At 42.3% G+C, this 57,671-nt stretch carries 52 protein-coding genes, 1 tRNA gene and 2 pseudogenes (1 of these 55 cut by a window edge); 24 read left to right on the top strand and 31 right to left on the bottom strand.

Annotated elements, in window-relative coordinates:
* From NSP_RS04715 to NSP_RS04705, 3 genes are all read left to right on the top strand, one after another.
* A protein-coding gene (locus tag NSP_RS04715; protein WP_173403261.1) for an ArnT family glycosyltransferase crosses the window boundary here: on the top strand, positions 1-1,329 show its 3' portion. Its footprint begins 222 nt before the window's first position; 1,329 of the gene's 1,551 nt are visible here — the last part of the coding sequence; the start codon falls outside the window, past its left edge; it ends in the stop codon at positions 1,327-1,329.
* A 194-nt stretch (positions 1,330-1,523) separates the two neighbouring features.
* Positions 1,524-2,732: a 1-deoxy-D-xylulose-5-phosphate reductoisomerase gene (gene dxr / locus NSP_RS04710; protein WP_042202174.1), complete on the top strand. Its 1,209-nt coding sequence runs from the start codon at positions 1,524-1,526 to the stop codon at positions 2,730-2,732.
* Positions 2,733-3,154: 422 nt separating this feature from the next.
* The gene (locus NSP_RS04705) at positions 3,155-3,340 is read left to right on the top strand and encodes a hypothetical protein (RefSeq protein ID WP_006196386.1); all 186 of its coding nucleotides are present in this window, start codon (positions 3,155-3,157) and stop codon (positions 3,338-3,340) included.
* Positions 3,341-3,453: 113 nt separating this feature from the next.
* Here the strand turns inward: NSP_RS04705 and NSP_RS04700 are convergent, their stop codons facing one another.
* From NSP_RS04700 to NSP_RS04680, 5 genes are all read right to left on the bottom strand, one after another.
* Positions 3,454-3,954 (bottom strand): acyl-CoA thioesterase, encoded by a 501-nt coding sequence (locus NSP_RS04700; protein ID WP_006196385.1) that lies wholly within the window; start codon positions 3,952-3,954, stop codon positions 3,454-3,456.
* A 247-nt stretch (positions 3,955-4,201) separates the two neighbouring features.
* Positions 4,202-4,546 carry a DUF1815 family protein gene (locus NSP_RS04695; RefSeq protein ID WP_006196384.1) on the bottom strand — a complete coding sequence of 115 codons (345 nt, stop codon included), beginning with the start codon at positions 4,544-4,546 and terminating at the stop codon, positions 4,202-4,204.
* A gap of 1,328 nt (positions 4,547-5,874) precedes the next feature.
* Positions 5,875-6,102, bottom strand: coding sequence for a DUF2839 domain-containing protein (locus tag NSP_RS23885; protein ID WP_231859534.1), 228 nt, complete (start codon positions 6,100-6,102; stop codon positions 5,875-5,877).
* A gap of 53 nt (positions 6,103-6,155) precedes the next feature.
* Positions 6,156-7,730 carry a group II intron reverse transcriptase/maturase gene (locus NSP_RS04685; RefSeq protein ID WP_006196382.1) on the bottom strand — a complete coding sequence of 525 codons (1,575 nt, stop codon included), beginning with the start codon at positions 7,728-7,730 and terminating at the stop codon, positions 6,156-6,158.
* Positions 7,731-8,424: 694 nt separating this feature from the next.
* Positions 8,425-9,975: a helicase C-terminal domain-containing protein gene (locus tag NSP_RS04680; RefSeq protein WP_173403260.1), complete on the bottom strand. Its 1,551-nt coding sequence runs from the start codon at positions 9,973-9,975 to the stop codon at positions 8,425-8,427.
* A gap of 141 nt (positions 9,976-10,116) precedes the next feature.
* Between NSP_RS04680 and NSP_RS04675 the strand changes: the two genes are divergently transcribed.
* The 3 genes from NSP_RS04675 (at position 10,117) to lysS (ending at position 13,999) form a co-directional block, all read left to right on the top strand.
* On the top strand, positions 10,117-11,076 hold the full coding sequence (locus NSP_RS04675; protein ID WP_006196380.1) for a M48 family metallopeptidase: 960 nt from the start codon (positions 10,117-10,119) through the stop codon (positions 11,074-11,076).
* Between the two features lie 618 nt (positions 11,077-11,694).
* Positions 11,695-12,123, top strand: a complete 429-nt coding sequence (locus tag NSP_RS04670) for a hypothetical protein (RefSeq protein WP_006196379.1) — start codon at positions 11,695-11,697, stop codon at positions 12,121-12,123.
* 190 nt (positions 12,124-12,313) lie between these two features.
* Positions 12,314-13,999 (top strand): lysine--tRNA ligase, encoded by a 1,686-nt coding sequence (gene lysS / locus NSP_RS04665; protein ID WP_017803834.1) that lies wholly within the window; start codon positions 12,314-12,316, stop codon positions 13,997-13,999.
* Between the two features lie 139 nt (positions 14,000-14,138).
* Here the strand turns inward: lysS and NSP_RS04660 are convergent, their stop codons facing one another.
* The 3 genes from NSP_RS04660 to NSP_RS04650 form a co-directional block, all read right to left on the bottom strand.
* Positions 14,139-16,355, bottom strand: coding sequence for an FdhF/YdeP family oxidoreductase (locus NSP_RS04660; protein WP_006196626.1), 2,217 nt, complete (start codon positions 16,353-16,355; stop codon positions 14,139-14,141).
* A gap of 203 nt (positions 16,356-16,558) precedes the next feature.
* Positions 16,559-17,002: a DUF29 domain-containing protein gene (locus NSP_RS04655; protein ID WP_006196625.1), complete on the bottom strand. Its 444-nt coding sequence runs from the start codon at positions 17,000-17,002 to the stop codon at positions 16,559-16,561.
* A gap of 95 nt (positions 17,003-17,097) precedes the next feature.
* Positions 17,098-17,694, bottom strand: a complete 597-nt coding sequence (locus NSP_RS04650) for a hypothetical protein (protein ID WP_006196624.1) — start codon at positions 17,692-17,694, stop codon at positions 17,098-17,100.
* Positions 17,695-17,869: 175 nt separating this feature from the next.
* On the opposite strand from NSP_RS04650, the gene NSP_RS04645 reads away from it, so the two are divergent.
* Together NSP_RS04645 and NSP_RS04640 are read left to right on the top strand one after the other, a co-directional pair.
* Positions 17,870-18,499 (top strand): DNA-directed RNA polymerase sigma-70 factor, encoded by a 630-nt coding sequence (locus NSP_RS04645; protein ID WP_042202260.1) that lies wholly within the window; start codon positions 17,870-17,872, stop codon positions 18,497-18,499.
* Between the two features lie 98 nt (positions 18,500-18,597).
* Positions 18,598-19,623 carry a tetratricopeptide repeat protein gene (locus tag NSP_RS04640; RefSeq protein ID WP_006196622.1) on the top strand — a complete coding sequence of 342 codons (1,026 nt, stop codon included), beginning with the start codon at positions 18,598-18,600 and terminating at the stop codon, positions 19,621-19,623.
* Between the two features lie 109 nt (positions 19,624-19,732).
* Here the strand turns inward: NSP_RS04640 and NSP_RS04635 are convergent, their stop codons facing one another.
* Positions 19,733-20,560, bottom strand: a complete 828-nt coding sequence (locus tag NSP_RS04635; RefSeq protein WP_006196621.1) for a hypothetical protein — start codon at positions 20,558-20,560, stop codon at positions 19,733-19,735.
* Between the two features lie 461 nt (positions 20,561-21,021).
* On the opposite strand from NSP_RS04635, the gene NSP_RS04630 reads away from it, so the two are divergent.
* Both NSP_RS04630 and NSP_RS04625 read left to right on the top strand, forming a co-directional pair.
* Positions 21,022-21,432: a hypothetical protein gene (locus NSP_RS04630; RefSeq protein WP_006196620.1), complete on the top strand. Its 411-nt coding sequence runs from the start codon at positions 21,022-21,024 to the stop codon at positions 21,430-21,432.
* The gene (locus NSP_RS04625; protein WP_006196619.1) at positions 21,432-21,728 is read left to right on the top strand and encodes a hypothetical protein; all 297 of its coding nucleotides are present in this window, start codon (positions 21,432-21,434) and stop codon (positions 21,726-21,728) included. The genes NSP_RS04630 and NSP_RS04625 overlap by 1 nt, the downstream gene beginning before the upstream one ends.
* Before the next feature lie 311 nt (positions 21,729-22,039).
* Here NSP_RS04625 and NSP_RS04620 read toward each other — a convergent pair whose 3' ends face one another.
* Positions 22,040-23,467, bottom strand: a complete 1,428-nt coding sequence (locus NSP_RS04620; RefSeq protein ID WP_006196618.1) for a sensor histidine kinase — start codon at positions 23,465-23,467, stop codon at positions 22,040-22,042.
* Between the two features lie 48 nt (positions 23,468-23,515).
* Here NSP_RS04620 and NSP_RS04615 point away from each other — a divergent pair, with 48 nt between their 5' ends.
* Both NSP_RS04615 and NSP_RS04610 read left to right on the top strand, forming a co-directional pair.
* Positions 23,516-23,767 (top strand): hypothetical protein, encoded by a 252-nt coding sequence (locus tag NSP_RS04615; protein WP_006196617.1) that lies wholly within the window; start codon positions 23,516-23,518, stop codon positions 23,765-23,767.
* Positions 23,764-24,006, top strand: a complete 243-nt coding sequence (locus NSP_RS04610; RefSeq protein WP_006196616.1) for a type II toxin-antitoxin system HicA family toxin — start codon at positions 23,764-23,766, stop codon at positions 24,004-24,006. Before NSP_RS04615 ends, NSP_RS04610 begins: the two co-directional genes overlap by 4 nt.
* Here the strand turns inward: NSP_RS04610 and NSP_RS04605 are convergent.
* Positions 23,993-24,172: pseudogene (locus NSP_RS04605) on the bottom strand (two-component sensor histidine kinase); the annotation flags it as partial. The gene NSP_RS04610 and the pseudogene NSP_RS04605 sit on opposite strands and share 14 nt — an antisense overlap.
* Before the next feature lie 167 nt (positions 24,173-24,339).
* Between NSP_RS04605 and ppk1 the strand changes: the two are divergent.
* A complete protein-coding gene (gene ppk1 / locus NSP_RS04600) occupies positions 24,340-26,568 on the top strand; it encodes a polyphosphate kinase 1 (protein WP_006196614.1) in 2,229 nt (742 codons plus the stop codon).
* A gap of 159 nt (positions 26,569-26,727) precedes the next feature.
* Positions 26,728-27,120: a response regulator gene (locus tag NSP_RS04595; protein WP_006196613.1), complete on the top strand. Its 393-nt coding sequence runs from the start codon at positions 26,728-26,730 to the stop codon at positions 27,118-27,120.
* Between the two features lie 120 nt (positions 27,121-27,240).
* On the opposite strand, the gene NSP_RS04590 is transcribed toward NSP_RS04595, so the two are convergent.
* Positions 27,241-27,423, bottom strand: coding sequence for a hypothetical protein (locus tag NSP_RS04590; RefSeq protein WP_006196612.1), 183 nt, complete (start codon positions 27,421-27,423; stop codon positions 27,241-27,243).
* 225 nt (positions 27,424-27,648) lie between these two features.
* Between NSP_RS04590 and NSP_RS04585 the strand changes: the two genes are divergently transcribed.
* Positions 27,649-28,200: a DUF2854 domain-containing protein gene (locus NSP_RS04585; RefSeq protein ID WP_006196611.1), complete on the top strand. Its 552-nt coding sequence runs from the start codon at positions 27,649-27,651 to the stop codon at positions 28,198-28,200.
* A gap of 102 nt (positions 28,201-28,302) precedes the next feature.
* On the opposite strand, the gene NSP_RS04580 is transcribed toward NSP_RS04585, so the two are convergent.
* Positions 28,303-28,563 carry a CRR7 family NDH-1 assembly protein gene (locus tag NSP_RS04580; RefSeq protein ID WP_006196610.1) on the bottom strand — a complete coding sequence of 87 codons (261 nt, stop codon included), beginning with the start codon at positions 28,561-28,563 and terminating at the stop codon, positions 28,303-28,305.
* A gap of 70 nt (positions 28,564-28,633) precedes the next feature.
* Between NSP_RS04580 and NSP_RS04575 the strand changes: the two are divergent.
* A pseudogene (locus NSP_RS04575) lies at positions 28,634-29,035 on the top strand (response regulator); the annotation flags it as partial.
* 56 nt (positions 29,036-29,091) lie between these two features.
* Here NSP_RS04575 and NSP_RS04570 read toward each other — a convergent pair.
* The gene (locus NSP_RS04570; protein ID WP_173403259.1) at positions 29,092-30,297 is read right to left on the bottom strand and encodes a histidine kinase; all 1,206 of its coding nucleotides are present in this window, start codon (positions 30,295-30,297) and stop codon (positions 29,092-29,094) included.
* 131 nt (positions 30,298-30,428) lie between these two features.
* Here NSP_RS04570 and NSP_RS04565 point away from each other — a divergent pair, with 131 nt between their 5' ends.
* The gene (locus tag NSP_RS04565) at positions 30,429-31,946 is read left to right on the top strand and encodes a hypothetical protein (protein WP_006196607.1); all 1,518 of its coding nucleotides are present in this window, start codon (positions 30,429-30,431) and stop codon (positions 31,944-31,946) included.
* Positions 31,947-31,998: 52 nt separating this feature from the next.
* A complete protein-coding gene (locus NSP_RS04560) occupies positions 31,999-33,375 on the top strand; it encodes an S-layer homology domain-containing protein (protein ID WP_006196606.1) in 1,377 nt (458 codons plus the stop codon).
* A 245-nt stretch (positions 33,376-33,620) separates the two neighbouring features.
* Here the strand turns inward: NSP_RS04560 and NSP_RS04555 are convergent, their stop codons facing one another.
* Positions 33,621-34,397: a class II aldolase/adducin family protein gene (locus NSP_RS04555; RefSeq protein WP_006196605.1), complete on the bottom strand. Its 777-nt coding sequence runs from the start codon at positions 34,395-34,397 to the stop codon at positions 33,621-33,623.
* A gap of 154 nt (positions 34,398-34,551) precedes the next feature.
* A tRNA-Thr gene (locus tag NSP_RS04550) sits at positions 34,552-34,623 on the bottom strand.
* A 33-nt stretch (positions 34,624-34,656) separates the two neighbouring features.
* Here NSP_RS04550 and NSP_RS04545 point away from each other — a divergent pair.
* Positions 34,657-34,926: a DUF3493 domain-containing protein gene (locus NSP_RS04545; RefSeq protein WP_006196604.1), complete on the top strand. Its 270-nt coding sequence runs from the start codon at positions 34,657-34,659 to the stop codon at positions 34,924-34,926.
* 50 nt (positions 34,927-34,976) lie between these two features.
* Here the strand turns inward: NSP_RS04545 and NSP_RS04540 are convergent, their stop codons facing one another.
* From NSP_RS04540 to NSP_RS04495, 9 genes are all read right to left on the bottom strand, one after another.
* Positions 34,977-36,686: a DUF1565 domain-containing protein gene (locus NSP_RS04540; protein ID WP_006196603.1), complete on the bottom strand. Its 1,710-nt coding sequence runs from the start codon at positions 36,684-36,686 to the stop codon at positions 34,977-34,979.
* Positions 36,687-36,928: 242 nt separating this feature from the next.
* Positions 36,929-37,126: a hypothetical protein gene (locus tag NSP_RS04535; RefSeq protein ID WP_006196602.1), complete on the bottom strand. Its 198-nt coding sequence runs from the start codon at positions 37,124-37,126 to the stop codon at positions 36,929-36,931.
* A 128-nt stretch (positions 37,127-37,254) separates the two neighbouring features.
* On the bottom strand, positions 37,255-37,890 hold the full coding sequence (locus NSP_RS04530; protein WP_006196601.1) for a low-complexity tail membrane protein: 636 nt from the start codon (positions 37,888-37,890) through the stop codon (positions 37,255-37,257).
* A 327-nt stretch (positions 37,891-38,217) separates the two neighbouring features.
* Positions 38,218-41,316, bottom strand: coding sequence for a translation initiation factor IF-2 (infB, locus tag NSP_RS04520; protein ID WP_006196600.1), 3,099 nt, complete (start codon positions 41,314-41,316; stop codon positions 38,218-38,220).
* Positions 41,317-41,454: 138 nt separating this feature from the next.
* The gene (locus NSP_RS26220) at positions 41,455-41,604 is read right to left on the bottom strand and encodes a hypothetical protein (RefSeq protein WP_173403258.1); all 150 of its coding nucleotides are present in this window, start codon (positions 41,602-41,604) and stop codon (positions 41,455-41,457) included.
* A gap of 133 nt (positions 41,605-41,737) precedes the next feature.
* A complete protein-coding gene (locus NSP_RS04510; protein ID WP_006196598.1) occupies positions 41,738-42,007 on the bottom strand; it encodes a YlxR family protein in 270 nt (89 codons plus the stop codon).
* A 148-nt stretch (positions 42,008-42,155) separates the two neighbouring features.
* Positions 42,156-43,433 (bottom strand): transcription termination factor NusA, encoded by a 1,278-nt coding sequence (gene nusA, locus NSP_RS04505; RefSeq protein ID WP_173403257.1) that lies wholly within the window; start codon positions 43,431-43,433, stop codon positions 42,156-42,158.
* Positions 43,434-43,738: 305 nt separating this feature from the next.
* Positions 43,739-44,200: a ribosome maturation factor RimP gene (gene rimP, locus NSP_RS04500; RefSeq protein WP_006196596.1), complete on the bottom strand. Its 462-nt coding sequence runs from the start codon at positions 44,198-44,200 to the stop codon at positions 43,739-43,741.
* A 201-nt stretch (positions 44,201-44,401) separates the two neighbouring features.
* A complete protein-coding gene (locus NSP_RS04495; RefSeq protein WP_231859533.1) occupies positions 44,402-45,850 on the bottom strand; it encodes a hypothetical protein in 1,449 nt (482 codons plus the stop codon).
* Between the two features lie 266 nt (positions 45,851-46,116).
* Between NSP_RS04495 and NSP_RS04490 the strand changes: the two genes are divergently transcribed.
* The gene (locus NSP_RS04490; protein ID WP_017803829.1) at positions 46,117-46,905 is read left to right on the top strand and encodes a peptidoglycan-binding domain-containing protein; all 789 of its coding nucleotides are present in this window, start codon (positions 46,117-46,119) and stop codon (positions 46,903-46,905) included.
* Positions 46,906-46,961: 56 nt separating this feature from the next.
* Positions 46,962-47,147: a hypothetical protein gene (locus NSP_RS25085; RefSeq protein WP_144360501.1), complete on the top strand. Its 186-nt coding sequence runs from the start codon at positions 46,962-46,964 to the stop codon at positions 47,145-47,147.
* A gap of 160 nt (positions 47,148-47,307) precedes the next feature.
* Here NSP_RS25085 and NSP_RS04485 read toward each other — a convergent pair whose 3' ends face one another.
* Both NSP_RS04485 and radA read right to left on the bottom strand, forming a co-directional pair.
* Complete coding sequence (locus tag NSP_RS04485; protein ID WP_006196593.1) at positions 47,308-49,926, bottom strand: WD40 domain-containing protein; 2,619 nt, start codon at positions 49,924-49,926, stop codon at positions 47,308-47,310.
* A 224-nt stretch (positions 49,927-50,150) separates the two neighbouring features.
* Positions 50,151-51,725 (bottom strand): DNA repair protein RadA, encoded by a 1,575-nt coding sequence (gene radA, locus NSP_RS04480; protein WP_006196592.1) that lies wholly within the window; start codon positions 51,723-51,725, stop codon positions 50,151-50,153.
* A 171-nt stretch (positions 51,726-51,896) separates the two neighbouring features.
* Between radA and rpaB the strand changes: the two genes are divergently transcribed.
* From rpaB to NSP_RS04465, 3 genes are all read left to right on the top strand, one after another.
* Positions 51,897-52,625: a response regulator transcription factor RpaB gene (gene rpaB, locus NSP_RS04475; protein WP_006196591.1), complete on the top strand. Its 729-nt coding sequence runs from the start codon at positions 51,897-51,899 to the stop codon at positions 52,623-52,625.
* A gap of 145 nt (positions 52,626-52,770) precedes the next feature.
* Positions 52,771-53,433: a cofactor assembly of complex C subunit B gene (locus NSP_RS04470; RefSeq protein ID WP_006196590.1), complete on the top strand. Its 663-nt coding sequence runs from the start codon at positions 52,771-52,773 to the stop codon at positions 53,431-53,433.
* 6 nt (positions 53,434-53,439) lie between these two features.
* Positions 53,440-53,958 carry a DUF456 domain-containing protein gene (locus tag NSP_RS04465; RefSeq protein ID WP_006196589.1) on the top strand — a complete coding sequence of 173 codons (519 nt, stop codon included), beginning with the start codon at positions 53,440-53,442 and terminating at the stop codon, positions 53,956-53,958.
* A gap of 183 nt (positions 53,959-54,141) precedes the next feature.
* Here the strand turns inward: NSP_RS04465 and NSP_RS04460 are convergent, their stop codons facing one another.
* From NSP_RS04460 to mutT, 4 genes are all read right to left on the bottom strand, one after another.
* On the bottom strand, positions 54,142-54,771 hold the full coding sequence (locus NSP_RS04460; RefSeq protein ID WP_006196588.1) for a PEP-CTERM sorting domain-containing protein: 630 nt from the start codon (positions 54,769-54,771) through the stop codon (positions 54,142-54,144).
* Positions 54,772-55,478: 707 nt separating this feature from the next.
* Positions 55,479-56,141 carry a phycobilisome degradation protein NblB gene (nblB, locus tag NSP_RS04450; RefSeq protein WP_006196586.1) on the bottom strand — a complete coding sequence of 221 codons (663 nt, stop codon included), beginning with the start codon at positions 56,139-56,141 and terminating at the stop codon, positions 55,479-55,481.
* Between the two features lie 54 nt (positions 56,142-56,195).
* Entirely contained in the window at positions 56,196-56,654 is a 459-nt protein-coding gene (locus NSP_RS04445) for a CBS domain-containing protein (protein ID WP_173403256.1), read from the bottom strand.
* A 112-nt stretch (positions 56,655-56,766) separates the two neighbouring features.
* On the bottom strand, positions 56,767-57,222 hold the full coding sequence (gene mutT, locus NSP_RS04440; RefSeq protein WP_006196584.1) for an 8-oxo-dGTP diphosphatase MutT: 456 nt from the start codon (positions 57,220-57,222) through the stop codon (positions 56,767-56,769).
* Positions 57,223-57,671 lie beyond the last annotated feature (449 nt).

Below are 57,671 nucleotides of genomic sequence, written 5' to 3'. Positions count from 1 at the left end.
CTAATTGCTTGGGCTTATTCCCTTGGAGGCGTGAATGAGTGGACAACACGCTTACCTAGTGCAGTTTTAACTGCCTTGGGAGTACCTATACTGTACTTAGTCGGAGGTTTGGTTTTTCAGCAAAATTTGCCTGCTTTGTTTGCGGCTTTGGTTTACTTAACAATGTTGCCTATAGTACGTCATGGTAGACTGGCGATGCTAGATGGCGCGAGTGTTTCTTTTTTCCTCTTATTGTTATTTTTTGTCCTCAAAGCTCGTCAAAATAAACGGTATGCTCTCGGTGTGGGTATTTGCTTGGGGCTAATTACTCTGACAAAGGGGATGCTAGTTTTATTGCTGGGTGCGATCGCTTGTTTATTTCTGATTGCCGAGAGACAATTAACATTGTGGAAAAATCCCTCTTTCTGGGCGGGAATGTTATTCGGTATTGCTGCACCTTTGGCTTGGTATATTGCCCAATGGCAATATTATGGCAGTAATTTCTTACAAATAAACTTTCAGGCACAAACCTTTAACCGTCTTGTGCAGTCTGTGGAAGGTAATAGTGGCCCTGCTTGGTACTATTTAATTGAGTTAATTAAATATGGTTTTCCCTGGCTGATATTTTTACCAGGAGGTTTACATCTAGCTATAAAAAAACGTCATACTACTTGGGCGCGTCTCGTTCTCATCGGGACAATTGTTTATTTTGTCGCCATTTCTTTCATGAGAACAAAACTCCCCTGGTATATTATGCCTGTTTATCCCTTTTTAGCTTTAGCAATTGGGGCGCAACTGAGCGAAGTTTGGCAGCATCGGAATTCAATTAACAAATATTGGGCAGTATTTTTAGCTATTATTGCTTTCGCAGGTTTAGGAGGATGTATTTACTTTGCTGTTGCAGATCCTCAGCCTGTGTTGATAGCTATGAGTCTGGTTTTGGCTATCAGTATGAGTGTAGCAGCTTGGCTAATTAAACAGCGCGATCGCTTGTTTATTCCCGTCCTAATTTCGGGAATGTATTTAGTTTTAGCACTATTAATGAGTTCCCAATCTTGGATTTGGGAGTTAAACGAAACCTTTCCGGTAAAGCCTGTGGCGGCATTAATTCGCGCCCATGTTTCCCCAGGAACCAAAGTTTATACTTCTTTTGCTTATGGTCGTCCTAGTTTAAATTTTTATTCTGATTGTCAAGTCGTTTCCGCAGATGTTACAGTTTTACAAAAAATGTGGTTAGAGCAATCTTATTTGCTATTAGATCATGCCAGTTTACAGAATCTCAATTTATCTGGCGGTCAAGTTTTAGGCACATCTGAAGAGTTTACGTTAATTTATTCACTAGTTCCATAATTTTGGGATTTTTGTATTTTACCAATACTTCCTTAATGGTAAATCCAAAATCCGAAATCTAAAATCTAAAATTGATTGACTGTCTACGCTACACCCAGATTTTCTGCATTTTCAGATGTTCAGTCCAAGAATACCCCGCAATCTGGGGCGGGAGAATGTCAAACTGGAAGTTGTCTGTAAATTTTAAAGCAATTGTGAAAGCTATTACTCTTGTTGGTTCTACTGGCTCCATCGGTACTCAAACTTTAGATATCGTTACTCAGTATCCCGATCAGTTTCGCATTGTCGGATTGGCTGCTGGGAGCAATGTGGAGATTTTGGCGGCTCAAATTCGGCAGTTTCGGCCAAGTATTGCGGCGATTTCGGCTGAGGAAAAATTACCAGAACTCCAGGAAGCTATCAAAGACCTTGACCCGCAACCGATTTTACTCGCTGGTATTTCGGGAGTGATAGAAGTCGCCCGTTATGGTGATGCCGAAACCGTGGTGACGGGTATTGTGGGCTGTGCTGGTTTATTACCGACCATCGCGGCTATTGAAGCTGGTAAAGATATCGCTTTGGCGAATAAAGAAACTTTGATTGCTGGTGGTCCTGTGGTTCTACCTTTAGTAGAAAAGCATGGTGTCAAACTATTACCGGCTGATTCTGAGCATTCAGCAATATTTCAATGCCTTCAAGGTATTCCCAAGGGTGGCTTGCGGCGAATTTTGCTCACGGCTTCTGGTGGGGCTTTCCGAGATTGGGATGTAGAAAAGTTAGCCGAGGTGACGGTTGCTGATGCTCTGAAGCATCCTAACTGGTCGATGGGGAGGAAAATCACCGTAGACTCGGCGACTTTGATGAACAAGGGTCTGGAGGTAATTGAGGCGCATTTTCTGTTTGGCTTGGATTATCCAGATATTGATATTGTCATTCATCCCCAGAGCATTATTCACTCGCTGATTGAGTTGCAGGATACATCTGTTTTAGCTCAACTCGGTTGGCCGGATATGCGCTTACCTTTACTCTATGCTTTATCTTGGCCTGAGCGCATTTACACTGACTGGGAACGGCTGGATTTGGTGAAGGCAGGGAATTTAACTTTCCGTGAACCAGACCACCAGAAGTATCCTTGTATGCAGTTGGCTTATGCTGCTGGTAAGGCTGGGGGTTCGATGCCGGCTGTGTTAAATGCTGCTAATGAGCAGGTTGTGGCGTTATTTTTAGAGGAGAAAATTAAATTTTTAGATATTCCCCGATGTATCGAATTGGTGTGCGATCGCCATCAAAATGATAACTGTACAAATCCTTCTTTAGATGACATTTTAGCAGCAGATAAATGGGCAAGACAAGAAGTTTTAACTGCGGCTAACAAGTTAGAATCTCCTTCGCAGGTAATTTCGTTACACCCAACAACTCGATAAGTTGAAAAAACCTGATTTTGCACAATATGTTTAAATACAACTCTTGTGGGATGGGCATCTTGCCCGTCCAAATTGTGCAAGTTCAATGCTCAACAGCTTAGTATAAAAGCATTAGTGAGGATGGTTATTTTATCCAACCTCCTCACTAGATTTCGGCTTTATTTGATGAAATGATTTATATATCTTTAACAATACAGCCAATAAATTTACTAACTTATTATATAAAAGACTTTAATTAGCCAGAAATCATTAAAATTTTCTAGTATAGTTAATCAGTAACAATTACTCCAAAAATCTCCTAAAAACTTAGAGATAACGATTATTATAGCTTGGGGGCAAAAAAATTTACCAGAGTAATTGCTGAATGAATAAATATTTGTTGTAACCCTTAAATAAGGGATATTTTCAAGGGATTTATCTTGATGATTCCTACCCTAATTCTTGCTTGGATAGTATTTGTAATTTTGTTCAAAATTCTGAAAACTACTTTGAAGAATGCTTTAACAATTGCGGCAATACTGGTTTTATTAAATATCGGTTTTGGGATTACACCTGAAGATATTTGGCATCAGATTATGCACTTGGCTCAAACAATTTCGCCGAAATGAGACGCGATTGAGAGGCGATAAATTTAAACAAAACCAAGGATGAAGAAGAAAGGCTTCCAGCAAACCTGCGGTAAACAGTTTGCCAAGCATCTACATTCTTCATCCTTTTTTTGCTAATTATTGTGTATAGTGGAAATCTTGGCTAACGCGTCCTGAACAGTTGCAGGTAGGCGACGCATTATCTTACCTCTTTCGCGGTCTAATGCTACTAACGTCACCTTAGCTGTGACATATAGTTCTTGTCCATCAGTTGAGACAATCCCATAATCCCAGTTGATGCGGACACCAGTCACTTCAATCATGCGTGTTTTGACAATTACAGCCATACCTAACTGAATGGAACGGTGATAGCGTACTGAAAGTTCTACAACCGGTAAATCGCAGCCTAACGCCACTAAATCAGCAAATTCAATGCCGATGGATCTCAAACATTCTACTCTTGCTTCTTCCATCCAAGTTAAATAAGTACCATGCCAGACAACACCTGCATAGTCAGTATGATGGGGTTGCACTCTCACCGGATATTCAAACCAACTCTCAAATTCCTGGTTCGATGGAAGATCAATGGCGCTGGTTGGTGGTAATTGTGCTGGATTTGGTTGTTTTTTAGACATTTTTGAATTTCTTAATAGCTATGAATGTTTCACATCTGACAAAATTCTCTCATAAGGTTTTAATTAACGCACTTAAAATAGGCGATCGCCCTGCAATAAGCAAATCACTTTATAGTAATTTTAAATAGGTAATGTGGGATCGCAAGCCAAGCCACAATTACCTATTACTAATTACCAGCCATAGATTTCCAATACGAGAGCGACTATGGGAACCTGTTGTTAAGTACCCCATCAGATACAGAAAGCCCTAACACTTTTTGGCCAGGGTTTTATTACCTGAACTAGCTGGTGTAGATTCTTTGACAAGATTAGCCAGCTCTTGCAACTGATTAATTGCCTCTGCACCCTCTAATTTCATTAATTCGCGGTCATCTCGCATTTCCGTCCAAGTAATCCCGTAATCGGATACCAAGAATCGAATCAAGTGATTGTCGCCCAAGCTGACCATAAATGAAGCACTATTCATCTGGTCGCCACAGGTATAACAGGACGCAGGATATCCCCGTCGTTCTAGTACAATTGCCAAGGCTTGTAGGTTCATTACCAAGTCTTGGACGAATTGTCGGTGTTGATGCGCTAGTCTCAGAAACACGTTTGTCCTCCAGACACCACAGTGATTTTAGTCTCTTTTATATTTTCTTTAGCTTTTTTCATCCACTGGTATTGTAAACTATCCATTACATTTACCAGCGTTTCATGAAATCGTTAATTAACTACCTTGCTTAGGGTAGTAGATAAATATTCAGCTTGCCGTATCAAACTATTCAATTTGTAAGTTCGACTGATCAGACAGATTGGCAAAATTTAAGATTTTATTAATATACTTCTGTCCGATTAAATGCCTAACTAAAACGATTCCGTTTTAAGAGTAACGCAAATTTGGTATTGTTAAACAACAGAAAAGTTACGGATATCATTTCACTGGGACATATACTGCCAAATTGTTCTCTGGACAAGGCTTTAAAACCACTTCAGTATTTTCTATATCCTTTGTCGGGTTGTGAACCTATGTGTCCTTTAATGAAAATATATAGCGGCTTGCAGTTGAATCCCATACAGACCTAACCCCAACCCCTTCCCTACAAGGGAAGAGTAGCAAATGTCACAGGCTCTCCCCTGGAAGGAGAGAGATGAAAGTGTATTGCATAAAAACAACAAGTGCTATAGTGCTTTTGAAGTATTGGTTAGAACAGTCAAAAGCTCCTAAAAATATAGAGTTTGGGAGATAATTTTAGGTTTGTGGTTGGGATCTGTGGGCTGTGTGGGAGCAATGGTTAAAATATTTGTACGTGATTTCAACAAGAATACCAAATACTTAACCTAAATATCTATGGCTTAACACTGAGAATAACTGAACATGGGATAAGTATGTTGCCATTTCGCCAGTATGTATTTTCTCGCTTCTTGAGGTTGTGCTGCAAAAGCTACCCAAAAACCCAAAATTTAGTTTGAGATCAGCAAAAAAGATAGTATTGTGAAACTTCGCCCAATATATAGACAAATATTACCATATATTATCATTCATCACAGTGAAACCAGCTAATAGTGGGGATAGAGCAAACCTCAAGCCAGGGAATTCACATAAATTTATTGAAACAAGTACTGACAAATGTTAGTATGTATGGCTAACTGATTCACGCTGATGTCAATGGTAGTTTAAATATTTTACGTAAAGTAGTCCCGACAGCGTTTAGTCTAGGCATAGGGGGCGCTGTAGTTCGCCCTGTGGGGGTTATTCCCAGCAAACAAATGGCTGGCATGAGATATTATGTTTATGCTTTTTGGAACTATAGACTACATAAAACCTATTTTGAACAGAATAAATTCAACTATATAAATTTTAACAAATTTGGGGAAGTGTTGAGGGTGAGATTGGGAAACACCGCTATAGCTGGTACTTTGAGCATAGCGGCGCGTATTTTAATAGACTACTTGCCACCAACCAAAAGCAGGACCGATAAAACGAATAGTTATCCATGCTACAACGATCGCACCAATACAGAACCAGGTACTACGAGTAGTCAACTCCATAAACTTTTGGGATTGGGTTTTGGTGATGGGAACCCAAGGTAAGATGCGTGTATCTTGACCGTAGTTATTTCCCAGTGTAGTTTTGGTTGAGTCGATGTAAGGTATTATCCTTCGCACCTCTCAGTTAGATCCGTGCGTACCCGTTTCCGTGTACACGGCTCCCGATGTTCTTAGCTTGCGCTTTTGCTCATGTGCTTGTAATCGTGACAACTCTCGTGAATTGCTTGTAGATGATTTTTCTGACCGTTGGCATGATTTCCGTCGATGTGGTGCAGGTGAACCTTTTCTTCACCGATGAATTTCAGACCACAGGAAGCACATCTATGGTTTTGCTTGTTAAGAGCTTTAGAGGTTTCTCCGTCATAGAGCTTACTGTTACGTTTGCTCCAATAGGCTATATCTCCGTCGTAAGGTGATTTAGTTCCTTTGACAGGGATGTGTTTGTTTTCGGAGTAGGAAATTTTGGGAAACGCTTTATCTATCAATTTTTTGCTAGAGTGGCGTGTCTGTTTTGCTTCCTTGTTGAATACCGTGTAAGCTCTGTGACTCATAAACCAAAGTGATAACTTTGACCCGTCCATCTTGCAGAACTTATGGTAATTTCTCCAGCCTCTAACTACCGACGCTAATTTCTCAGCCTTTGTGGTAGCACCATAGTTCGAGTTGTTGACGATGTGTTTTACTTTCTTACGAAAAGCTTTGAAGTTATCCACTGAGGGATTACATCTAAACTTTCCGTTTTTCTGGACTTTGAAGTGCCAGCCAAGGAAATCAAACCCATCTGTCGCAGCGGTAATTTTGGTTTTCTTTTGGCTTACATTCATTCCGCGTTTGCGGAGGAACTCGCTGATTCTTTCAAGTATCTCTGTCGCATCATCTTCGGGTCGAAGTATAATAACCATGTGATCTCCGTATCGGACTGATGGCTCGGTGATCTCACTGACTGAGGTTTTGTTAGTAATTCTCTGTCCTTGATTCTCATGGTATCTATGTATACTCTCAATCCCGTTGAGGGCGATGTTTGCTAGTAGTGGGCTGACCACTCCCCCTTGAGGTGTTCCCTGTTGGGGAAATTCTGGGTTGACTCCTGCCTTGAGACATCGGAATATTCCGAGTTTTAAGCCTTTAGGGGCAATGATTCCGTCCATTATTGCTGAGTGATTAATCCTATCGAAGCACTTTTCAATATCGAGTTCAATTACTCGCTTATTTATTCCGTTAGCTTTGGAGTTAAGGTTTAGGAAGATGTACTTTTGTGCATCATGGGCGGAGCGCCCAGTTCTGAACCCATAACTCCTGGCGTGGAAAGTGGCTTCGTGTGCTGGTTCAAGTGCATATTTTGCGAGGCATTGCCAAGCTCTATCCGCGATGGTGGGTATCTTAAGCATTCTGGTAGTCCCGTCCTTCTTAGGGATGGGGATTTCCCGTAGTCCTTGATGCTTCCAATTTCCACTATTCATTTTCAGTAATTCTTCAAGGTTGAAGCGTTCTTCAAATGAGAGCGATTTTTTCCCATCAATACCCGCCGTCTTTTTACCAGCGTTTAGCTGAGATACTTGTCTGATTGCCAGAAATCGAGCCGAGGTGGATTTTAGAATGAGCTTTTGGAGTGACCGCGCTTTCCGCTTGTCTCCAACTTGAACCGCTTTAAATACGCGCTTTTGAAGGCGGAAAAGATTTCGGCGGAATTTCTTCCACGGTAGGGCTTTCCAAGATTCACTAGTTTTGTAACTGTGTCTAATCATTTTCTCTTCTGGAGTTTGTATTCTCTGAACACCTCAGTCCAATTACGGACTGTCCTACCCGAACTGTGGGGATTCCTCCGCTCGTCTGGACTACCTGAGATTCGACCGTCTCAAGACCCACAATTCGTTTTTCTTCGTTCCCTCGGAAAGATTGATTGTTCCGTTAGATGTAGCCAATTCAACTACTGGATTCCCTGGACTCTTGCCGTTACTCGACGCGTGTTCGGCGGGAATCAACTCCAGTGAGGTCAGGGATTTGGCGTTGCGCCCTGCCTGCAAATAAGTCGTTTTTCTAGGCTCTGTTTCATCGTAGGAACTCCCTGTTAGCGCCAGTGTCAACCCGCAACGGTCGTCTGATTGCGCCCTGTTCCCAGCTTCACTCTACAAGAACCGAGCTTGTTCGGTGTGGGCAGATAAGGAGTCAATTCTGAGTCTGAATGGCAAGACTTGCACTTGCATCTGACCGAGAGTTCAGCCTTTAATGACAGTAATCTGCTGTCGGACTGGTTTAGTTATGTACGGACTGATTACCGTGATTCACTAAACAACGAATCGCACACGACGTTTTGCTTCACCCATAATCAGGAATTCAAATTTAATGAGGTTTTAGGTTTTAAGATAACTGGCACCAAAATTGATGATAGCGCTTGCTAGGAGGCGATCGCTCTAGAATTGACAAAACGTAAATACTCAATTATCCGGGATCTTCCTCACTCGGATGGGAAAACAAGCTGGGATCAAGGTAGTTAATCCGTGCCAAAGGACTAAGAACAGCCAGGACTTGTGCGCCATAGCTCCGGTTAACTACACGGCTATCTAGTAAAGCCACAATACCTTGACTTTCTCGGACTGGTGCGATCGCTCGTTGTAATTCATTCAAAGCCTCTGGTAACAAAAATAACCGAAACCAATCCTGATGCGATCGCTTGTAATGAGCAACTCTACCAGCTACCAAAGGATTTTCTAAAGATGGTAACGGCAACGTGGCAATAATTAATAGATGGGGTGCTGGTAAAACCGATTGATGCGATCGCCAAAATTCCCAGCCACTGATTAAAATCCCATTCTCATCCAAACAAGTTTTTTCCACCTGTACCCGTGTACCAAACTCAGAAGCCAAAATAGCACCGACTTGAGCCTTCAGTGGCACATCTCCCACTAATACTACCGTTAAACCTGGGGCTGCGGCACTCAGACAAAGCAGTGTCCGAACCTTGTGAATAAATGCCGCTTGAAACTCTGGGGTATTGGGTAAAGGCAACTTATGGGGGACATACAATTGAATAGCAGTCCCTTGATGATCATTAGAAAACTTCAAACAAGTTACGTCATCTAAACCCAAACGCTGACGAAACAAAGGGGCTTCAGTTTCTGGTTCCAAGGCACTACCAATTAATACTACTGGTTGCCTCTGCCAAATAGCCTTGAGACTTTCGCCTAATTCAATCGGGGTGTAATGTAAAGAAAATAACCCTTGACGACGGGCGATCGTTGCCCAGAAGAGATTAGATGGGGGGAGATTTTCATTACTGGTAGAGAATTGCTGCCAAAAATCTTTCCAGGGATCTGGCAATGTTTCTACTGACTCCAGTTGTGAATAGAGATCACTTAAAATGTCTACTTCTGACTGGGAAATGAGATAGCACTGATATGGATTAACTGGGTGCTGAAAAAGTTTGTGTGTGAGTTGCGCCCGCGTAGAACGAATGATCTCGGCTTGGTCAGGACAAGCTAACATGAGTTGATCCCAGTCTTGGGGTTGAATATCTTGGGTAAGCTGATCACGTACCCAATCTTCTAGATCATCGACCCCATCAATAATTGTGGGAATGCCTGGAGGAAAACTATCAGCAGATGTGAACTGCCCTTTTAACCAAGCTTCAGGAGAAGTGAGGAGTAATGCTTGAAAATCATTTCCCGGCCAAACTTCACCTGTTCTGATGGGTTTGTTCGCTTGTAGCCACGGCTGGAGGCGGGGAATTTCCACTTGCAGAAGACGTTGCTGTACTGCTGCTGGGGCGACAATAATTACAGGGCCATGCCACATCAAAGCCGATGCCACAAAACTAGTGCGATAACGACCTTGATAGCCAGAAACCGCCCCAACTTGAATTAAGGCACTACGTCCTAGACGCAAGGCGCGTGCTACCAACCTGGCCATCGTTAAATGATGGGGCCAGGAAGGAAACCCCGACTGCGATCGCAGGAAGTTATGTAGTGACAAATGAACTTCAGCCTCAATCACAAGCTTTTCATCCCATACAAAGTGATTTCTAATTCCAATCGCCCCATTTCCATTATTCAGTTATCAGTCATCAGTTACCAGTTATCAGACTAATAACTTAGACTGTTCACTGTTCAATGTTCACTGTTCACTGATTAAATTATGCCTACTTACACAGGAATCTCCAGCGAAGCCTTCAGGCATCCACTGGATCGCCAAGCCGAAGAAGCTTTACGAAATTTACCGGGATTTGATTTAATATCTCGTAAATTTGTGGAATTTGTCTACGAACGCCCTCAGCTAGTCTATCTAATGGGCAATGCCATCCAAGTAGGTCCACGGCAATATTCCACTATTTACCAGATGTTCCGCGAATGTGTGCGAGATTTGGACATTTACCCAGAACCTGCTTTGTTTGTCGTACAAAATCCCCAAGCCAATAGCTATGCCCTGGGGCAAGAGAATCCTTACATAGTCATAAATACAGGGATACTAGACTTACTCGACGAAGCCGAGATTCGGGCGGTGTTAGCCCATGAACTGGGGCATATTAAATGTGGTCATACTATTTTAATTCAAATGGCGATGTGGGCGATGAGTGCTGCTTCCGCCTTGGGAGAATTAACCTTCGGTATTGGCAATTTCGTCTCTCAAGCTTTGATTTATGCCTTTTTTGAATGGCGACGCAAAGCCGAGTTAACCGCAGACCGGGCAGCTTTGTTAGTCATGGATGACTTAAATACTGTCATGTCATCTATGATGAAAGTTTCTGGCGGCTGTATCAAATATGCTCATGAGTGCAGTTTGCCGGAGTTTATAAAGCAGTCAGAAAATTATCATGCACTTGATGACGATGGACTGAATCAGGTTTATAAATTCTTGATTTACAACGGCGCTCAAGGTACGATGTTGAGCCATCCTTTCCCTGTGGAACGCCTACGGTATTTACAGGAGTGGGCAGTATCAGAAGAATACAAGCAAATTCGCCGAGGAAACTACCAGCGATCGGCATCCGGTGCTGTAAATGTTGCCGCCGAAACCTCGCCACAGGAAGTAGAAACCTTACGACAACAGATTGAAGAATTACAACAAGAAATTAACAAAATGAAAAAATCTGATTAGGGGCGGGTTTAGCTATATCCTCGTTACAGCAATTTTCATGTATTTAGACCACAAGCTGATATCTGTATTTCTTTCTTCCTTTGCGCCTTTGCGCCTAACGTACTTCGTACTTCGCTTCGCTGATGCGTGAGATATAAAGATGTGGTTCATTTAGTTCGTAGTGGCGTGGCAAGCTTAAAATGATGCAATAGAAAATGTTCGTAGTTGCGCTTTAGCGCGATTTTACTTAGAAATCTAATGCACTATTTTCGCCTTGTCAGTCCAGTAGGGTGTGTTATGCCGTAGGCTAACGCACCTTGAATTGTTGACACAAAAAGCCGAAGTTTTGACGGTGCGTTGCGCTGCGCGACAACACACCCTACTTAAATTTCTTGTGGAGTGGGCAAAGATGCCCGCTAACTGTTGCTTTAGTATATTTTGTAACTCAATATAAATTCACACAGCATTTTTGTAGGGTAAAGACCTTACCTATAGACAAAGGCTCTAGCATAATTTATCTTTCAAGATTCCCTGACGTTAGATAATACTTTCTAGGTGGACTGCTGTCCCCTTAACTAACACAGTGGAAAATTGCTGAAATATATCTCAGCAGAAAATTCGATGTAGGCACTTCAAAATATGGCAATTCACCTGATAAAACGGCTAACCGTATTCGCTAGTATTCTGACCTTTGTAATCTTGATTCCAGGAATTGCCTTGGCTGCACCAGTTCAAATCCATTCTGCTCCTAGTATCATTATTGCCCAACTTTTCGACGCAAATACTGAGTCTAGCTTATTTTCAAATACTAACCTTACACCGCAACAGCAGCAACAAATCCAGGCTGTACGTCAGAGAAGAAATAGAGAAATCGGGGCAGTATTGAATTGGGAGCAACGAACCAAACTGTCTCACAATATGCGTTCTGGCGATGACATCAATCAGGGTTTAGCAAAACTCAATTTGCCACCAGAACAAAAAGACCTGGTAAATGCGATCATGGAATTGACTAACCTGAAAATGCAGGCTATTTCATCTCGGAATTCGCTACAAATAGGGCAAAATTGAAAGTCTCATGGAATATCTCCAACACAGAATTCAGAGACGTTCCATGTCACGTCTCTACAAGGGTTTGGGAAAAAGCATACTTAATTTCTACTCGCCTAGCATTCTTGAAGTAGCCTACAGATTACAAATATCTATGACTATCAACTTTTCCAGCATCTATAATATATCTTGCCCTATTTAGTCCCTTACCATGTCGGAAGAAGATATCCGTGCCGCCAGGCTGGAAAAAGTCAACCAACTTAAGCAGCTAGGATCTAATCCTTACGCCTATCGTTGGGAGTCTACTCATCACACAGCCGAATTGCAAGCAAAATTTGTTGATTTACCCAGTGGTGAAGAAGTTGATCTAGATGTTGCCGTTGCTGGACGCATTATGGCGCGTCGTGTTTTCGGTAAACTGGCTTTCTTTACGCTGCAAGATGAAACTGGCACTATTCAACTTTATTTAGAGAAAAGTCGCATCCAAGAATGCATGGCTGATGTTGATGCTGATGCCTTCTCTCACCTCAAACAACTCACAGATGCAGGTGATATTCTGGGTGTCAAAGGCACTATTAAACGGACTGAAAAGGGCGAATTATCTGTCTACGTCAAAGAATACAGCATTCTGACAAAATCCCTGTTGCCTCTACCCGACAAGTGGCATGGTTTAACGGATGTTGCGAAACGCTACCGTCAGCGCTATGTTGATTTGATTGTCAATCCCGAAGTGCGGCAAACCTTCCGCCGTCGCGCCCAAATTACTGCGGGAATTCGTCGCTATTTGACAGAACGGGATTTTCTGGAAATTGAAACTCCTGTTTTGCAAAGTGAAGCTGGCGGTGCTGATGCGCGTCCGTTTGTGACTTACCACAACACCTTAGATATGCAGTTGTATCTGCGAATTGCTACAGAACTGCATCTAAAACGGTTGATTGTCGGTGGTTTTGAGAAAGTCTTTGAATTAGGGCGAATTTTTCGGAATGAGGGCGTATCGACTCGCCACAATCCCGAATTTACCTCAATTGAGGTTTACCAAGCCTATGCTGACTACCACGATATGATGGCGCTGACAGAGGGAATTATTACCACTGTTGCCCAAGAGGTACTCGGCACACTACAAATCACCTACCAAGGCACACCGATAGATTTATCAGCACCTTGGCGACGGGTGACGATGCACGATTTAGTCAAAGAATATACAGGCTTGGATTTCAATTCTTTCTCGACATTGGAAGAAGCGAAAGCAGCTAGTAAAAATGCGGGTCTGCATGGTATAGAAGATGTCCCATCAATGGGCAAACTTCTCAATGCAGCTTTTGAACAAAAGATAGAGGAAAACTTAATTCAGCCGACCTTTGTCATTGATTATCCTGTAGAAATTTCACCCTTAGCTAAACCCCATCGTTCTCAACCTGGTTTGGTAGAACGATTTGAATTATTTATCGTGGGGCGTGAGACTGCTAACAGCTTCTCTGAGTTGACAGACCCAGTAGATCAAAGAGAACGTTTAGAAGCCCAAGCTGCGCTGAAAGCTGCTGGTGATTTAGAAGCCCAAGGTGTTGATGAAGACTTTATCACGGCTTTGGAATATGGAATGCCGCCTACAGGTGGTTTGGGGATTGGTATTGATAGGTTGGTGATGTTATTAACTGATTGTGCCAGTATTCGGGATGCGATCGCCTTTCCGTTACTCAAGCCAGAAGGCAGTTTGATTAAGCAATTTAGCTATAATCCCCAAATTCAAACACTGACCATTGAATTTGATAGTGGTAGTGTTTACGAGTATTTCAAAGTACCTCCTAGCGTCAAAGAAGAGTTAGACAATGCACCGTCTAAAGGTCAATACTTTAACAAATCCATTAAAGGGAAATTTAAGCATGAACAATTGAGTTAAGGTATAACATGGTGCGTTGTGGTTCTACCTAACGCACCATCCATTTTTATTTCTCTTTATTATCTCTTTCTTGGCGTACTTGGCGTACTTGGCGGTTCGTTAATTCTTAATAATCAAAACCACTAGCCTGACAGAATTTTTAGTAAACAAACACAGGCACTCTTTTATAAGCAGGTGTACGAGAAAGCTGGTCAATTTTGGCTTTAAAAATTACGTTTACTTCAGGATAAAACATCATTGCTGCACCAGGGCGAATGTCTCCGCAAATAATTTCTACATCTTCTAATTGACCTGCGTCACCTTGCACTGTTACTCTTTGATGTTCCCTAAAACCTGCTGTTTCCATATCTTGAACATTCATCAAAATACAGTTACGGTGAGGCATTCCCCGATAATAATCCCCGTCTTTATAAACAACTGTATTATGTTGGGAATAACTTCTGCCTGTTCCCAAAATTAATACAATTCCTGGGGTTGATTCTGTAAAACCAAAATCTGCTTTACTGGGTAAATTTAACTTTGGTAAAGCAGTCACAAACATCTTGGCTTTACCTGTAGATGTGGCAAACTTGGGTGTATCTAAAATCCTGCCAGCAATGGTAAATTCTTCGCCTGTCTGATCAATTTCGGCAATTTTTTCGTAACCGGGAATCGTCTTCGCAATCAGTTCGCGGATGTACTTTGGATCTTGAAGTTTACGCCAATCTATCGGCGTATCTCCTAAAACTCTATGGGCAATTTGCGTAATTAATTCAATTTCAGAAATCAAATCAGCCGTTTTTAAATGAGTTTTTCCTGCATCATTAAGACGCACAAAATTATTACCCGATTCGGTGGTGGTTTTGTGGGGATTTTCAAAGCGCGTAAATACTGGGAGAATAATTGTATTTTGCTGGGCTAAACCGTGAAAATGTCCGAGGTTGGGTTTGGTAGCAACATAAAAAATAGTGGCAATTTTTCCCAAGGCGCGTTTTGCTTGGTTTAAATCTGGGTTGGCTGCATAGAGATTTCCCCCCAAACAAATCAAGGTGTCAACTTCTCCCTTCTCAGCAGCTGTAATTAATGCTCTTGTATCGTAGCCATGAATGCGACTGAGAGGACGTTGTAGGAGTTTTTCTAAAGCTTGCTGAATTTCCTTTTTCAAGTTGATGGTGACACCCATAGAGCCAAATCCTTGGACGTTTGAGTGTCCGCGAATTGGCATTGTACCTGCACCTGGTTTGCCGATGTTGCCTGTTAACAGGGCTGTATTGGCAATGCTATGAATGTTATCCACACCGTTTTCTTGTTGCGTGACTCCCATCGCCCAAGCAAATACTACGCCTGTAGATGTGCCAATTATCCGGGCTGCGGCGATAATTTCGGCTTGAGAAATACCACAAGTTGCAGTGATGCTTTCCCAAGGGGTAGTTTGGGCATTTTGAATAATGTTTTCCCAGTCTTCGGTATGAGCTTGGAGAAAATCTGATTTAATTAAATTTTCGGCTATTAATGCTTTTTGGATACCGACAAATAAAGCGACATCACTACCGGGTATTGGTTGCAGGTACAGTGAGGAAATTTCGGAACCACCAGCTAACAAGGATTTGATGGGATAGGCTGGGGAGGAGAATTTGACTAAACCAACTTCTACAGTCGGGTTGACAATGATTACTTTACCGCCCCTTTCCCGTAATTTGATTAATTCATTCATTAACCGGGGATGATTTGCTGGGGCGTTGGAACCAATTAAGACTATACAATCGGCTTGTTTGAGGCTTTCTAGGCTGACTGTGGAAGTCCCAGAACCGAACATTTGATTTAAGCCGACGGTGGAAGCTGCATGACACAAGTCTGAACAGTCGGCGAGGTTATTGGAATCAAGCGATCGCATCATCAATTGTAACAAAAATGCTGCTTCATTCGATGATCTCCCGGAACTGTAAGAAGCTAATTTCTGTGGTGGTTTTTGAAATGCTGTCTCGGCAATTTGATAAACTTCATCCCAAGAAATGCGCTCATAGTGGGAACTACCAGCCCGTAAAATTAAAGGATGACTTAATCTACCTAAATTATTCGCTGCTTGAGAATTTAATTGTTGTAATTGGCATAAATTATACTGCTTTTCAAAGGTAGTTTCTGCTTGTAATTCCGAGGCGATCGCTTCTACACTTTTCGCGCAGCGTTGCAAAACTTCCCCATCTTCATTGACAAAACCGCCCTTTTGTCCACCTGTCCCCCACGCGCAGGAAAGACAAGCACTTTTGTGAAATAACTTCTGCCAAACCTGGACACCATCAGCAGATATGGTCTTTTCTGCCCAATATTTAATCACAGGTATTCCGCCGCCCACATCTGGTGTTTTCTCAGCACTCATGACTTCACCTTGAAACAATAACCATTGCTGACGATGAGATTTGAAGGTTAGAAAATCAACACCCTGAAATTAACTATTTTGGCGTTGCTGATTTCAAATATGAATTTGTTTCACGCAAAGGCGCAAAGGCGCAAAGGTACGAAGAAGAAGAAAGGTCATTTTGGCATTTCATACTTTGATTTAGCAACGCCACTATTTTAAGTTTAATTCAGTTCTGCGAAAAAATCAGGATTTAGCGTTTGTTCTAAAGTGTAAGGACATATTTCTGGAAATACCTGTTCACCCAATTGAGTCTCGCGAATTGCTAAAGCTAAACCTAATTCATACGCATCGGGAAAAACCTGAGCCAAATAGGGTTTTAAACTAGGGCTATCTTGCAGCAATAACTTAATTTGTACACGTTGTTCTCGAATTGTACCTAACCAGCTATTACTACGTTTTTCTGGTTGAAACTGCCATTTTAATAAATGTCCTAATAATAATCCTAGCCGATTTCTCAGTTCTTGCCGTTCTCTTCTGCCCAAAGTAGCAATTTCTTCAATCAGGTTAAAAGTATCTAATTTATCCCATTGTTGATTCTGAAGCAGATTAATTTGCTCTTGAGTCCAACCATAGAAATCCGCTTCATATCGGTGTGAGGTGTACATCCTTCTTCACTTGGCGCTCTTGGCGACTTGGCGGTTCGATAATCATATAAAGAAATTGGGTGTTGATCAGTTCAAAACTGAAACACCCAACATCACTAATTTGCGACTTCAGCGATTTCAATCACGCGCCCTTCATAGTCCTTAACCAAAAAATTGAGGGGCTTTTGGTTGCGAATCTTGAACTTCAAACCGCGCATTTCCACTCGTAATAAAATCAGATCCAAGCAGTCACGATCAAAACAAACATGACGTTGCTGATTTTTATTACCCAAACTAGCCCCGGTAATGACGTGCAACTGGGTATTTTTTTTCATTTGATACCACAACCCATCGTTAGCGTTATTCATCACCTTATTCGACCAACTGGGACTGGTAGACATATAAAGTGGATCAATACCAGTAGCGCCTAAAGTTTGTTCGTAGTTGTAGTAGTAGTGCAAAGGTACTTCGGCGGCTGGCAAATCTAGCAGCCCTTCATACAACTGTCGGGCGATTTCCAAGTCAGACACCATGACAGTGTGGACTTTGGGCGCACTGGTGAGGAACATCCACATAGCGCCAGCATAAGCCGCCAGCAATATCACCATAATGCCTTGGGTGGAAAATAAGCTATCCAAGGGCAGGGAAGACAAAAAAGAGCCGAAATTCAGAGGGGCGAATAAGAAAGGCATCACATTAGCTGCTATAACCATGAACAAACCAAAAGATTATATAAGGGAGAACTTTTATTATTGTCGATGTTCTTAGTTTATCAATACTAAAGTAGTCTGAGTCTTAGCAACGAACAGACTAAAACCTCGATTGTATGCAGATGAGCGCACGATTGGCATGAAAAATACTATTTTAACTAAGAGCCACTTTCCAGCTATGCAAATTCCCCATTTTCCCGAAGCTAATCACCCGCTAGTGAAGTCGCTGTTTCATCACAATGATCAGGAACTGCTGGATCTATTTCAGAGTTATCCAGATGCTGGCAAGTATTTTACGGTGATTTTTTGCCGTTATAGCCCCATAGTTTACACCTTGATTCAGCATTCAGCGCGATCGCCTGTCCAAGCAGATTATTTGTTTGCCCTAACGTGGAAACATATCTATTACGAACTCGGTGGACTAAATTTAGCTGATCCCTCATCCAGTCCCCAAGCTTTAACTTTGCAAAATTGGCTGATTAATATCACCGCTTTCTGTATCAATGAAATTCAACTACCACCAACCGAAGCCATTCATTATTCGCTGTCAACAACTTCGCCGCCGCTATGGTGCTATGTCGAACAGGCTTTAGACCAACTACCAGCAATGTTGCGGTTGATGGTTTTAATGGCTCAGACTTTCCACTGGAGCGAAACGAGAATTGCTGCTTACCTGCAAGCCGAAGGAGAAAAAATATCGCCGCTCGAAGTAGCCAATTTTCTCCAGGAAGGCTATTCTATGCTAGAGGACAAATTACCAGCAGACATCCGCGTTATCTACTTGGGCGAAGATTCTGGTCAATCATAGTCTATGTATAAATGCGTAAATTGCTAGTCTTCATTTCCAAAAATTAATTCTTTTTCGGGAATCTTCTGCTCAAAGCCGAAATTTCAACGGTAAGTTTTATGAAACAACGGCATTTATTATCTGGGTGTTACGTTTTACTTTTTATTGCTTTACTGAGTCCGACGGTGGCTCGTGCTGCTGAGATTACGCAACAACTCCACCGCCCTTTGAATAGTTCAAGTTGGGGAGAATCCAGAGAAAAAGCGGATACATTGCTGCGTATCGGTGAACAAGAATATGCTTCGGGATTTGCTGATAAAGCAGTGAAATACGCATTAGAAGCATTGGAGATTTATCATGCAATTGGCGATTTCAAGGCGCAAGGGCTGACATATGATTTGCTGGCGCAGTCTTATATCCAGCTAAATCGCTTTAAATCCGGGGAAAACGCCTTGCGCCGGCGTTTAGCGATCGCTCGTGATACAAAAGATTTTCAAGCTCAAATTTTTGGCTTAAATAATATCAGTACGTTGTTACTGCAACAAGGTGAACCCATAGCCGCAGGTAAAACGAGTGAAGAAGCGCTGACAATTGCGCGTCATGTCAAAAATATTGAAGGCGAAGGACTATCTTTAAATAACTTAGGTTTGGTAGCTCTCAGGGTGGGAGAATATAACAAAGCCATTAAACTTTATGAAACTGCCCTAACTTTCCGCCGTCAAACTAATGATAGTGTCGGGGAAGCCAATACTCTGAATAATTTAGGTGATGCCTACTTAGAAGCCAGAAATTATCCCGATACAATTGGCACATATGGTGCAGCAATGCGAATTGCTCAAACTAACGGCGATCGCACTAATCAATTACGTGCAATTGACGGTTTAGTCATAGCACACAGTGCTGTCGGACGTTATGAGCGTGCTTTTGATTTACTCGAACAACGGTTAATAATTGCCCAGGAATTACAAAATCTCCGCGAAGAATTGAAATCTTTTGAATCTTACGCTCATTTATACGAGCAGCTAAGTGATTACCCAACTGCTCGGAATTTTTATGAACGAGCGATTATCCTAGCGCGAACCCTTGCAGATAACAAACGGGAAGTGCAATTAATTGATCAATTAACTCAAATGCTGAAGCGGTAATTCGTCATTAGTCATTAGTCATTGGTCATTGGTTATTGGTTATTGGTTATTGGTCATTCGTAAGTGCAATATTTATTTTTCTCCCCTCCTCCGCAGGCGGGGTGGGGTTTTAATTCAAGAAAACTGTACCATCCTCTTGAATCCGCACAGTATTTTTATCCTGCTGTACATCAGTTGTTTCGTTCAATCTCACTTCCATCATTCCTGTTTCCGCAGACGGTTGAACAGTCGCCTCAGTCAATCCCCCATCTGGACGGAAGAATGTCATAGTTACTGGTGCATTTAAATTTCGCAGCATCGTATCTGATTTACCAGCAAGCGATCGCGCCGGTGTATCGCCAATGACTTCATAAGTAACCTCAGCCCCAGTATCATTCACCAAGCGGATATTTACCCTACCATTAGCCAAGGCAATCTGCGTGCTGGGTGGTTGTTGTTGTTCTGGTAAAGGTGGTTGAATAACACTCACTGGTGGACGCGCCGGGACAGTGCGACTAGGAGGAATGCCTTGTGCCATCATTTGTTGAGTGTGAGCATTTGGTGGGCATCCTTCTGGGACTAATACCTGATTATTGTGCGGTTCTTCGTAGAAAATACGAGGACAGGGATTTCGTCCGAGGGCGGCTGAACCCGGTGCTTCACCGCCAACACCAGGCGGTATCTGACTAGGTGCGGGGATACCAGGGACAGTGGGAGTAGGAAGCCGCCCTTGGGCTGCTAGTCTGCGGGTAAGGGCATTGGGAGGACATCCCTGCGGCACTAAAATCCGGTTGTTGTGTGGTTCTTCGTAGTAAATGCTAGGACAAGGATTGATTTGAGAAGTAGGTTGCTGTGCTACTGCCCTTTGAGAAATTGCTGGCGCACTAATTATTAATCCGCCGCAAATAGCGCTGAATAATCCAGCATATTTGCGAATTTTTTGGGTATTTCTCTTCATTATTAACTCCTAAAAAATCGGAATTTTCATTTCCTGGAAATTGACAGGTAAGAAATTCTTCTAAAATTACATAATATTTTTTAAATTATCAAAAATTAAGTATTAGAATTTATTGCACAATTTAAATTTAATAATTAAATCTAGTTATTTCATCTAACTATAGAAGCGAAATAAAAATAAAATCAGATCCTTATTTCAATCTCAAGGATGAGGGAATTAAATATTTTATAATTAGTTCCTATATGAAAATACAGTTTATTTGAGTATTTCGTTCTTCTCTGTTGCGTCCTTGGCGGTATGCGCTACGGAAACATGGAATAATTGACTTTAGTAAAGATTTCTAGCTTGAAATGAGAAGTATTGTAATATACAGTAGTTATCTCCTAATCAAGACGTGATTATTGTATCTGTAAAAATGCGAAGATAATGACAAACAAAAGCAATTTAATATATTTAAAAAAGTGACAGACGAAACAAGACAAGAAATAGCTAAAATACTGGAAAAAGAATTATCATTAAGAAAAGTTATTCCTGCTAGAAGAAAAGGACAAGGCTTTCAGTCATTCAGCGAGTTTAAAAGAACTATAGGTTCTGCTGGTACTGGATATGCTTGGCATCATATTGTAGGACAAACCACTTCTAATTTACAGAAATTTGGAGCGCCAGCTATCCATCATACAGGCAATATTGTTAAACTAGAACATGGTAAGAATACAATCCATCAAGAAATTACAAATTTTTATAACTCTATCCAACCTGATCTGACAGGTTCAGATAGGATGACAGTTAGACAATGGGTAGGAACTCAAAGTTTTGAAGAACAACAAGACTTTGGTATTAGGGTGATTAAAGTTATTGGAGGTACAGTTTAATGTTAACCTTAGATGTGCAGTCAATTTTAACATCAATTCCCAATGAAGTGGCTTGGGAAAATATCATACAGTTTGAAAAGCTTGATGAGCGAGTAGCGACAGCTAATGAGTTGTGTCCTAACCTAATTGGGGTTAATGAAGGTTACATCGAATGGTGTCCCAATAATGAACCACCTAGTCAAATAGAAACTTTAACTTGGTGGTGGGTTATTCGTCCAGATTTAGGTGCAGCTATAGCTATTGAAGCACCAGATGAACTAAAAAAAATTATTGGAAAACATATTTTAGAAAATTAGCTTTTTTGTTGCGGTAAAAGTATGTCATAAATTTGAGATATAGAAGTATATCCTAAAATTTCACTATTTTTTGGCTGTTTAACCAAGGTATTAAATCAGATAGCGAGTTCATCTTCTAAATCATGGTCATTATTATCTATTATTTCAAGTTTTTCTATAGATATTTCAACAGTATTTTCAAAACAATTAAGCTAGCCATCACCCCTCTTTGCCCGTTCATCACTTCTGTAATACAAATGTACTGTAATTTAGCGTAGGCGTAGCCCGCCGCAGGCATCGCCTGTGCCAGTTGCGTAAGTCCTAAAATAAATTTAATACTCCAGAGTGATTGGTAAAGTGACAGTAAAAGTTGTACCTTTGCCAATATTGCTTTCGACTTGCAGTTGACCTTGATGATGTTGGACAATTGCCGCAGCGATCGCCAGTCCTAAACCTGAACCTGTAGAACTTTCTATATTTGTCTTTGCTGTCTGATGGGTACGTGCTGGATCTACCCGATAAAAACGGTTAAATAAGCGTGGTAAAGCTTCGGTGGGAATACCAATTCCGGTATCGCTGACTTTAATTTGTAATAAAGCTGTGCTGTAACGAATTTTAGAACCGCGATTGCTTCCCTCTAGACGCGCTAATTGTACATACACCTGTCCATCGGCTGGGGTGTATTGTAAAGCATTACTAATTAAATTTGTCAATAGCCGTACCAATTGATCCCATTTACCCTGAAGTGTAAACCAATTGTCTAGTAATTCCGGGTTAGTTTCCGAGGTGGGAGGATCAACCAAGTCCAGAGTTAAAGTAATTTTTTTTTCCTTGGCTAATAGTTGTTGTTCTTCAACTACTTCGATCAGCAAAGCGTCGAGAGGACAAGAGGAAAACACATCTTTGCTGATACCACTATCTTGTCTGGCTAAAAACAATAAATCATTGACTAGCTTACCCAAGCGCTGCGTTAACCGTTCGACCACTTTTAACTGCTGACGATAGTTGACAAAAGTAGTAGATTGTGCATCTGATAATTCTAAATCAGCCAGCGCCACTTGCACATTAGTTTGAATCAAAGTAATGGGACTTCGGAGTTCGTGAGAAGCGTCAGCAGTAAATTGTTTCAGACGTTGGTAAGATTCACCCACCGGTTCCATCGCTTTACCGGAAAGAAACCAGCCGCTTCCGGCGACAGACAGCACCATAAACCAAGTACCTAACGCCAAATCAATGATCAATTGGCGACTAGGTTTAGTTACTTCAAACCAAGGATGACTAACACGCAGATATCCTAATACTTGCCGTCCCACTTCTACACGCTGGGTAACTTGTCTGAGTAAGAGTGGGGAGTGGGGAGTGGGGAGTGGGGAGTCGTCCGGTTCTTGTTTTAATACGCGGACGGTTTCACCGAGACGGTTACCATGAATGGGAATATTGAGGGGTTCCGATAGGGTAGACCAAAGTAATTTGCCATTGGGGCTAAACCATTCTAGGTCAATGTGGTCATCTTCTACGGTGCTGGTATTGTCGCGAAAACTGGCTTCTACGTTCACGCCTAATTGTTCTATATCCCCATTGATTGGGGTAATTACAAGCGATCGCTCCACAATTTCCACTACGTGATTCAGGGTATCATCAACGCGCTCAATTAATGTACTGCGGACATATAAATATACACCACTGGCAAATAGTAAAAGTAATACCGCAGTTACGGCAGTGTACCAGATAGCAAGGCGGCGGCGAGTAGCTTGAAACATTTGGCAACGCAGAGAAATTCTGTGGTTATTCTGTTTGAATGTTAAATTATGGTTGAGGCAAATACTTCTACGACAGTAATCGTGAATATAGCGACTGAAATCGTATTTTTAATTGAAGAAGACCCAGAGGGTGGTTATACCGCGAAAGCTTTGGGAGAATCGATTTTTACGCAAGCTGATGATATTGCTAGCTTGAAGGAAATTTTACGTGATGCGGTGCGTTGTCATTTTCCTGATGAAATCAATCGACCGAAAATGATTAGACTGCATATCGTTCGTGATGAGGTGATTGCTTCTTGAAATTACCGCGCGATTTGTCGGGTGAAGATTTGGCGAAAGCATTAGTTCGCTTTGAGTATGTGGTGGATAGGCAAACTGGAAGTCATATTCGTTTAACGACTCAGCTAAATGGGGAACATCATATCACAGTTCCCGCCCATGACCCTCTCAAGCTTGGTACGTTGAGTGCTATATTGCGGGATATTGCTGACCATTTTGATTTAAATCGAGAGGAATTGCTCAAACAACTGTTTTCATAACAAGCGATCGCTCCACAATTTCCACTACGTGATTCAGGGTATCATCAATGCGCTCAATTAATGTACTGCGGACATATAAATATACAGCACTGGCAAATAGTAAAAGTAATACCGCAGTTACGGCAGTGTACCAGATAGCAAGGCGGCGGCGAGTAGCTTGAAACATTTGGCAACGCAGAGAAATTCTGTGGTTATTCTGTTTGAATGTTAAATTATGGAAAATCCAAAATATACAAGTAAATGTAACTTGAGAGTTCCACTCAAGCCGTATTTAATCTACTATATGTATTGTCCCCCAGCTGTACTAGCTCATCTGGCTACCCTGAGATCGTCATGGCGAAATCAAAAAAGAACACGAATCCCATTGATTTGAACGATCCGCAATATTACATTAACCGCGAGTTAAGCTGGTTAGAATTTAATAGTCGCGTACTCCACGAAGCCTGTGACCCCCGGTCACTGCTTTTAGAACGCTTAAAATTTTTAGCAATCTTTAGCGCCAATTTAGATGAGTTCTTCATGGTGCGAATTGCCGCTTTAAAGCAACAAATAGAAGCCAAAGTTGCCCAGTTAACTCCTGATGGTCGCACACCCCAACAACAGCTAGACGATATTAGATCAACCCTCAGTCCCCTGTTCACAAAACAGCACGAACAATTTGAAGCAGTTCTGCAACCTCTGCTAGCCAATCATCGTATTCATATACTGGACTACATTAATTTAAATCAAAAACAACGGACTTATTTAGATAATTACTTTGAAGAACAAATTTTTCCAGTTCTGACTCCTTTAGCTGTTGACCCTAGCCATCCTTTCCCTTTTATTTCTAATCTCAGCTTAAATTTGGCAGTTGTGGTCAAAAATCCCGACACCGAACAAGAATTTTTTGCGCGGGTGAAAGTCCCTAATGTGCTACCGCGATTTTTGCCTATACCACCAGAGTTAGGAATTTCTGAAACTGGACAAACTGCTCACTGGACTGGTGTACCCTTAGAACAGGCGATCGCTCATAACCTGGAGTTTCTATTTCCAGGCATGAATATCCAAGAATATCATCCCTTCCGCATTACTCGTGATGCTGATTTGGCTTTAGAAGAAGATGAAGCAGATGATTTGCTATTAGCTATTGAACAAGAACTACGCAAACGGCGCATGGGTGGGACTCCCGTCAGACTAGAAATTAAATCCCAGACCCCTGACCCCATACGTTCTCGGTTGTTGCAAGATTTGGACTTAACCGAAAATGATGTCTACGAAGTTGACGGTCTTTTAGGACTCAGGGATTTAATGTATTTTATGGCTTTGCCATTACCCGAACTCAAAGAACCACCACGTCAGTCTGTAGTCCCTTCACGTCTGCAAAGGTTGAGAGAACCAAGTTTAACTCCAGATGCTTTGGAATTAGAAGAAGGTCAAGACTTTTTCTCCGTGATTCGAGAAAAGGATTTGCTGGTACACCATCCCTATCAATCCTTTTCCTCTACAGTGGTGCGCTTCATCACTCATGCAGCCCATGACCCCAATGTGCTGGCGATCAAAATGACCCTTTACCGCACTTCTGGCGACTCACCCATAGTCAAAGCTTTAATTGCAGCTGCGGAAAATGGCAAGCAAGTATCTGTATTAGTGGAATTAAAAGCGCGGTTTGATGAAGAAAATAATATTTACTGGGCGAGGAGTTTAGAAAGAGTTGGTGTTCATGTTGTCTATGGTTTAGTAGGGCTGAAAACCCATTGCAAAACCGTCATGGTTGTACGAAGAGAAAAAGACCGCATGCGCCGCTATGTGCATATAGGTACTGGCAATTATAACCCGAAAACAGCACGGTTGTATACAGATTTGGGATTATTTAGCTGTCGGGAAGAATTGGGTGCTGATATTACAGATTTATTTAACTTTTTAACAGGCTATTCTCGGCAAAAAACTTATCGACAAGTGCTAGTTGCTCCTGTGAATATGCGCGATCGCTTTTTGGCATTAATTCATCGTGAAATGGAAAATGTCAAAAATGGCTTTTCCGGGCGCATTGTTGCCAAAATGAATTCCCTTGTAGACCCCCAAACTATCGCCACTTTATACGAAGCTTCTCGCGCCGGAGTGCAAATTGATCTGATTATTCGGGGTATTTGTTGCTTACGTCCAGGACTCAAAGACATCAGTGAAAACATTCGCGTTATCAGCATTATTGGCCGCTTCTTAGAACATTCTCGCATCTACTACTTCCATAATAATGAACAAGAGGAAATTTATATTGGCAGTGCTGATTGGATGCGTCGCAATTTAGATCGCCGAGTGGAAGTCATTACCCCTATCAAAGACCCAGATATTGCTAAAGATTTGCAAGAAATTTTGGGAATTATGTTAGCAGATAATCGTCAAGCCTGGGAATTACAATCTGATGGTAGTTATATCCAACGCCACCCCGGTGATACCTCTTGTGGCGACGTAGATTGTCCCGAAACTAATTCCCAAAAAATTCTCATAAATATGGCATTACGTTCAACTGGTATAGCCTCTAACCTGATTGATGCCAAAAAAAGTTACTACTATACAGACAAATAGCTAAATCCAATCTCTTTGGGCAAAACTCGATTTTGAGGGAAATTATCTGATCTAATACTATGGGTGAAAAGAATTTATTCAACCGTAAGATAGAGTGATTTTTAGTGCATATAACCATAAACTATAGGGGTTGTTGTATCTATCTTTTTATTTCCTTAAATGTTAATGTTTTCTTGTGATTCTAAAACATTGCGTGTTCTAGTCGTTGATGATCACGAACTTACACGTTTAACTCTAAAACTAGCTTTTTCCAGTCAAGAAAATCTCCACGTAGTGGGGTTAGCCTGCAATGGTCAAGAAGCTATAGAAATGCTTAAAAGTTGCCAACCTGATGTAATTGTTTTAGATTTACAAATGCCCGTTATGGATGGTTGGAGTGCTTCTAGTCATATCAAAGCCATATCTCCCAAGACTCAGATTCTAGCTTATTCCTCAGTGGAAGATGCCAGTTTTTTGGGCGCTAAGTCAGCACCTAATTTTGATAAGATTTGTCAGAAAGATATTCCTACAACTGAACTCATTGCTTTGGTCAGACAGTTAGGAGAACGATGATTAATGGTCATTAGTCATTAGTCATTAGTGATTGGTCATTGGTCATAAACAAACAGCGCCAGTTTTACCGCTTCACGGTTTTACTAGCGCCATTCTGCGTTTTTATGTGCTTAGTTGCGTTTAATTGTTATCGGCTTCGGGAATAGTCCGTTTAAATTCATCAATTAAATCATCCATTTCTTCCAAAGCCTGGTTGACATCAATTCTCAAAGTTCCCAAGTTCGGCTGCTCCAAAAGGTTCAGCAGGTACTCGCGTTTGCTTTTAACTACGGCAATTCGTTCTTTTATAGTCTGTAAATCCATGATTTTTGTCCAGTCTTAAAATAGCCTCAAATTTAAAGTTAACTCAAAATGGAGTAGAGACGCGATTAATCACGTCTCTACAAGGGAAATGCGGTGTGGGGAATGGGGAAAATCAAAACTAATCCCACAAATCTATGGTTCTGGGTGAATCACTCTTCTTTAATTGTCACTAATAAACGATGATAATAAAACTGAGATGTTAAGAATTTATAATATCCTAAGCTCATGTTACGTAAAATTTCTTTGGGGACTATCGGTTTAACCATCGGCGGTATATTAATCACTGTTGGTTTCGCTGCCTACGCTGCCGATAATGCCACACTTAATCTTGTAGGGTTTTTTTATGGGTTTCCTCTGTTCCTGGGAGGACTGGCACTCAAAGCCAATGAAATTCTGCCCATACCCTTTAGCCAAGAGACAACGCCATCAGTATTACTCTTACGGGAGCAGCAAGCAACTGTCACTCAAAATAAAATTCGCAAGGACATCACCCGATACTGCTATGGTCAAGAAGCTCATTTAGATGAAGCTCTGTCTTACCTTGGTTTGAGTCCCACAGATGAAGACCGCCCAGTGGTAACAGGTTTACGAGAAACGGAAATTGATGGGGCTTATGCCTTAATTTTAGAATTTGATTCGCCGTTCATTTCATTTGATGGTTGGCAGGAAAAACAGGAGAAAATGATGCGGTATTTTGGCCCTGGAGTAGATATTAAAATTACAGAAGTTGGAGAAGATATGATTGAATTAACAATTGTTACGCAACCAACAATATAGTAGTTGATAGCTTGAGAGCAATTTTGATCAAGACCTCCGAGGAAACTCCCACCTGCCCGTTCAAGGAGGGTTCCTCAGAACAGGTAGGTGGTGATTGCAAAGCTACTTTTCTAATCGTATTGCGTACCACTGCAAATATTTTCCCGGACCAACATCTAATTCACAACTTGTGTTAATTAAATACTGGGCTTGAGCATCTACAGAATCAAATCTTTGTAAGTCTGTGGGTAATTCCTGATTACTCATTTTTTGTAGCACAAGCTTGAGCTTATCTAATAATTCATTGACGGTGAGAAATTCTTCTGGTTGGTTTGTTTCTAGAACCACAAAATTATCCTGCTGATACATGAGTGAGTCTGGCATTTAAAAAATTCTCAATAGGATGTGCTTTTTAGATATAATCAGGACTTACGCAAAATATCTCTCAAATGATACAAGCTTGGATGATGAGGAGTCTGTAGACCGTGCTTTTGAAGCAGGCGCAACAGATTACCTTACCAAGCCCATTCACTGGCCAGTATTGCGCCAACGATTACGAAAATTATTGCAACAAGCGCAAGTATACAAACAGTTAGAAGCGGCAAATTTTGCTGTTATTATGCCGTCTACCCATGCTTCTAAGGCATTTTACCTGGCTACGGCAATGCAAGCTGGTGTGAGAAATTTACAAATTGCTCATAGTGCTTCTAAGATTAGTAAATATGTCACTATGAGTATAGCAGTAGCGACTATGACTCCTACCTGGGAATCCTCTCCTTCTAATTTGGTTATGGCTGCGGATCAGGCTCTTTATGAAGCCAAAAACCAGGGGCGCAATCGGATTGTGCAGAATTGATTGCTGACAGGTTTTGGTGACAAATTGTTGTCCCAAATCCCTGGTACAGAGTCAATTCATGATGGATATACTGGCAATGTAAAGTGGAACCATGCGCCACCATTGGGGGCAGAATCTACCCAAATTTGCCCGTAATGTGATTGAATGATGCGTTGGCATAAACTTAGACCAATACCGTAACCATCTATAGCTTGATCGCGTTTTAGTCTGTAGTGGTTTTCAAAGATGCGATCGCGGTTTTCGATGGGAATTCCCGGCCCTGTGTCTCCAATACTAAATTGAATTTTTTGGGTTGTACGATGTAATCCGGCAATGCTAATTTTGCCCCCTTCTGGCGTGTATTTGATGGCATTATCCAACAAATTGATTAGCACTTGGCGCACACGTTCTGGATCGGCATATACCTTGGGTAGATCTTGGGGAATATCCGTTTCTATTTGTTGGGATTTGGCAATGTAGCGATCGCGCAATTCTGACAATACATCCAAGCAGAGGTTGCCAATTTCCATCTTTTGTGGTATTATGGGTAGCTCTGTATCATCGCCTTGACCTACCTGCAACAGATCAGCGATCATCCTGTCAATTGTCTTGGTTTGACTGCGGGCTTGTTTTAATAAATGTGCTGCCATAGCTGGTTTCAGCCGTTTAAATGCACCAATATCTGTGTTGTAATTAGATTGTAGAGTTTCAATGGCGATCGCCGCAGCTGTGAGGGGATTACGCAGATCGTGTGCCAGCATGGCGATTACCCTGTCTTTAAATTGTAACTGCTCCTGAAGTTTGTCTTTTTCCTGTTTTAAGCGAAAAACTTCGTCTGAAAGTTTGATCAATTCCGCAGAAACAGCCACAGAACGAATCGTTGATTTGGGCGATGACATCCGACTATTGTCATCTATTCGTTCTTGTAAATCTTCTTGCAATTTTAAATAAGCGTCTACAGCTGCTTGCCAGCGAGGCCACCAGTTCTTCAATTGGGCGATAATATTACTTCCAGCAATAATCTGTCGGGGTTCTGGGTGAATCTTAATTAAAGCTGGTGTGGCAACTAATTTAAAATGTTCTGCTAAATAGGGTTGTTGCCCCACATCGATAATTTGAAGTTCAAAGTTATACTCAGCCTGTAATTCTTTTAAGTAAGCACGGATACGTTGCACTTGTTGTCGGGACTTTGGTCGTCCATCGACAAAGAGCAACAGCTGGAGTGGAGCCTCAGAATAGATAGGCTGATCCTGGGAAACTTGCATGTAATCGTGTTTCAGCACTGGTAACAACCTGGCGACGCTTCGCTTAACAGAAAGTAGAATGGACTGACGGTTGTCGATAGTCGTAGATTTTCTTCAATTTAATATCTATTTTAGATTTTTCATACTCCTATCTGCTCGGCATTGTTGACATGAGACACTTATTTTTCAGCTTTTTACTGCCTTTTGGTCTAGTTTCTGTTCCAGGAACCACCTTGGCTGGTGGTTATCAGTCCCAATCTTCCCTCACTCAAAATCTTACATCAAAGACAACAGATGAAAACTTTTATACTGATGCTCTTAGACTGGTACAGCGTCAGATAGATTTGATTGCTCGGATTGAGCAAGCACTGATTAGTCCAGATGCCAATCGTATACGATCTGTAAGAGGGCAATTAACAGTTCTAGTCAAGAGCATCGAAAGTTTTGTGAATCGGCAGCAAAAAAATCCCAAAACTTGGTGTAGCTCTAACATGGATTTATCGGGAAATTTTTCACCCTTCCCTAACCAGTTAACTCAAGCCCCAGATCAAATTTACTGCTCTTTGTATACCAATAGCCAGAAGTTATTAAAACTATCCCCAGTACTAGACATACTGTTTTCTCGACGAGGTGAATTAGCCTTAGTCAGACAGCTACCCCTAGTCACTGGTGAACGCCAATTAGATCCTGTGCTTTCTATTGCACCAGTACAGTATCCCCATCTGGGAAAACCCGCAGTACCTTTGTCTACACGGGAACCAAATTTATCGACTAGCACTTTAGGAACACAACCAGAATCTCCAGCAGTATTATCCCCACAAGTGCAAGTAATTGGGAGAAATGCGAAAACAGTCATAGCCAATTATGTACCGCCTTTACAACCTGCGTTAGCAGCCCCTGAGTCAGCACTGACGACTCTTGCAACTGCCAAGCAAATCTTAAGAGCAACACTAGCAGCATTTCCCCCAGAAATTCGCTTTACAGATCCTTGGGAAAATGCTGAGATACTCGACCAATTGACCTACGGATTTAGTCCGCAAGAAGCGCAAATTTACGCTAAGTTTTTGGAATTGCCTCGTACTGGTATTTTCCGTGTATTACAGTCTTCAGTTTACCAACGTCCCCTGAATACTCTTTGGAATCGATTGCAACCCAATATCAGTGAGCGTTATCCTTTCCCCTTTTTGGGTGATGCTAAGGATGGATTTAATCCTAGTTTAGCACTTCAGATGAGAGGGGAGCGCTTTCAACTAGTGGATCAAGGCATGGATTATAGTTTCATGGTTGAGGTGGGTGATGTACCCCTGGATAAGTTGGATGGAAGGCTGCAAGCTGTAGCGTCGCCAACACGGGAATTTTTGCTCAATTACCAACCTCCCAAGCAGTTGGATGCGTTACAAGTAGAAAAAAGACGGTTTTTAACAGGTAAAGACCAAAACTGGCAGCAGAATACCGTAATTTTCGCCCATGCTCCCGCTAAATTGAATCATAGTTATTTAGTGCGATCGCTGCAATTCCAACTGCCAAAAACCATGTTGAATGGTCAACCTATATCCCCAAATCAACTACAACAGATTCCTAGTAGTGACATTATCCTGGCTTTCCGTCCAGTGCGTCGCCGTGCTGATGGTAGTTACACAGTGCTGTGGAGAATTTTGAATGAATTCCCCGCGCCCCAAATTGAATAATTCTCAGCAGTCTGCGCTAGGGTAGGAATAGACACATAATTTGTAATGTCCTGTGATTTTGCGTAAACGTCCAGCTGTCTTACTGAGTTTGGCTATTTTATTCACTTCTTTAACAGCTTGTGGTAACAATCCTACCGCCAAAACCCTAGAACAGTCTTTGGCGGCAGATCCCAGGCTACAAGATAACCCAGGAATCTTGGGTAAATCACAGAGAAATGAACCGCAACCAGGGGAAAATCAAACCAAAGTTGAGTTACCATCTGATTTTCCTCCAAATATCCCTTTGTATCCCAATGCTACGTTAGAGTCAGTGACACCTGCTAGTGACTTAAAAAATAGCGTAGTCACTCGCTGGCTAAGTTCTGACCCCAGCAATTTTATTACTAGCTTTTATAGTGACCAGTTTCAGGAAAGTGACTGGCAGATTTTACAACAGCCTACAGATGATAATTCTCAAAATACCTTTGAAGCACGTCGCGACGATTTGCAGGTGAAGGTGTCTATTCAGGCAAAATCAGTTACTAACCCCAAACCTGATCAACCACAAACAGCTACTGCATTAGTTATTGAATACGTACCTAATAGTAGCGCAGCAGCACAACCGAGTAAAACTGCCAGTTCTCAATCTAGCAATCCAAATCTTCTTAATCCGGCGCTACCTGATAATGTGGCGACACAACCAGATAACACATCAGTTAGCCAAACAACTGCTACAGCCAAATCTCAGAAATTCAACGATCTCAACCAAGCACCGCCAGAACTGCGTCAATCTATCCAAGACTTAGCAGCTTTGGGTGTTTTGTCTTTAAAGTCTGAGGAAGTCAAGAGTAGTTCTAATGATGCCATAAGTAAGTCATTTGAACCTAGTAAAAACATTACACGCCGAGAATATGCCCGTTGGCTAGTTGCTGCTAACAATGCCATGTATATTAATAATCCGGCTAAACAGATTCGCTTGGCATCAGAAAGCACTCAATCAGCTTTTAGTGATGTGTCAAAAACAGATGTTGATTTTCCCGTAATTCAAGGGTTAGCTGAAGCAGGGTTAATTCCCAGTCCTTTGTCTGGTGACTCTACCGCAGTTTTATTTCGTCCTGACGCTCCACTAACACGGGAACAGTTGATTTTGTGGAAAATCCCTCTAGATACTCGCCAAGCCTTACCTGCTGCCAATTTAGAAGCGGTTAATCAAACCTGGGGTTTTCAAGATACGGGCAAAATTGACCCGAAGGCATTACGCGCTGTGCTGGCTGATTTCCAAAATAGCGAACAATCGAATATTCGGCGGGTGTTTGGTTATACAACTCTGTTCCAACCTAAAAAGCCAGTGTCTCGCGCTGAAGCTGCGGCGGCTTTGGGCTATTTTGGCACTTTAGGTGAGGGAATATCGGCTGGTGAGGCTTTGAAGTTAAAGCGATCGCCAAACTGAGCTTCTTACTGCTAATCTACAGCTAAAGCCAGGGTTGACTATTTGTCCACCTTGGCTTAATTTTTGGCATTCTGACTTTACAAATAATTCACAAAACACCTATAACTAATAAAGTTCAGGTAAATTCGTAGATTCCAAGTGATTTTAACTTATATAGTGCTTTAAGTATTGGTAAACGGCTTATATATAGCTACGCGCTTTAGGTGCAGCAGGAGTTCTCAAACGCCAACAAAAAAAGTTTGCTTTCACTCCAGCAAGTCCGGCTCTTTTCGCACAATCATCTCATACAACGGTTGAAAACTAAGCCAACCCAAATAATTTGACCCCACCTGAGTATGTGCCAAACTAGCATACTCAGGTTTAATTAGGTGAGGTTTACCAGTAGCCTCAGCTAGTAATTGAGCTTGACAAGAGCGCTCCATTGTGACAAACCACCAGGCAGCTTCATCAACTGAGTGACCAACTGTCAGCAAACCGTGGTTTTTCAGGATAAGAGCTTTATTTTTACCTAGCGTTTGGGCAATACGTTGACCTTCTTCTACTTCTAAAACCACACCTGTATAGTCATTAAACAGGCTGTGGTCTTGGTAGAATGAGCAAGCATCTTGGGTGAGGGGATCGAGGAGACGACCGAGACTCGACCAGCTTTTACCATATATGGAATGAGCATGAGCTGCTGCTACCACATCGGGACGAGCTGCATGAATTTGGGAATGAATTGCGAAAGCGGCTTGATTTACTGGATAATTGCCCGAAATCACTTCACCTTGCTGGTTAACAAGAATTAAATCACTAACTTTAATTAAACTAAAGTGCATCGCTAAGGGATTCACCCAAAAATGTTCCGGGTGTTCTGGGTCGCGTGCCGTGATGTGTCCGGCAATACCCTCATCAAAACCATATCGGGCAAACAGGCGTAATGCTGCTGTGAGGCGCTGTTTACGATGCAGGCGTTCATCTTCAAGAGAAGTAAAGGTGGGTGGTTGGAGTGTATTCGGCTTTTCTTGAGAGATAACTTCCATATTGCCTCGCAAATTTGTTTTTTATAGGAAAATATTTATATTATTGCTGAAATTCCTGGTAAAAATCCAGAGCAAGCGATCGCGATCGCACCACACAAAAACATCCTACATGGGACAATAATAAAAGTGAAGTATTGTTCAGTAATTCGACTCAAGCCGATGACGGGATTTGAACCCGTGGCCTGCTGATTACGAATCAGCTGCTCTACCACTGAGCCACATCGGCGCGTACAGCAAAACATTATAGCATTATTTACTCATGATAAAACCAAATTCTAAAAATAACCTTAATCCTGAACAATATGCCCGCCTCAAAGCCGAAATGGCAACACCTTATCGTGGTTTTCGGCAATTTATTTATATTGGTTTTGGTGCATCTGCTTTAATTGGGGCATTTATTTTCTTTTTTCAAGTCCTGGCTGGAAGAGATATTGATAACGCTGCACCTAATTTAGCTCTACAAATCGGAGTGTTAGCCCTGATGATTTTTCTCTGGCGCTGGGAGCAAAATCGGCAAAAACCTTCGTGAATATACTTTGACACCCTCTAAAAATCAAAAGGATGTCAAAGCGAGAAGTTTTATTGAGCCGTTACTAAATAAGGTGAAGGAATCGGTTCAACACGTCCAGCATTCACCAGCGCCTGGTAAACAAAGGCGGCAATTTCTGCTCTAGTTGCGGGACGATTGGGATTGAGTTGTCTAGCTGTAGGATAATTAATCACTAATTGTCGTGTAGTTGCAGCAGCTACCGGGCTAATTGCATAATTAGGAATCTGGGCAGCATCGCTGTAAATAGCAAGAACATTCTGATTATTGGCAGTGAAACCCAGACCATTGGCTAAGGAAACGAGTGCCTGTACTCTAGGAATTTGCTGCTGTGGTTGAAATCTACCATCAGGATAGCCTGCGAGAAATTCACTCCGGTAAGCAGATTGAATCGCACCATAAGCCCAGAAATTGCTGGCTACATCTCTAAAATTAATCCCAGTGCGTTTAATTGGTGGTGTCAAAGCTTTGGTGACAATGGTGGCAAATTGAGCGCGAGTCACAGGGTCATTGGGTTTAAAAGTGCCATCAGGAAAACCAGCAATGATATTTTGACCTGCTAAAGCTTCAATGTAAGCTTTTGCCCAGTAACCTTCTGGCACATCTCCAAAAGCACTTTGACCAGTAGGCAGGTCAACAGTAGCAGCTACGAAATTTACTTGACCAGAAATACGACTCTGATCAATATCGTTGCCAATAGCGAGAATTATATTAGAGGTAGCATTATTTACATCATGACGCGTGTTACTGCGAATGAGATTGCCACCAGGATTTTCATTACTACCAAGGTCAGGTTGAGCATTGACAGTCGCAACAATGCCATCCCGCTTATTATTTTGAATTACATTCTTACGCAGTACAGGTTTAGCAGATTGTGAGATAAATAGACCATCTTGGTTTTGGATGATTTGGTTAGACTCAATTAGGGGTGTGGAAGTACCACCTATAGCTAGACCAAAACCTGTATCCTGAAATAAGTTATTGCGAATTTCACCTTGAGCTGTGCTAGCTATGGAAATGCCGTTACCCAGGTTCTGCACAAACAGGTTATTTTCCACTTTGGCATTACTTGTACCAGTGAGAAAAACACCCTCTCTGTTACTGTTAGTGAAAGTATTATTTTTGATAGTGGGATTACTTGATTCCACCCAAACTGCTGTACCACGCTGATTGGGGTTAGTCACAGTTAAACCTGCAACAGTACTATTGTTGTTAGCCAAAATTGTAATATTTTGTCCGGCAAAGGTGCGACTGGTGTAAGAACCGCCACCAGTAATTAATATTGCCTGACCTTGACTCGATTCATCGCCCCGTAGGGTCACTCCTGGGTTCAGCAACAGAGGAAATTGTTCCCCAGATTCGCTGTTATAAGTCCCTGGTGCTAGTTGAATAATTGTCCCTGGTTCGGCTTGTGTGAGAGCGAAAGTAATAGTTTTATAGGGTGCAGCTTCGGTAGCACCAACGCCAGCTGTATCTACACCGTTTTCTGGATTAACGTAAATTATTGTTGCTGATGTCGGGACTTGCGCCATTAAAGCCGAGGTATTTACCTCTTGGTGGGTAGCACCAGCATTTGCTTGATTAGTTAGTAATATGGAAGCTCCGGATACAACTAACAAGGTCGTTAGTCCGGCTCGCAAGGGTAAAGTAGAGCTGATGTAACTGCTAAACAACAGGCGAAAATTTTTTGGTGATAGCTGGCGTGGCGCAGCCATAGAAATATGAAAACCGCGATATTTCATTTTATGTCTGTGGTTAGCTGAATGATCGTTGGTTAAACAGGGTCAAATATATCAGCTAAGAGCTATTTAATCCATGTCAAACTATATCGGATGACTAGCAAACAATCAGCTAAGTTTCGGTCATGCAACATATAATTTAAAATTCTTGGCAGCAAAATTGAGAAGTTGATGGAAAACCCGTCAGAGTTGGCTTACCATCAACTTCTTAGCTTGCAAGTAGGTTTACAAGATTTGCTCAATTTTTAATAGGCTAAAGTTTCTAAAGTTTCTCGTAAATATCTTTGTACCTGTTTTTCCAGGTGAAGTCCCTGCAATTGGGCAGAGTGTTCTAGTTGCCAGCGTCGAAAACCTGAACTAGTGGCGATCGCGCATTTAAGACTATACCAAATTTCCGGGTCAGCAGAAAATTGGCGATCGCTAGCAGATGGAATTTGAGCCATAGTTCCTCATTCCTTCCGATAATTCCTAAATTTAAACTAACTTCAACCGTTATGGCAGTTTTCATTGTCAACCAATACGACATTGGCTACATAAAAAAGTGCATAACTCGTTTCACAGCCATCAGGGTCTACTTTAAGGGTTTTTGTGGGTTTATGTGAATCTCTCTCAGGGAGTGAAATATCCGAGGCACAATTTGATTAACCCTTACACCTAAAATAGTAAAATCCTGCTGAATCTTTTCTAAAGATAATGGTTCTAGCGCCGCAAATTCTGTCTCATTGGTCACCAAAACTCGCGCCACACTCACGGGTATTTGTAAAAATAGATTACTGGCAAAAAAAGCTAACGCAGCTAGTAGTAAACCTAAGCCGCGCCACTGGGGTATAAATTTAGCTAAACTTTCTAGCGGTGGAACCACCTGATAGAGTTGCCACAATACTCCAATTAATAATATTGCCGCCACCAAGGACAAAAAACGATTTAACTTTGTATTCATTAAACAAAGGATTTTACGCTGTTGCTCAGTCAGATTTTCTGGCTTCAGCGCTACACCCAAAATTGCAAATATATAAAAAGGGCGGTGTAATTGCATCGATAACAGTGGTAGAACACCAACACCAGCGACTAGAATTAGCTCCATCCAAACTGGTAAAAGCGGTTCACCCACAGACAAGAACAATAAACACAGGACTAAAAAAATTGGCAGCATCGCCAATCCAGCGACGTGAATCCACAAGATAGGTTCAGAACGAAATGAGGCCATGTGACACTCTCCTGCTTAAAGGCTAGGAGATTCTTAAAAATTTTAAGTCTTAATATCCCTATTACTAGGGTTCCCAGGCTCACCACCTTTGCCTATAGGGCGTAGTGATATCTGGTATAGGTGAAAAATTACCGAAAAACTGGGTCTAAAGCCTCGTCCTTTTATGGTAACTTCCCTTTGTAGGGTGGCAACTGGCATTGCTGAACGCGCTTTAAGCATCGAGGGCATAGCCAGTGCGGAGGGATGAGTTTTGAAGTTTGAGTTGTCAACTCTATTCAACTCAAAACTCATCATTTTTACTGATAATCCAGCAATTAGTAACCGACACTATTTCGTCAGTGTGAGTGTACGACGCTTGGTTACCATCTGGAAGGCTTCAATCAGGTCGCCTTCAACCCAGTCATGGAATTTATCAATGTTGATGCCGCATTCATAACCGGAGTTGACTTCGCGCGCATCTTCTTTCATCCGTTTGAGGGAATCAAGGACACCTTCGTAGACCACCTTACCGGAACGACGCACTCGCACTTTGCAGTTACGAACCAATTTGCCAGACTGCACATAGCAACCAGCAACGGCTCCACGACCGACTGGGAAGACGGCACGGACTTCGGTTTGACCAAGGGGTTCTTCCACCAACTCTGGTTCCAGAAGACCTTCTAAGGCTCCTTGGATATCTTCCAAGAGTTTGTAGATGATATTGTATTCCCTTACATCCACCCCAGATTCGTCGGCGGCTTGTCTAGCACCACTGGCGAAAGTGGTGTTGAAACCAATAATTACGGCTCCACTCGCTGCCGCTAGGTCAATATCTGTCTCAGTTATTTCTCCAGCAGTAGCCAATAGCATCCGAATTTGAACTTCGTTTTGGGGGATTTGTCTGAGAGATCCCACAATGGCTTCCACAGAACCTTGAACATCTCCCTTCAAAATCAAGTTGAGTTCTTTCAACTCGCCTTCTTGAGCTTGAGCGGAGAGAGTTGTCAGAGTAATACGTCCCTGTAACAGGCGGGATAGACGTTGTTTGTCGGCGCGAGTAGCTGCTAGGGTTCTGGCTTCTTTTTCATTAGCGAAGACTTCAAAGTCATCACCTGCGCCTGGCACATCACTTAAACCCAGCACCTCGACGGCAAAGGAAGGCCCAGCAATGTCTACTCTTTTGCCTCTGTCATCGACCATCGCCCGCACTTTACCAAATGCCGAGCCAGCTACTAACATATCTCCCACGTGCAAAGTACCATTCTGAATCAGCAAGGTAGCAACTGCTCCTTTGGCCTTATCCAGATGCGCCTCAATGACTGTTCCTTTAGCGGAACGATCTGGGTTAGCAGATAGTTCTCCGACTTCTGATACGAGCAGAATCATTTCTAAGAGAGTATCGAGGTTTTCACCCTTAATCGCACTCACAGGAACCATGATAGTTTCACCACCCCATTCTTCTGGTGTGAGACCATACTTAGTCAGTTCTTGTTTAACCCGGTCTGGCTGTGCGCCTTCTTTATCAATTTTGTTGATGGCTACAACAATGGGGACTTCAGCCGCTTGAGCATGGCTAATAGCTTCTATGGTCTGGGGACGAACACCGTCATCAGCAGCTACTACCAAAATGGCAATGTCTGTCACTCTCGCACCCCGTGCGCGCATCGCGGTGAATGCTTCGTGTCCGGGAGTGTCTAAGAAGACGATTTGCTGCGCCTTTCCTTCGTGTTCCACATCCACATGGTATGCACCAATGTGCTGGGTAATACCACCAGCTTCACCAGAAGCTACTTTGGTTTTGCGAATTGAATCGAGCAGAGTTGTCTTACCGTGGTCTACGTGACCCATAATTGTCACGACTGGCGGACGACGTTGGAGTAGTTGCATATCTGCCACATCCAACATTTCTGTGACTTTGCGGGCTTCTGCTTCTCGTTCGGCGGTTTCGACTTCTATTTCTAGCTCTTTACCGACCAAAGTAATGGTTGGGATATCCAAATTCTGAGTGATACTTACTGCCATGCCTTTGAGGAACAGGATTTTCACAATCTCTGTATCGGCAACAGTCAAAACATCAGCCAGTTCTTGGACTGTCATTGGCCCTGTGATCACTACTTTTTCTGGACGCTCAACCTTCGTCTCGACTTCTTGGCGACGGTTGTTGTCGCGGCGAGAAAAGGATCTTTTCTTTCTAGTAGTTGGGGCGCTAATAACTGCCGCAGTGGGTGAGTGTGTAGCTCTAGCTGCTTTTGGTTTGGGAGGGCGGGCGATGGAAAGACTGACTTGGACGGTAGCTGGTGAGTCTTGATCCTCATCATCTAGTAAATCGTCTTCTTCAAAGTCATCTTCAAGAACCGGTTTGACCCGCTTGCCTTTAACTCCTACCTTGCCAGCCTTTTCTTTGATTTCGTCAATAATTTCTTCTTCTTGCCACCTTTTACCACCTTTGGCTAGACGCGGTGGCGTGGGACGTTTTAAATCAAGAAGTTCCGCGGCAGCTCTATCGTTGCCTAGATCCTCTTTTCCTTGTCCGCCTGACATCGGTCTAGGCGGTGTAGCAGTTGGCATTGCTGCTACAACTTCAGATGGACGTACTGGCCGGCTAGGTCTTGGCCCATCTGCGGGGGGTGATTGTCCGGGAGGTCTATTTCCTCTTGGCTCTGATCTTGTTGGAGATGGAGTCGGACGAGCCTGTTTTGGCACTGGAGCCTGTGGGGTCTCGGTGCTGGTTGGCTTCGCCACCTTTTGCTTGGTTTGATCTCTTTTGAGTAATGGTTTCTCTGCCGGAGTTAGCTGCTCAGGGGCCGCATGAGAATTTCCCGCCGCCGGCCTAGCTGGTGGGGCCACCAGATGCGGTTTTTGGGGTTTTTCCGCTTTTGGTCTCGGTGAAACCGCTTTTTCAGGTTTTCCTGCTGCTATTGTTTCCGGTGCCTCTTTGTTAGAAACTTGATCTGCTTGTGTGATTGCAGGTTCTGATGAGGTCTCAGATTGATTCCGGGGTACAGGTCGAATTGGTGCCGTCGGCTTCATGGGTGAGACTGTTGTATCGAAGGTCTGTGGTGCTGAAGTAGAATTAACTTCTGAGGAAGCTTGTTGGCTATCATGAGCAACTGAAGCTTCTGGGGCGTTGGAGGTAGTATTTCTCAATATTTTGGGTTTGCGAATTTCCAAAATTTGCTGTTTGTGAGGTGGGGTTGGTCGATTGCGATCGCCAGTTGGTGATGGATTTAGTTTATGGCTGGATGTACCTTGTTCCTTTTTATGCATCACATTGCTAGCTGTCAGTTTTTCGGCAGCCGTCTTTATACGTTCTGCCTCAGATTCTGAAATAGTGCTGCTATGGCTTTTGACCGCAATATTGAGCTGGTCGCATATTGCTAATAGCTCTTTGTTATCCAAATTCAATTCCTTTGATAATTCGTAGATTCTAACTTTGCCGTTGTTCATCCACTCTTCCCCTTTAATTTACAGTTTTTTAGCGGATGGTTGCCTGGTTTTCGACATCTCCATCCTTCGATTACTGTTTTTAGGTTGCCCTTGGTGATTTTGCCGGTGCCTCCAGTCAGGAAAGAGAGATGTTTTGGTTTAACTCTGACATTTCCACCAGGAATGATGGTTGATGCCAAGCTGCGCCTGAGCGCTACCAGGTTGCCATTCTTTAGTTTTTTGTTTTGCTGATTCTGAGTCGTCCACAACACAATCTAGTAAAACTTGTTGGGAGTATTGCTCTGCCACCTTTCTTGTGAAAAAGCCGCAGATGACTAACTACACCCATTTACTATTTTGGCATTCACCCGATGAATTGCAGAGTCTGCTGGACGCACAACTACTTTGGGGATTACCGCCACTAGGTTTTTTTCACCTAATTTTAATTTTGATTTTGGGGATAGCTTTGGGCTAGACGTTGCCACAATGTTTGGTACACTGTTTCTGGCACTGACGCACGTAGCGATCGCCCTAGTCGATTTTTTTTCTGAGATGCTTGTAGGCAACTCATTTGCTGGCAGATATAGGCAGAACGCCCCATGCCCTGATCTAATTGTACCTTTCCAGATGGAAAGACGCGGACAATCCGCCAAAAGTCTTCTTTCAAGCCTACTTTCCGGCAACTAATACAACGCCGATAATTTGGTTCCATTGGTCTTATTTGACTACAGGTGAGCAATCTAGTTATGAAAATAAAGTTGGCTTTACCAATCTTTACTTACAAGGGAATGATTGGTTCGGTGTAATCATTAAGACGAATAATGTTGTCAATAGTAGCAGAACTCCATCAGACTAATAAATTAATCTTGTTCACTCATCTCAAAAGATTCATCTTCCTCTTCTAGTTGTTCTTGATTTTCATAATCTAGCTCCTCTAGTTCAAGATCATCTTCCTCTGGTTGATATTTAGCCCGTGCGGCAGCGAACTTAGTGTCCTCTCCTGCATAATCGTACTTAGCTTTGTCTTTAATGTCGATTTTCCAACCTGTTAAGCGGGCTGCTAACCGCACATTTTGGCCTTCTTTACCAATAGCTAAACTCAGTTGATCTTCAGCCACAAGGACGTGAGTTTGGCGAGTTTCGGGGTCCATGAGGCGGACTTCATCTACCCGTGCTGGACTCAAGGCGTTAGCAATATATGTGGATGGGTCTGGAGACCAACGAATCACATCTATTTTTTCGCCGCGTAATTCATTGACTACCACTTGAATACGTGATCCCCTGGCTCCAATACAAGCACCAACTGGGTCTACATCGCGATCAAGTGTATCTACAGCAATTTTAGTCCGAGGTCCGACATAACGAGAAGGGGGATTAGCTTCTCGTGCTACGGCAACAATTCTTACCACCTCATCCTCAATTTCTGGGACTTCGTTGGCAAATAGATAAACTACCAAACCAGCATCAGCACGAGATACGAGCAATTGAGGCCCCCGTTGTTGCCCTTGGGAAACTTTTTTGAGATATACCTTAAATGTGGCATTTGCGCGATAATTATCATTGGGAAGCTGTTCCCGCTTGGGTAACTCAGCTTCCACTTCTGGCTGACCAAAACCACTGGCTACTGCCAAAATTACCGATTGTCTTTCAAACCGCAAAACTCTGGCTTGCAGGACAGTTCCTTCCAAGTCTTGGAATTCTTCTTGCACCATTTGGCGTTGCTGATCCCGGAGTTTCTGCGCCAGCACTTGCTTAGTTTGCATTGCGGCCATGCGACCAAATTCACCTTGATCTGGCGTGACATCCAGCACTACAGAATCTCCCAATTGGGCTTCCGGAGCAACTTGTTGGACTTCCTCTAGGGAAATTTGATGATCGGTGTTATCCACCGCTTCAACGATGCTTTTAGTAGAAAGAACGCGAAATCCTTCTCCTTCGATATCAAGTTCTACTTCAAAATTATCAAAATATTCTTCATCAAACTGTCTTTTTTCTAAGTTTTGGGCGCGACGATAACGTTCGTAGCCTTTGAGTAATGCTTCTCTAATAGCTGTTTGAACTGCTAGACGCGGTAAATTGCGCTCGCGACTTATACTTTCAATTAATTCTTTTAATCCTGGTAAACTAACCATTGACATAAGCAATCTCCTTTAAAATCAGAATCTAAAAAATAGAGATAAGAAACAGTAAAGACGCGATTCATTACGTCTGTACCAGGGGGGTGAGGAATGAGAAACTACGCATCAAAGGCCGGGGATTAGAGAAAAGTTTGACTCTACTCCCTAGCCTTTAGCTTTTAGTACAGCACGGCGTAAATAGGCATACCATTTGAAAAAGTCCAAATGTCCAAAGTCCAAAATTCCAGCCTTTTGACTTTTGACTTTTGACGAACGCCCTGCGGTACTAGTCCTTAGTCTCTAGCCCCTAGCCCTGAGTTCCTCCTCTATCGGCGCTCATCTAGCAGCACCCTAGTAATGAGGGTGCGGGGAATTTCGATAATGCGACCTTTTTGGTTTAAGTAAACAGTGGTTTCATCCCGGCGAATCAACTGACCAATCCACTCTTGCTGTCCGTCGTAGGGTTGGGAAGTGGAGATGATTACAGGAAATCCTTTGAAGGAAATAAACTCTCTGTCTGTTATTAATTGTCGTGAAATTCCAGGACTGGACACTTCCAAGACATAAGCATCTGGAATGATCTCTGCCGCATCTAAGGAAGCTTCTAAAGCGCGACTCATCCGCTCACAATCATTCAGACCAGTGTCCTGCTGGGAATTGCGAATATCTACCCGTAATACTGGTGGACGTTGGTTAGTGTGAAAAACTATGCCAACGACTTCCAAGCCCAGTTCTGCTGCTACTGGTGTCGCCAAATCGATAATTTGTGGAACTAAGGGATGAGTCATGCGAAATTTCAATAAAAAAAGTGGGCATAGACCCACTTCCTGCGATAGGGATATCTTCCAAGAAGTCTGATGACGAATCAATAATGGTTCGTCTCTATTCCGAGTTTAGCGCATTTCTTTAATAGTCAATAGTGATTGGTCATTGGTCATTGGTCATTGGTCATTGGTCATTGGTCATTCGCTGATATCCCTCATTTTCAGCTAATTTTCTTTCTTGACTGGGAGGACATTACTTCTATCTACTAAGGGCTGAACTGATGGTTGTGTTCTCAGCTGTCTAGTTTGCTCCATAATCTGGTCTATGTCTTCTTGGGACAAGCGCTGGACATAGTTGAGCTTGACTTCTTCGAGGAAGTCGGACATTAAGCTTTGAATTTCGGCAATTACGTGTTTTTGCTGCGCTTGTTCTCCCAGGGCTTTGGTGAAGCTTTCGGCGAGTTGACTGGAAAGTTTTGCTCCCACGGGATCTTCGATGGCCGCTGTGACAGCGCTATAAAGGTTGGTTGTGATTTGAGTTGCTAGTTGTTCGCTGAGTTGGTTTTGTATATCTCCTACGCCAGGAATATTGTGGAAGTTGCGGTAACCGGGGGTTTGATTGATTGCAGCTGCAATAGTGTGACGTAAAATGGCAATGATTTCTGGTTGAATTTTGGGCAGGACTTGATAAACTAATGTTTGCACCAAAATCCCTGCGATCGCTTCTATTTCATTTGTATTGTTAATATCTATGTAGGGTCGCAAATTCTCTTTTTGCGTCAGCCAGCTGGTTAAATCACCGCGCCGAATTGACCCTTGAATCTGGTTAATTACTCTAACTACGACTATTTCTGTGAGATCCTCGGCAAAATTAGCTAATATTGATTGATTGATTTGCTGTTGTAACGGTTGCAGATTCAATAACCGCGCTTGGTCAAGGCGAATCATTACGGGTATGATTCGTAGCCACCTCATAAAAGGTAACAGGAGAAATAAGTCATACCACCGCCACAATATGGCATTTATCCAGGTAAAACTGGGATGACGACGGCGCAGATAAAAGGAACGCGCCAGCAACTCTGCACCAAATAACAAGACAAATGGTAGGTCAATCACCCAAAAGTTATCAAGTAATTCCCCATTTTCCCCGATGCGGCGGAAATAGTTGGTGGCTATTAAAGGGCGAATTTGCCTGTTAAAAAAATCAATTTCTTGGTTCCAGCCCTGTTCGGATAAATACTCTGGACTCCAAAATCGGGAAAACGATTGTTTTGCAGATTCTTCACCGATGCGATCGCGCAGCCGATTTTTGGCTTTTTCAAAGTTACCACTTTTATTGACTGCTGCAAATGGATTACTGTCAACCATTTCGCTGCTTAGACGGTCTAGTTCCTCTAGTTTAGCCTTGGCCTCTGGTGAGGTTAACCCAGTTTGACTCACCTGTTCTTGGAGTGCGTCTACTCTGTTTAAATAATGTTTCGTTTCTCTATGGGCCTCAATTCCCTTAATGGGGTCATAAATTTGGGTGATTTGGGGCAAATTACGCAAATAGAAATCCCGCCAAGGCACGTAGCTTAAATCAAACAATACTAAGCATAAATTCACGGTGGCAATCATTGCCATTAATCTTTCAAATATAAGGTTCTGCCGTTTTTGTGATTTTCGTTTGGTCATTTGTTTCTGTTTTTTTATACATAAAAATGCAGTTATTGAAGTTGTCTCTTAATTCAGATCATAATGACGGCTAAATTTAAGATACTTCTGTAGAATGATGGCAATAATCTTTCTTTAGATATTTAGTTAAGTTTAATTAACTAAATTTACATTAATCAACAATCGTTGATGATTCTGAACAATAAAATTTAATAAATGTAAAATTTGTTTGTAAATCTCTATATACTTCTGAATATTGTTGGTTTAACCGAAAGGAGTTTTAAATTATGTGGTGTGGATTGGGAAAATCCGGTATGACAATTGCAGTTACCTCCTTAGTAACTGCTAGTTTGGTAGTTGCGGATACAACTTTTGCGGCTCGCCAGCGTAATTATACACCAGAGGAGTTCCGTGCTGTGTTACGGGGATTAGGCTATGACGTTAAGGTGACAAATACCACTCTCACAGATGAGGAAACGAGAAAGGCTATTCGTGAATTTCAAAGGGGTTATAAGCTGACTGTTGATGGTGTCGCAGGACCTCAAACCCAGGATTTTGCAGCCACCATTGTGCAAATTTTGCAAGCAAATTTGAATGCGGTACTTCAACCTGATAATCCTTTACCCCGTGATCAATTTTATAGAAGTCAGACGGAAGCGGCTGTGAGGGAGGCTCAGAAAAAATTTCAGATGGAAGAAACCGGCATTGCTGATTTGCGATTCCGCCAGAGGTTGAATGAAGAGGCCAGGAAAATTATAACTCAGCCGACACCGAAACCGACAGCCAAGCCAACACCAACACCGACACCAACGCCAACGCCAACACCGAGAGCGACACCAACACCGACACCAACACCGAGAGCGACACCAACGCCAACGCCAACGCCAACCCCAACGCCAACGCCAACACCGAGAGCGACACCGAGAGCGACACCAACACCAACACCGAGAGCGACACCGAGAGCGACACCAACGCCAACACCGAGAGCGACACCGAGAGCGACACCAACGCCAACGCCAACACCGACACCGACACCGACACCGACACCAACGCCAACACCAACCCCAACACCGTAAGCGCTAACAAAATAGTCAAGCTATTCCATTTAACTTGCATAGTTAGGGCGGGCAAGATGCCCACCCCACAAAATATTCAAGAGACATGGTTATGCAAATTAGATGAATTAGGACTTACGCACAAGCAACGGAGAAACGAACCACGTAAAGCCTTCGGCATAGCTTCTCTACGAGACGCTGCGCGAACGCTTATGGCGTTAGCCTCTCCCTTTGGGAGAAGAAACAAAGAACACGAAGCATGAAGAGAGAAAAATATCTAATTTGAGGCATTGCTGACTAGAGGAAATGCCAAAATTACATTTCTGTAACTCTTCTTCTTTGCGCCTACCCTACGGGAACGTTTTCAACGAATGCGCCTTTGCGTGATCATTCCTTTACCACTGACTGAACCAAGGTAATCTTTTAACAGCGTCGCCAAATTTTGATATTTCCCCTACGGTCTCCAGCCGCTAGCCAACCTGCATCGGGGCTAAAGGCGACGGAAAGAACTTGATCCAAATGATTGAGTGTGTAAATTTCTTTCCCTGTTGTCATAGACCACAATTTAATAGTTTTGTCACTACTACCACTAGCTAAAATTTGCCCATCACTACTGAAGGCTACGAAATTAACCCCTTTTGAATGACCAGTGAGAGTGTAAATTTCTTTCCCTGTTGTCAGTGACCACAGTTTGATAGTTTTGTCATCACTACCACTAGCGAGAATTTGCCCATCACCACTGAAGGCTACGGAATAAACCCAGGAGGAATGACCAGTGAGAGTGTAAATTTTTTTCCCTGTGGACACAGACCATAGTTTGATAGTTTTGTAAAAACTACCACTAGCGAGAATTTGCCCATCACTACTGAAGGCTACGGAATAAACCCAGGAGGAATGACCAGTGAGAGTGCAAATTTCTGTCCCTGTGGACACAGACCACAGTTTGATAGTTTTGTCATCACTACCACTAGCTAAAATTTTTCCATCATGACTGAAGGCTACGGAATTAACCGAGGAGGAATGACCAGTCAGGGTGTAAATTTCTGTCCCTGTGGACACAGACCACAGTTTGATAGTTTTGCTATCACTACCACTAGCTAAAATTTTCCCATCATGACTGAAGGCTACGGAATTAACCGAGGAGGAATGACCAGTCAGGGTGAGAATTTCCCTACCTGTGGACACTAACCACAGTTTGATTTTGTTGTCCCCACTACCACTAGCCAGAATTTGCCCATCATGACTGAAGGCTACAGATTTAACTGAGTAATCATGACCAGTGAGGGTGTAAATTTCTGTCCCTGTGGACACAGACCACAGTTTGATTGTGTTGTCATCACTACTACTAGCGAGAATTTGCCCATCATGACTGAAGGCTACAGATTTAACTGAGTCATCATGACTGAAGGTACGAATTTCTCTACCTGTGGACACTGACCACAGTTTGATAGTGTTGTCATAACTACCACTAGCTAAAATTTGCCCATCATGACTGAAGGCTACGCAATTAATGTAGTCATCATGAGCAGTGAAAGTGCGAATTTCCCTACCTGTGGAGACTGACCACAGTTTGATAGTGTTGTCATCACTACCACTAGCTAAAATTTGCCCATCATGACTGAAGGCTACGGAATTAACCGAGTCATCATGAGCAGTGAAGGTATAAATTTCCTTACCTGTGGAGACTGACCACAGTTTGATAGTCTCGTCCCCACTACCACTAGCTAAAATTTGCCCATCATGACTGAAGGCTACGAAATTAACATAGTCAGAATGACCAGTTAAAGTGCGAATTTCCTTACCTGTGGACACTGACCACAGTTTGATAGTCTCGTCCCCACTACCACTAGCCAGAATTTGCCCATCATGACTGAAGGCTACGCAATTAACCGAGGAGGAATGACCAAGGAGAGTGCAAATTTCCCTACCTGTGGACACTGACCACAGTTTAATAGTCTTGTCCTCACTACCACTAGCCAGAATTTGCCCATCATGACTGAAGGCTACGGATTCAACTGGAAGTATGTAATCATGACCAGTGAGGGTGCAGATAAGTTTACCTGTAGTTGCCGACAACAGGTGAATGGTACTATAGGCTACACTTGCCAGCATATCTCCCTTGGGGCTAAGGGCTATTATTCCAGAGATACTTGGAATGATGTGAACACATTCCCAAGATGGGGGTGTATGGGGATGAGATGTGACTGGTTGTGATTTTATCCCTGCACCCAACAAATCCAACAACTCCGCGACTGACTGGGGACGAAACTTGTGATTTAGCGCCATCCCTTTCATAATTGCTTCATTCACCCTGTCACTGACATTGGGATTGAAATCTTTTGGTGGCTGTAGGGTAAAATTTTGCAATCTGGCTGGTGCTGGCATAGGCAATTCTGCGGTCAGCAAAGTATACAACGTAGCGGCTAAGGCGTAAACATCAATATATTCACCCCGTTGTTCTACTGGTAAATACTGCTCTGGTGGTGCATAACCAGGGGTAAAATTTTGTGTATGTTGTTGGATTCCACCGGGAAGAAATTGTCTAGCAATGCCAAAGTCAATCAGCACAGCTTCTGGCTTACCTGCACGCAACATGATGTTACTTGGCTTTAAATCCCGATGTAACAAGCCTTTTTCATGCACCAGTGTCAAAGCATCGCCAATTTGCTGAATATATTGCAGTGCTTCCACTTCTGGTAATGCTCCTGCTTGGGTGATTTTCTCCCCTAAATCCTCACCTGGGATGTATTCCATTACCATACATGGCAAGTTATCTTCATCAAAGACATTTTCTACTTGCACAATATGAGGATGGTGACACAAAGCTAGTCGCAAGGCTTCATCCCGAAAGTCTTGGCGTAATTTATCTTGCTTGGTTATCCAGGCGGGATGATTGAGGATTTGTTCTCTGAGGGTTTTAATGACTCGTAATTCACTACGTCGATTTTGAGCCAGGTATGTAATCCCAACCCCACCTTCACCCAGCTTTTTCTGGATTATGTAGCGCCCACCAAATAATTGCTGTCCTGGATTCCACACCATTGGTAAAGTCGGTAGTTTTATTGATATTTATTGTGACACAGTTTAAATCTTGGTTTTTTGGCAGAAAGGTTTTGAGTGGCTCCTGATTTCGCCTACGGAAGCTGTCATACGGGAAAAGTGTGATTTTCAGAGGACAGAGTTAGGTGAGAAATTCATGGATGATGGTGGGTTACGCTACGCTAACCCACCCTACAATTTTTGAGAATTTGTTTTTTGTTGTTCCCTTATTCTTCGTCTGCTTCGTCTTCGTCGTCTAGTTCTAAATCGCTAGCTTCTAGGGTTTGGTGGGGGATGGCAGCGATAATTGCATCTATTACTTTGGAGACTGGTAATATCTCGATGTTGTAATCTGGGTATTTTTGCCCTTTGGGAACGATCGCACGTTTAAATCCCAGTTTGGCAGCTTCTTTTAATCGTAGTTCCATTTGGGACACTGAGCGCACTTGTCCGCCTAAGCCGACTTCACCAATTAATACTGTACCAGGATCAACTATGCGATCGCGGAAACTGGCTACAATGGCGATCGCAATTCCTAAGTCTACGGCTGGTTCTGCTACACTCAACCCACCCGCCGAGGCGACGTAAGAATCTAGTTTTGACATAGGAATCCCGACCCGTTTTTCTAACACAGCGAGAATCTGCACGAGGCGGTTATAATCTATACCTGTACCCGCACGCCGGGGGGAAGGATAACTGGTAGGACTGACTAAAGCTTGCAATTCTACCACAATGGGGCGAGTTCCTTCACAAGCTACAACAATGGCTGTTCCCGGTGCAGGATCATCACGGTTTCCTAAAAATAGCTCTGAAGGGTTCGCCACTTCTCGCAGTCCGTGTTCCACCATTTCAAAGATGCCGATTTCGTGAGTTGCACCAAAGCGGTTCTTTACTGTTCTTAATAATCTATGGGAGGCAAAGCGATCGCCTTCAAAATATAATACTGTATCTACTAAATGTTCTAAAACTTTCGGCCCTGCGATCGCCCCTTCTTTGGTCACGTGTCCGACAATTAACATGGTAATATCTTCATGCTTTGCCACCTTCATCAAAGCTGAGGTACATTCCCTGACTTGGGCTACTGAACCGGGGGCAGAAGTTAGTGCCGGAAAGAACACTGTTTGAATACTATCAATTACTGCTAAATTCGGTCTGAGGGAATCTATCTCTCGTAAAATCTCCTCTAAATCTGTTTCCGGTAATACATACAAATCCGCATTTTTACCTTCTTCTATTTCTTCTGAACTGAGAGTTTTTAGCTCTACAGCTGGTTCTAATTTGCCGTTCTCAGCATGATCTTCATTCTCCTCACTAGACAAATCAGTATGCTTTGATACTCCCAAGCGAGAAGCGCGCAATTTTACCTGTTGTCCTGATTCTTCCCCAGTTACGTAGAGAATACGGTATCTCTGCGCCAGTGCATTTGATACTTGTAAAAGTAGCGTAGATTTACCAATTCCGGGATCACCACCAATCAGAACCATCGAACCGGGAACAATTCCCCCCCCTAGCACCCGATCTAGTTCATCATAACCTGATTCCCAGCGAGCAATTTGGCGATCTGTAATTTGATCAAATGTCAAGGAAGCTCTTGCTTTGGCTGGTTTAGTAGTAGGTTTGCCATTACCTTGAGTTGCTTGCCAGTTGCTGATTCCTCCCCTAGAAGGTACATCTACCGATGATTGGATGGAAATCTGCTCTTCTAAGGAGTTGTAAGTACCGCAGGCGGGGCATTTGCCAAACCATTGAGAAGATTCTGTTCCACAGGCGTTACAAATGAAAGAGGTTTTAGGCTTTGCCATTCTTAAAATTTATTAAATAATCTTAATATTTACTTAATCTTTTAGCTAAAATTAGAATCCAAGAATAGTAAAAGATACAGCTTTTTCTCAATCAATTGATGGAATGATATCTTAATATTATGGTATTAAAAATTAATCATGATAAATTTTAGTTAGGGAGCGCAGAAAAACTTGGAAAGCCATAAAGAAAAAATCCTGGTGGTAGACGACGAAGCCAGCATTCGCCGGATTTTGGAAACGCGCCTTTCCATGATTGGCTACGATGTAGTAACGGCTGGCGATGGAGAAGAAGCTCTAGAAACTTTTCGCAAATCAGAACCTGACTTAGTAGTGTTAGATGTGATGATGCCAAAGCTTGACGGCTACGGTGTTTGTCAAGAATTGCGTAAGGAATCTGATGTCCCAATTATTATGCTAACAGCCTTGGGGGACGTTGCCGATCGCATCACCGGTTTAGAATTGGGTGCTGATGATTATGTAGTCAAACCATTTTCCCCCAAAGAGTTAGAAGCACGGATTCGCTCAGTCCTGCGACGAGTAGACAAAACCGGGGCTTCTGGTATTCCTAGCTCTGGGGTGATTCATGTTGGTAACATTAAAATAGATACCAATAAACGGCAAGTCTACAAAGGTGATGAGCGTATTCGCTTGACAGGAATGGAGTTTAGCCTTCTAGAATTGCTAGTCAGCCGTTCTGGAGAAGCGTTTTCCCGGTCAGAAATTTTACAGGAAGTATGGGGTTACACACCAGAACGCCATGTAGATACTCGTGTAGTAGATGTGCATATTTCCCGTTTGCGGGCAAAGTTAGAAGATGATCCTAGTAATCCAGAGTTAATTCTCACAGCCAGAGGTACTGGTTATTTGTTTCAGAGGATAATTGAACCAGGAGAAGAGTAGGGAGTGGGGAATTTTAGATTTTAGATTTTAGATTTTGGATTGAACTGCAATTTAAAATCCTCGCTGCGCTGCGTACGCAGCGCTAACGCAAATCCAAAATTCATTGACTAATGACTAATGACTAATGACCAATGACCAATGACTAATGACCAAATCTGATCCCAATCGAATTTTACGGCGTTTACCCTTAGCTGTGGGCGGGTTAGGCGCTGTACTTTTACTGATTAACCGTTTGCTGACTCCAGAATTAACGGACTCACAAGCGCGTGGGGATGTGGTGGGTGTGATTTTGAGTGCAGTGTTGATTTTAACAGGTTTAATTTGGCAGCAAGTACAACCGCGATCGCCTGATACTGTAGAACTAATTGGGGAACCAGGTTTTGTACTGGCGGCAGATTTACCAGAAACTGTCAAAACAGAATTAGCTTGGGCATCCCATTTATTATTGACTAATACGGTGACGCGATCGCTCATAGTTTACTATCAAGGCAAAGTCTTGTTGCGTCGCGGTATTCTGGCTGCTAAATCTGAAGTTATCCCAGGAACAATCTTAAAACGAGTCTTGGAAACACAAAAGCCGATTTATTTAGTTGCTTTGTATGTGTATCCAGGAAGAATTGAATTTGATTATTTACCAGAAAACACACAAGGTGTAATTTGTCAACCAATTGGTAATCAGGGTGTTTTAATTTTAGGAGCGAATGCTCCCCGCAGTTACACCAAACAAGATGAACAATGGATTGCGGGAATTGCTGATAAATTAGCAGTAACGCTCAATTCTTCTTTGCTAGCTGATGCGGAAATTTAAAAGTTTATGCAAGTTATTTATTGGCTATTAATTATCATTATGCTGGTGGGTATCATCGGTGCTGTGGTTCCCGGACTTCCTGGTAGCGGTTTAATTTTAACCTCTATTATTATTTGGGGTATTCTGGGCGGTTCCTTTGCAGCGATTAAAATACCACTAATTGTGACAGGTTTTGTTTTAGTCCTCAGTATTGGTGTTGATTTTTTAGCTAGCTACTTAGGTGCAAAAAAAGCTGGTGCTAGTAAGTGGGGACAGATTGGCGCAATTGTGGGGTTAATAGTGGGTTTTTTGGGTTTACTCCCAACGCTACCTTTCGGCGGTCCCTTGTTAGGAATTTTATTAGGGCCATTGCTAGGAGCGATTATTGGTGAATTTATTTACCGTCGTCAATTATGGTTAGCCGTTAAGGCTGGCATAGGTATTATAGTCGGTTCGCTGATTGGAAATTTGATTCAAGGCGTGTTGGCGATCGCCGCAGTTGTCGTTTTTGTGGTTACAACTTGGCCTCAAGTTTATGGGGGTTAATTTATTGTTATGATCAAATTAATAACCCTGATGATTGTGACAAATCATCAGGGTTATACAAAACTATTAATTTTATCCACTACCAGCTTTTATTGTTATGAGCAGCTAAACTACACAAAACTTGCATGGTATCTACCATAATTCCAAAAATTTTGGAATTATGGTTTTAGTTAATGTTTGGTATTAAGCAGATACCTGCTGTTTCTTCTTTTTAGCCATGCTCTTGCTGAAGAATGCTCCCAAGCCTAAAGCTGCAAGCCCAAGGGTGGTTGTAGGTTCGGGGACTGGTATTGGTGTGGCTTTTAGAGTCAAAGAGAAGCTACCGAAGGTGTCTATATAATTGAAGGTTGCTACTCCTGTACCTGTAGATACGCCATTAGCATTGGTAAATGTGCCGTTAATAGGAGCAGCAGCAAATGACACACTGTCAGTTAGGTCGACTAATGTAACGGTGAAAGGGTTGTCAGCAGTGAAGGTTAAATCAGGAGCCGCCGTAAATTTCATAAATGGGTTGTCAACATTCCCTGTAAATGTGGTTGTGGCAACTCCATCAAAGACGGGATTAGTCAAAGCGATGGGTGAGAAGACAACTGGGGTGTTAGCTAAAGGAGTAAAATCGTTTACCAAAGGGGCTGTATCCTCAACCCTCGCATTGCTAAATATGATTTGTTCGTTATCTACAATTCTACTAGTCCCAGTGATGTCAAAAGTACCTAATACGGCTGCTTGAGCTGAGGAAATACCCAGGGTGCTGAAAGCTAAGGTGCTACCTACCAAAGCTGTGCCGATACTGATTTTGTTGAGTGTTTTCATTGTTGTCTCTATACTACAAGTTTACAGTTGTGTGTGATACAAAATTCTAGGGTAAGAATACACCTTGTTTCCCTGCACCTTGTGCCACTTTTTTATCAGGCTAAATACGTTATATTAGCCTAATTAAGCACATTTTAACCAATAAATTCTGTGATTATGGAGAAAATACTGGTGATATGCGCTCTGGAAACACAGTTGATTTAGTTAATCATAGGCTCTAGCCTTATGGCTACTAAATTTAAGTAAATACTACATTAAAAAATAGTAAAAACTCAACTCTTAGTTTTTTTGTGGGCAAGGTCTTATGTTTTACATAGCAATATTATCACACCCAATTCTAAATTTATTTTAAAAAAGCAGTAAAGATCACACTAAGTTTGTGTAAATTTTTTTTCAGTATTTTTTCTACTAAATCTATCATACAGGTTTTTAAAGACACAAAAACCCAATCCTTCAGAATTGATTGGGCTATGACAGCAAATTTTACCTGAATAAGGCTGTTGTGAGCTTCAGCCAAAACGTACAAACTTAGGTTTGAGCGCTCTGGGTCTCTGGCGGAATGTCGATCGCTGCCCACTTCACAAGAGTTATTGGCAAAATACTGTGTTGATAATACACAGCAGCACTGCTGTAAATGTCTGACAATTTGATCAGGGAAGAATAAAATGCCTGGCTGGATAGCGTATATTAGATGTACCTAAACATACTCAAGCTGACTGCAAAGATTTTTTAGCTTCATTTGCCACTGCTTCCACTTTATCATCAGTGAGAGTCTCTAGAACCGATTGAGCCTCTGCACCACCCAAATGAGTCAAGGCTTGGACAACTCTGTAACGGATTTGCCAATCGGAGTTACTAGCAAAGGGCGCTAAGAGGGGAATTGCTTGAATGTCTCCCAACTCACCCAAAGAACTAATGGCGGCTGTTTGAACTAATTCATTTTCTGATGAGAGTGCTTGTTTGAGTAGTTCAAAGGCGCGTGGGTCGCCTAACTCCCCCAATGTGGCAATGATACTGAATTGTACGAGCCACTCTGGGGTTGTATTGTAGAGTTGCTGTAAATCGTCAAAAGCATCGTGTAGTTTCAACGCGCCCAAACAATCGGCTGCGGCTGCTTGGACATCAGGTTCAGGGTCATTGAGCAGACTACGCAATAGATCCAAAGATAACTGTAAATTCTGGTTTCCTAGGGTATCCATCTGACTTACTGCTGAGTACCGCACTCGCGAATTACTATCACCCATAGCAATTTGAATCAGTTCAAAAGCGGTTGCTGGTTCCAAGTCACGAGCTTGATTAACTGCACGCAAGCGATCGCCTAAATCTTGAGAACTGAGCATTTGCTTTACAAACTCAGGAGTAACACTCATTTATTTGTCCTAATTTTCAAAACTGATAACTGATAACTGATAACTGATAACTGACTAACTAGCAGCCATTGCGCGAACAATATCACCACGGGTAACGATACCAACTACTTGACTCTGGCTGTCAATTACAGGTAAGCGATGAACGCTGCGATCGTGCATCAATTGAGCAGCTTCTTTGACAGTTTTTTCAGGAGCAATAGTCACAGGATTTTTGCTCATTACCTCCCCCACAGTTTGACCCAAGGCTTTGTGTAATTCGCGATCGTAAGTAGCGGGATTTTGTAAATAGATCACGCTATCGAGAAACATGATGTAAGCCGGAGGAGTCACACCAGTTTCTTGCCACATTAAATCTGTTTCAGAAATAATTCCCACCAATTTACCGACATCATCCACAACAGGTATACCACTGATGCGTTTTTCTGCCAGAATTTGGATAGCTTCCTTCAGTGGAGTTTCCGTCCGCAACACAATTGGGTCGCGGGTCATTATATCGGTAACGGTTTTAGACATTTGCTTACTGATACCCTTGATCAAAGTCTCTGCAACCATTGTAGAAAATTGCGGGACTCAACCTGATTCAGTTAATACATTGTTACGGTATTTAGTCATTAGTCATTGGTCATTAGTTATTGGTCTTTGCATTCACAGTTACGACTTCCTGCTTTAACGCTGCAATAATTTGACTATTAGCTTGGGGGAAAGTATAATTTTCTAGGTCATCCAAATATACCCAGCAAATTTCATCGCATTCTATCGGTTGAGGAACACCTGTAATCAGACGACAGTGATGCACCGTTAGGGTAACGCGCAAGTGAGTGTAAGTGTGATCTATAGTGATCAAATGCTTTCCTACTTCAATTCCTATTCCTAATTCTTCTCGAATTTCCCGTTGAATGCACTCTTCAATGGTTTCACCAGGCTCAATTTTGCCGCCGGGAAATTCCCATAAACCACCCATAACACCTTTTGGAAGACGGCGATCAATTAAAATTTGCTCATGGTCGTTCCAAATTACAGCCACACCAATAATTTTGTGGGGTGGTAAAGAATTAGTTACAGTCTTTGCATTTAATCTCATAAAATTGTAGTTTTGCGTAGTCAAACGTAGCTATACCCGTCACTACAATGAACCTTAGTAATATCTTTCATTGTTGAAAATTCAACTCTAAAACCATTGATAACAATCTCACATCCGTTTTTTGTGGGAGTTTTAACACGACTTACATACTTTCCAGAAGTTATGTTTTTACGATCTTTGTGCAAAGTAGCCTTAACAAAATCTCCTGTAGAAACATGAGTGAATATTTTTTTAGGCTCAGTGCAAGGAAAACCAAATTTATTGATCCTACAGAATCTTCTGCAACTATGCCCCGTGTCTTTTTACTGTTAAAATTTTTGTTGTCAGTTATTTTGAGTAGTTTCAACTTTTCCTACACAAGCAGCATCAATCCAATGAGTTTTAGGCAATCCTAAACGAGTTCTATTAAACTTAGTTAAACCTCCTGAACCTGTTGTTATAGGTAATCC

Source organism: Nodularia spumigena CCY9414, from assembly GCF_000340565.2.
GTDB lineage: Bacteria > Cyanobacteriota > Cyanobacteriia > Cyanobacteriales > Nostocaceae > Nodularia > Nodularia spumigena.
Note: the sequence above shows the minus strand (reverse complement) of the source record. Positions and strands in the feature narration are given on the sequence as shown.

Bases quoted from the DNA above. Each gene is read 5' to 3' on its own strand.
- NSP_RS04705 (WP_006196386.1), top strand. From the start codon at position 3,155: ATGATTCCTACCCTAATTCTTGCTTGGATAGTATTTGTAATTTTGTTC.
- NSP_RS04700 (WP_006196385.1), bottom strand. From the start codon at position 3,954: ATGTCTAAAAAACAACCAAATCCAGCACAATTACCACCAACCAGCGCC.
- NSP_RS04685 (WP_006196382.1), bottom strand. From the start codon at position 7,730: ATGATTAGACACAGTTACAAAACTAGTGAATCTTGGAAAGCCCTACCG.
- NSP_RS04675 (WP_006196380.1), top strand. From the start codon at position 10,117: ATGCCTACTTACACAGGAATCTCCAGCGAAGCCTTCAGGCATCCACTG.
- NSP_RS04670 (WP_006196379.1), top strand. From the start codon at position 11,695: ATGGCAATTCACCTGATAAAACGGCTAACCGTATTCGCTAGTATTCTG.
- lysS (WP_017803834.1), top strand. From the start codon at position 12,314: ATGTCGGAAGAAGATATCCGTGCCGCCAGGCTGGAAAAAGTCAACCAA.
- NSP_RS04660 (WP_006196626.1), bottom strand. From the start codon at position 16,355: ATGAGTGCTGAGAAAACACCAGATGTGGGCGGCGGAATACCTGTGATT.
- NSP_RS04655 (WP_006196625.1), bottom strand. From the start codon at position 17,002: ATGTACACCTCACACCGATATGAAGCGGATTTCTATGGTTGGACTCAA.
- NSP_RS04650 (WP_006196624.1), bottom strand. From the start codon at position 17,694: ATGGTTATAGCAGCTAATGTGATGCCTTTCTTATTCGCCCCTCTGAAT.
- NSP_RS04645 (WP_042202260.1), top strand. From the start codon at position 17,870: ATGCAAATTCCCCATTTTCCCGAAGCTAATCACCCGCTAGTGAAGTCG.
- NSP_RS04640 (WP_006196622.1), top strand. From the start codon at position 18,598: ATGAAACAACGGCATTTATTATCTGGGTGTTACGTTTTACTTTTTATT.
- NSP_RS04635 (WP_006196621.1), bottom strand. From the start codon at position 20,560: ATGAAGAGAAATACCCAAAAAATTCGCAAATATGCTGGATTATTCAGC.
- NSP_RS04625 (WP_006196619.1), top strand. From the start codon at position 21,432: ATGTTAACCTTAGATGTGCAGTCAATTTTAACATCAATTCCCAATGAA.
- NSP_RS04620 (WP_006196618.1), bottom strand. From the start codon at position 23,467: ATGTTTCAAGCTACTCGCCGCCGCCTTGCTATCTGGTACACTGCCGTA.
- NSP_RS04615 (WP_006196617.1), top strand. From the start codon at position 23,516: ATGGTTGAGGCAAATACTTCTACGACAGTAATCGTGAATATAGCGACT.
- ppk1 (WP_006196614.1), top strand. From the start codon at position 24,340: ATGGCGAAATCAAAAAAGAACACGAATCCCATTGATTTGAACGATCCG.
- NSP_RS04595 (WP_006196613.1), top strand. From the start codon at position 26,728: ATGTTAATGTTTTCTTGTGATTCTAAAACATTGCGTGTTCTAGTCGTT.
- NSP_RS04590 (WP_006196612.1), bottom strand. From the start codon at position 27,423: ATGGATTTACAGACTATAAAAGAACGAATTGCCGTAGTTAAAAGCAAA.
- NSP_RS04585 (WP_006196611.1), top strand. From the start codon at position 27,649: ATGTTACGTAAAATTTCTTTGGGGACTATCGGTTTAACCATCGGCGGT.
- NSP_RS04580 (WP_006196610.1), bottom strand. From the start codon at position 28,563: ATGCCAGACTCACTCATGTATCAGCAGGATAATTTTGTGGTTCTAGAA.
- NSP_RS04565 (WP_006196607.1), top strand. From the start codon at position 30,429: ATGAGACACTTATTTTTCAGCTTTTTACTGCCTTTTGGTCTAGTTTCT.
- NSP_RS04555 (WP_006196605.1), bottom strand. From the start codon at position 34,397: ATGGAAGTTATCTCTCAAGAAAAGCCGAATACACTCCAACCACCCACC.
- NSP_RS04545 (WP_006196604.1), top strand. From the start codon at position 34,657: ATGATAAAACCAAATTCTAAAAATAACCTTAATCCTGAACAATATGCC.
- NSP_RS04540 (WP_006196603.1), bottom strand. From the start codon at position 36,686: ATGAAATATCGCGGTTTTCATATTTCTATGGCTGCGCCACGCCAGCTA.
- NSP_RS04535 (WP_006196602.1), bottom strand. From the start codon at position 37,126: ATGGCTCAAATTCCATCTGCTAGCGATCGCCAATTTTCTGCTGACCCG.
- NSP_RS04530 (WP_006196601.1), bottom strand. From the start codon at position 37,890: ATGGCCTCATTTCGTTCTGAACCTATCTTGTGGATTCACGTCGCTGGA.
- infB (WP_006196600.1), bottom strand. From the start codon at position 41,316: ATGAACAACGGCAAAGTTAGAATCTACGAATTATCAAAGGAATTGAAT.
- NSP_RS04510 (WP_006196598.1), bottom strand. From the start codon at position 42,007: ATGGAACCAAATTATCGGCGTTGTATTAGTTGCCGGAAAGTAGGCTTG.
- nusA (WP_173403257.1), bottom strand. From the start codon at position 43,433: ATGTCAATGGTTAGTTTACCAGGATTAAAAGAATTAATTGAAAGTATA.
- rimP (WP_006196596.1), bottom strand. From the start codon at position 44,200: ATGACTCATCCCTTAGTTCCACAAATTATCGATTTGGCGACACCAGTA.
- NSP_RS04495 (WP_231859533.1), bottom strand. From the start codon at position 45,850: ATGACCAAACGAAAATCACAAAAACGGCAGAACCTTATATTTGAAAGA.
- NSP_RS04490 (WP_017803829.1), top strand. From the start codon at position 46,117: ATGTGGTGTGGATTGGGAAAATCCGGTATGACAATTGCAGTTACCTCC.
- NSP_RS25085 (WP_144360501.1), top strand. From the start codon at position 46,962: ATGCCCACCCCACAAAATATTCAAGAGACATGGTTATGCAAATTAGAT.
- NSP_RS04485 (WP_006196593.1), bottom strand. From the start codon at position 49,926: ATGGTGTGGAATCCAGGACAGCAATTATTTGGTGGGCGCTACATAATC.
- radA (WP_006196592.1), bottom strand. From the start codon at position 51,725: ATGGCAAAGCCTAAAACCTCTTTCATTTGTAACGCCTGTGGAACAGAA.
- NSP_RS04470 (WP_006196590.1), top strand. From the start codon at position 52,771: ATGACCAAATCTGATCCCAATCGAATTTTACGGCGTTTACCCTTAGCT.
- NSP_RS04465 (WP_006196589.1), top strand. From the start codon at position 53,440: ATGCAAGTTATTTATTGGCTATTAATTATCATTATGCTGGTGGGTATC.
- NSP_RS04460 (WP_006196588.1), bottom strand. From the start codon at position 54,771: ATGAAAACACTCAACAAAATCAGTATCGGCACAGCTTTGGTAGGTAGC.
- nblB (WP_006196586.1), bottom strand. From the start codon at position 56,141: ATGAGTGTTACTCCTGAGTTTGTAAAGCAAATGCTCAGTTCTCAAGAT.
- NSP_RS04445 (WP_173403256.1), bottom strand. From the start codon at position 56,654: ATGTCTAAAACCGTTACCGATATAATGACCCGCGACCCAATTGTGTTG.
- mutT (WP_006196584.1), bottom strand. From the start codon at position 57,222: ATGAGATTAAATGCAAAGACTGTAACTAATTCTTTACCACCCCACAAA.